We start from the raw sequence: 52,567 nt of genomic DNA on the forward strand, positions 1-52,567 counted from the left end.
TATCAGTATATTATCCTCTCCTTCGGCAAAGTAACAAGACGGGCGGTGTTTTTCACGGGGAAAAATGCAGGTGAACCAACTTCCTTCCTCATACCATGAAAGGATATTAAGCATAGGCTCTTTCTCTCCTTCTTTGATTTCTATTTTAGAATACAGCTTTTCGAAATAGCCGACAGCCTTATTTTTATCTTTCGATTCAATCAGAAAACCGTTTCTTAAATAATCTTTCAAAGTATAAACATTCAAATTTTCCTCTACTGAGAGAATCTCTTTTCGGATGGTTTTCATATCCTTTTCCAAAGGAAGAAAACCTTTGCTCCCTGCCTGAAAATGGGCATGGTCGGGAGCTGATGCTCCGCACTTCGGACCATTGTAAAAGATCACATATCCGTCAAAAGTCTGAGTAAGGTCAAGCATATCACTGAATCTGTGTAAGACCAATTGATCGGTATGGGTGTAAGTCGGTATGGTAAAGTGCTTTGGGAAGATAGGGTAGGGGTTGACCAATACCTCATATTCCTGATTAAAAGGAATGTTTTTCTGTTCTTCAGGCAGATTTTGAGGACATAAAAAGCACTTTCTTTCCTGTATTGATTTAGTGTCTACCTTTGCGGCGGACGATTGAATACGTGCAGGATTAAATTGCACCCGAATAGTAAAATCACCGAACGAAAAATCCTTTGTCTTCACTTCCGCCAAAGCTGCATAATTGTCTTTGGCTAAATCCCAATCCTGTAATTGTTCTTGAAGTAATACTTCGGCAGCCTTAGAGATCAGATTCATACGCTTTTTTTATTTAAGGCAATACGTGCTTGAAGTTCCCACGTCCGTATTCTGTCTTTGTAGGTGTTGTGGGCGTTCATTTTTACGATATCCAATGATGCATCCGAATTGTCATCCCAACGACGGCACAGATACAATACATCGTAAATACGTCCGATCTGATATTCTCTGGAGAATTGCAAACCAAGCGCATAATCTTCCCCATAGCTGGTGTTAGGTACTTTTATCTCTCTCAGTAAGGGTGTGTAAAAAGCTCGCGGAGCACCCAGCCCGTTGATGCGAAGGGCATTGTTCCGTCCGTTTTCGGGAGTCCATTCTTTATGATCTATAATTCCTGGAGGTATCATCTTCATATCGAAATCGGTAAGCATGTACGAGCCTACTACCATGGCGCAATTTTGTGCATAGAAAGCATCTACTATTTTTTGCAATGTGTTTTCGTCGGAATATACATCGTCACTATCCAATTGTACCGAAAATTTACCACATTTGGGGTGATGCACTCCTGCATTCCAGCATCCGCCGATTCCCAGTTCTTTATTTTCGGGAATAATATGGATAAGACGTTCATCCGATGCGAAATTATCTATAGCTTCACCTGTTCCGTCTGTAGAATAATTATCAACAATAATCAGATTGAATTTAAAATTAGTCTTTTGGTTCAGTACCGATTTTATGGCATCAGCTATCGTACGGATGCGGTTTCTAACAGGTATAATTACCGATGCCTCGTATTCAAAACCGGCTTTGTTAAATTCCACATCTTTAAATTTCGGGGCAAGGTATCCGCCTACCGCTTTCAAATGATCGGTACATGCTTTTTCCATTTCTACCTGTACTTCCCTGTTTTTAGGGTCTACATAGTCGAAAATTTTTTCTCCGCTTTTTCGGGTATCGTTTTCTGCTTCGGTATATAAATATTCGTTGATGTGAACAAGATCCGCCTCTTGCGAAACTTTCAATCGAAGATCGTATATTCCTGCAAATTTATAGTCTGTATCCATCTTTGATACGGCCTTTTTCAGTTCTTCCGATTTGTAGATAAGTACAGAACCGAAGTTGAAATCATCACGCAAACTGCCTTTTTGATAAGCAATAAGAGGCGAGTTCTTTTTTTCTTCATCTGTTACCTGATAATGATCGGCATAGATAAGACCTGCACCGGAGTCTTTAGCAATTTGCAGCATGCGTTCCAGGGCAAAATAACCTAACCTCAGGTCTGCCGCTTTTGTATATATCAACGTATATGCTGTATTTGCGTTTGCTGCTATTTTTTTTATTGTAGCTGTTGACCTGAGGGAATCTATATTGATGGTTTGGCAATCGGCAATAGTCTCATTGCAATTATTGTCTGTGAATAGAAAGATTTCATTAACAAGATCGGATGCTTGCAGAGAAGCAACAGTTTCTTTTACCTGATTGGTATTTTCAAAAGGAATAAAGCAATTTATAGTTGATTTCATTATTGGTTCAGATTCTTTATATTGTTTGTTTTTTTATATCTTTTTTCTTTGTGAATAATAGCAAGCCTATAAATGTAAATAGAGCATTCATTATCAATAGCTCGTAACTGAATTTATATCCACCAAACCAAGCCTCCGAATTTTTATCGATAATAAAGCATAGGATAGGGGAGGCAATAGCTACCAACGGAATATACTTGTCATACACTGATTTCTTTGTGAATATTCCGAAGGCGAATAATCCTAAAATAGGTCCATATGTGTAACTTGCCAATATGTATACTGCATCGATCACCGATGTATTATTCAGGGCATTAATTATAATAATAACCAATCCCATAACGACCGCCATGCCAATATGTACTTTCTTACGGGTTCTGGAAACTCCGTCTTCACTTTGCTTTTTTGTACTTTGAAGTATATCTACCGTGAAAGAGGTCGTAAGGGCAGTCAAAGCAGACCCTGCTGCGGCATAGGCTGCTGATATCAGACCTATTATAAATAGTATGCCGACAATGATAGGGAAATATCCCTGAGTGGCTATCATGGGGAATAATTCGTCGCTCTTCGAGGGTAATACAATCTGATGTTCCGAGGCAAACATATATAATAAAACGCCTAGCATCAGGAATAAAAAGATTACAAAAAACTGTGAAATGCCGCTTGTCACCATGTTTTTTTGCGAGTCCTTGAAGTTTTTACAGCTAAGGTTCTTTTGCATCATATCCTGATCGAGTCCTGTTGTGGCAATAACTGTAAATATACCGGCTAAGAATTGCTTGAAGAAAAACCTTCGGTCGTTTATATCGTCAAAGAAAAATGTTTTTGAGTAATCGTTATTACCGATTGCCGATAACATTCCTGTGAAGTTGAGATTCAGATCGGATGCGATAAAGTATATGCATAATCCAACGGAAACAAGGAGGCATACGGTTTTAAGGGAGTCAGTCCAGATTAAAGACTTTACACCTCCCCTAAAGGTATATAACCAGACTAGTATCATTGTAATAGATACATTCAGCGTAAAAGGTAAATGGAATGGTTCGAACAGCAGTAGTTGCATAACGATGCATACAAGAAAAAGGCGAACTGCCGCCCCTAACATCTTAGATATGAAAAAGAACCATGCTCCTGTTTTATAAGTGGATATCCCGAATCGCTCTTCCAGATATTCATAGATCGAGGTGAGATTCATTTTGTAGAATAATGGAATAAGCACAAAGGCTATAATCATTTGCCCTACTACAAAACCTAAAACCATTTGAAGGTATGAAAAACCTCCTGTAGCAACCATTCCGGGAACGGAAACAAATGTTACTCCTGATATAGCAGATCCAATCATGGCAAAAGCTACTACATACCACGGCGATTTACGGTTGCCTACAAAGAACCCCTGATTGTCGGTCTTTCGTCCGCTTACATATGATATGCCAAATAGTATAACAAAATACGAGGCAATAGTTATTAAAATAAGAGTAGCACTCATCCGATCTTGGGTGAATTTGGTTTTAAAGTCACAGACCTGTTTATGTATATTAAGTAACTTCAACTATTTATTGCTACAACAATCTTTGCTTGTTATATCTGCCAAAGCAATAAAAAGGTCTTAGACCTTAAATCACCCTTAAAGATAATGAACTATTTGAAATTGTCTAATGATTTAAGGTCATAGATATATTTGTCGCCTGACGAAGTATAGCAAAGACTGTTAGCTATGACTCTAAGATAGGGTAATAAATACTTTGTTGTATTTATCACATATTTTTTTAGTCAACTGTTCCGTAAAAGGAGATACTTTGTCTATTGGTCGGTAAGGCATTTAATGTGCCATACCCACTCGGGCTTATTCTTAGGAGCAGTGAAATCCCTTCATTTTCCCTATTGGTTATATCCAGAGGTTCAATTTTAATCTCATAAGTTCCATCTTTTTTGAGAATGTCCGAATAATTAAATTTAGTACTGGTGAAATCTATACTAATATCTCTTGGGTTGATCGGTGCAATATATGAGCGTCCAAAATAAGGAAGATTGGCAATAATGGTATCTGAGGTTACTTTTAAATAATAGTCGTAATTCAGATTAACTGACCGGGCGGACATTGGTTGTGCACTAGTAGCATGAAATGTAAAATTACGATTCTCTATTTTTTCTGCATACTCCTTAGCTTTGGTTTGTTGCTCAGGGGTTAATTCTTTAGTCTTACATCCAAAAAGAATTGCTAGCAGACAAATGCTAATTAAGGTAAATGTCTTTTTCATATCGATAGTATTTTGTTTTTAAAACACTTAAGTCTGGTAGTTGGTTCAATAATAAAGTACTACTGTTATTGATCCAATAAACTTGTTTCTGAGATGAGGCTTTAGTTTCCTATGAGATGGCTTATCTTGGGAAGGAATATTAAAATACCTATTACTACAGATACTATTGTACTGACCAGTACGGCTGCGGCTGAAATATCTTTTACTTTTTTGATTAGATCATGGTACTCGGGAGATACAAAATCAGCGAGATTCTCAATGGCAGAGTTCAGAATTTCAGTAGAAATAACAAATCCTATCGCAAAGCAAAGGAGTATCCATTCAATAATCGAAATTTGAAATATACTTCCACATACTACAACAATTAAAGACACTAGAAGATGTATGCGCAGATTGTGTTCCTCTTTGAATACTATTTTTAGCCCGTTGAAAGCGTATGTAAAACTCTTAATCCTTTTGCGTAAAGAGAATTTTTCGTGAGATTTATTATTCATGTTATTTCATTTTAGGAGAAAAAATCAAATGTATCAATAATAATATAACAACAAATGCTGCTCCTGTTAGTACAACCCCGTTCCAACCCATGTGTTCCCATGCTTTACCTCCTGCAAAAGTTCCAAATGATCCTCCTATAAAGTAGCTGGTCATATAAACAGTGTTTAGTCTATTTGTTGCATCAGGATTGGTCGAAAAAACAATAGTTTGGTTGCTTACATGAATAGATTGCAGTCCTACATCGAGAACGAAAATACCCACAATAAGTCCGGCATAGGTAAAACCCCATATGCCCAAGATAGCCCATGACATTATCATTAAGATAGCTGCACACATAATTAATGTATTTTTATTTACACGGTCGGAAATTCGTCCTACCATAGAAGCTGCTAAGGCTCCTCCAATACCTACGAGTCCTAATTCTCCTGCAATATCACTTCCAGCAAAGAAAGGAGGTCTTTCGAGATGAAATGTGAGTGTTGTCCAAAATGCAAGGAAAGATCCTAATGCTAAAGCCCCTCTTATCGAAGCAAGGCGTAAGCTCGGTACTGTTTTAATATAATGTGAGATAGATTTCATGAGCCCCCAATAACTTCCTTTAAAAGTGGGTTTTATGTCGGGTAATAAAAAAAATATTAATATCCATAAGATGAAGATTATTCCGGCAGCTATATAATATACCTGTCTCCATCCTAAATATTCTCCTAGTACCCCACTGAAAATACGAGAAACCAATATACCGATCAGTAATCCTGTCATAACCATTCCTACGTTTTTACCCTTCTCTTTGGGGTCGGATAATTGTGCAGCTAAAGGAACAAACATTTGAGGAACAACAGAGCTTAGGCCAATAAAGAAGCTGGCAATTATCATTGTTGTAATATTCTGACTAAGTGCAAACGCAATTAGCGAAGCTATAATAAGTACAAAATCTATAATTATGATTTTCCGCTTTCTGAACATATCGCCTAGTGGAACAAGCAGAAATAATCCGGCAGCATAGCCTATCTGGGTAATCATCGCCACATTATTTGCTGTGGCTTCGGATACATTTAATTCTCTTGCAATCTTTCCTAATAGAGGTTGATTGTAGTAGTTGTTGGCAACAACTAATCCGGCTCCTATTGTCATGAGCCATAGGGTGCTCTTTGTTAATTTTGATTGCTGAGTATTGAGTGGTGAATCCTTCATTATGATAGTTTTTTTGTGCCTCTAAGGCCTCTGGAATATAGTTTATCTAAACAAAGTTATTATTTTTCTTTCTAAAATTTCATTTTTTAAATAATAATACTACCTTTGCACTCGCTTTGAAAGAAAAGCCAATAGGTAGATTCCGTAGCTCAGTTGGTAGAGCACATCACTTTTAATGATGGGGTCCTGGGTTCGAGCCCCAGCGGGATCACAGATGCGACTGACTGTCAGAAATGGCAGTCAGTTTTTTTATTTTCTCTCTGTATCTCGTATTATCACTTAGGATTGTATTTACAAATTCGTTGATTTTCGTGGTTTGATATTGATTTTTCTGATATTGCAGTTTTTCGGGAAATATCAAACCAATCATATTATATTTAGTCTCAATATCCATTACAGCAAAGAACTTATCAAGGTTTGATAACAGATTCAACCCAAAATTTAATTTACTGTCAAAGTTCGTATCTATGGATAGTATTTGTTCTTGTTCAAACTTCAATTCTCGTATTTGTTTTTCTATACGTTCTTTCATTGAATGATAATCACTATCGTTAGTTTTACCATCAAGCCATTTATCTTGTAATGTGATAAGTTTAGTTCCAAGAGTTTCTATTTGTGGTGTTATGGACTTTGCTTTGTTTTTAAACCCACCTTTGCGTTCCCGTGATACATCTTTCAATATTTCTACATATAAATCTGCAACCTCTTGTTTTGGTTTAAATGTATATAACATCTTTGTAAACTCGTTATGTGCTTCATCTGCCCTAAATGAAGTATGACCTGCGTTACCACAATAATAATAGCTGTAAATTCCCCCATTTCCTTTAGATGGACTACCTGTTAGTTTTCGTCCACAGATAGGGCATTCAAGGAAATCCCTGAGATATAAATCTTCCCTTTTCTTACTATACTTAGGATTGGTTTTCACTACCCGACCATCGAGAACATCTTGCACTTTATAGAAGGTGGCTTCATCTATCAATGCTTCATGCAGACCATCTTTCCAATATTCAGGTGTACCCTCATGTTCAGGCACTCTTACTTTTCCTATATAAACTTTGTTCCTAAGTATTCTTTGACACGTTGATACACTTTCTTTTATTTTCAGTTGTTCTCTTACTTGTTTTACTGATTTTGTCCCTGTAGCAACTTCTTTAAATAACATTTTTATTTCTTCTGCCCTTTCATTTGGTTGCAACACTGCATTCTCCAATGAATCACGACCGTTTGTATAACCAATTGGGCTTGACCCCATATAACACCCAAGTTGAGCAGCTTTAACCATTCCACCTTTTACTCGTTGTGAGATTCTTTTGTTCTCAATCTCAGGAGAAGCAAGGTAGGTAGCAAGAATAGCCAAATTTTCAGGAATATTTAAATCTAATGGTTGCTCCATACATTCCACATCAACGCCTAATGATGCTAAATACCTTATCTCAGTTAAAGCAAACTCTAAATTCCTTGAAAACCTATCCCATTTTACAAACAATAAAGCGTCAATATTCTTATGATTGGCTTTTATATATTGCTTCATTTCCTGATATTTTTTCCTCTTGGTAAAAGTTTTTGCTGAGTAATCTTCTTCAAAGTGTTTCACATTATTGTAATTCTTGAAGCCACAATATTTTTCTAACTGTTCTTTTTGAAAAATCAAGCTATACCCTGTATCAGCTTGTTCTTTGGTAGAAACCCTTGTATATAATATTACATTCTTATTTTTCATAACTTATTAAATTTTTCTCTCTTATTTTTAATTCTATATCGGCTAATTGATATAAATTTTTTCTTATTTCTTCTATTTGCTCTTTTGTAAATTTGTTTTTCCCTTTATTTAAAACCTTTTTACATACTTCTAAACTTAACATTCATAAAGATTTTACACCTTTATTTTTATACTTGTATTCGCTACAAGTAAGCGTCTGGAATCATCATAGACATAGCATATCAAAGTACGCTCTTAAACAATCTACATTCTTGGATAAATCCCTTATATATCATTACATAAATTTTTCTTCTAATCATTATTTTCACATTACCAATACCTATTACAAATCAAAAAAAACAGCAATATAAACCTATCCCCAATGTTTCCATTGAGGGCAGATTATTCATAATGCTGTTTTTTGATTATATTAACAAATATACTTTTTTTATTTTTCATTCCCAAATGGATTTTCAAATTTTGAAGAAAAATTTTTCTGGAATTTTTTTGAAGTGAGATACACACAAGATAATGTACTCGATTTTAGGGGGTATCGTTTTCTTGTCTTTTAATCAGATGGATACGTAGGTAGGGGGTGGGGTATGGGATACCTACCCCACTGTTAAATTATAGCTTTTACTTTTCGTAATGTGTTTACGCTAGTTCCCGTTATCTTTGTAATGTTTCTGAGCGAATAACCTTTTCTCAGTAACTTTACATCTTCTGAATATTGGTCTTTCATCACTTCATCATCTTTCTTATAACCAACCTTGCGACCAACACGACCACCGTTAGCCAAATGATTTTTGTACCCTGATTCAACTCTTTCTCTAATAGTTTTACGTTCCATTCGTGCCACTTCCGCAAGTATAGTGATTAAGAATTGGGACATTGGATTAATCTCCTTATCTAATGTTAGTGTTTCAATATTATAGTTTTGAATATATAATGAAATTCTGTTTTGGTTTAGTAATTCAATGGTTTGCAAGGTCTGTAAAGTATCTCTACCCAATCTGCTAAGTTCTGTTACCAAAACTTTATCTATATCATTGGTATTAACAAACTCTATCAAATCCATTAATGCAGGGCGTTCTGTATTCTTTTTAGCACCGCTAATTTGTTCAGCGAACACTTTTATTATCTCATAGTTGTTTTGACTTGCAAATACTGTTAAATCATTTATCTGACGTTGATAATCTTGCGTTCCATTTGAACTACTTACCCTTGCATATATTACTACTCGTTTCATTATATTATCATTTATGATTACAATTCAAAAGTAATTATAATTAATATATCTACCAATAAAAATAGTAGTTATTTTTATTATATTTACTGTTTTATGGTATATTTGTAGGATGAAAGAGAAAGAATCACAGCAAAGACAGGTTATCCATGTTCATGTATTGCCAAATGATGAACATTACTATTTCGGGTCAATACAGGCTATCTATGACACTTTTACTAAGGATGATATTGGCATAGCTGCACAGACCCTATATAATAGGGGATTGAGTGAGTTTTATATGAATGACAAGGTGGTAATCCGTAAAGGGATATTGCAACAAAAGAAGCACACAAAGAAATAGTATTATTCAACGTCCACAATATCAACTAATTTAACGTTCAAACCTTGACTTATTTTTAGCAATGTGCCAATCGTAGGATTGGTTCTACCTTTCTCAATTCTTATTAAATTATTGTATTCAATATCAAGGTTAACAGATAATTCCATTAAGGTTAAATTTTTGCTCTCTCTTAATTCTCTGATTTTCAATCCAATTTTCCTTATTACAACTTCTTTACTCATAAAATTATATCATAAATGATTGGCTGTAAAGGAAAATGTTTACTTTTGCACCATTACAATCATATATGATTGTTTAAGGAGTGAGCTGAAAATCCTTATTAAAGAGTAAGCTTAAATAAATTTAATATATGAAGAAAGTCTTCTTATCAACTCTAATGTTGGCAACAACATTTTGCTTATCTGCCCAAAAAGGCAAAAATTCCCTTCAATTAAATGGTGGGTATGGTTCAAAAATTGAAAGTATTGGAGGGGGTGTTCAGTTTAATTTGGCAAATAAACCTCAATATGTTATTGGAACTAATGCTAAATTGCCAATATTCAATGATATTGCCAATATGTTACAAACTCTTTCAGATTGTGGATTAGGTAAAATGGAGGAATGGATGAATAAAGGTGGGGGTTATTACCATTCAAGCTCTCAATTTTACAACTTCAAATCAGCAGAAAATGGTATATTAGATAATTCGATACAATATTTACTCACAGGTGAAGAAACATACATCAACCAAGTTGATATAATGTTAAATATAGGGCTTGAACAAAATAGTCAAGAAGCATTAAAGATTTTTAAAGATTTTGTTCTTAAAACTCTTAATGCAACAAATATTCCTATTCCCACAAAATTAATACAAAACATAGAACTATTTAAAAAATACACAAAAGATTTTGACAATTATATCATAAGATTCGAATGTACAAAAGCTCAAAAGATGGAATGGTGTACCTTAAGCATTATCACTAAATTAAATGACAATTCGAGTCCTTATTTGTACTAACTAAAATATTACAAATAACAATTTCTATGGCTTAGGAAGCTATTCTTTTAATTCTTGAATCGAAATCTAAATCTTCAAGGGATTGATTCGAGAATAGAAAGCTTAAGCCTTATAGAGAAAGCTGTCAAGCTTTCATTTGTTATTGCTTGTGTAAATATATATTAAAAAGAATATATTTTTTGACATTTATTGAGAATAGCCTCATACATTGGTCTATTTTTAGTGTAGTCAAATTTCAATATTTCTGAGGCCTCAGATGCAGCTTTTTGTATCATTCTTGGATATTCATTATTCATATCAATGAAATCGAATTGCTTCCTTTCTTGCACAAAAGACAGAAACTCTTTTTCTTTTATCAGTCCATTTTCCATCAAATTATTTTGTATATATTGAGCTACTTTAGGATGATTAAAAATCAATTCATTCAATTTTTTATTTTGTAGGTCAGCCCAATCTTTATGCTTATTTCTAAAATCATTAGTCCATTTTATTAAATATACACATTCATCAAAGTCTTGATGTTTAGAATATGTTTCATCTCCATCTCCGTAAGTTTCGCCACAAAAAGGGTGGACTTTTATATCAAATAATTCGGATAAATTTCCTGAAAAATTATCAGTGCTATTGTTAGATAAATTAAAAATCTCATTCTTAAAATATAGATTTAAGATAAATAAAGCACCCATTCCCCGAAGTAGATGTTTTATATTAGCTTTAGATAGATTAACTGAACGATTATGTTTAACAGCTTGATAAGCTTTCGTCCAATCTGCACTACTTGTTCCCCTCTTGTTAGCTTTTCTTAATGGAGTAAAGATTTTATTATCTTGGCTTTGAAAATAGAAATTAGCTGCTGAAACAATAACAACTTTTTTGCTAAGCATCCATCTTTGTTCTAATAAATCTAAGCAATCTGTGTCAAAGAATAAATCTTTATCATTAGATTTAGTACCCCCATTTATAAAATACAAATCTTTAGATATTGCTTCAATTTCAACTACACACCTAATTAACAATTCGGCTATTTCTACAGAATAAATAGAAATTTGGTTATCATCAAAATGAACGTGACTTGATAATTCTATTATTTCCTTTTCCAACTTCTTATATACGGGCCAATAAAGATTTGTCATATTTTGTGCTATATAAATTCAATTTATAAATATATCATTTTTTAAGAAAAGAAGTGTCATGTTCTGTATATTGATAATAACTTGAGGTGATTTTATCCTACTTCATTATAATTTATATATTCTTTCAACTGATACAATTTATTTAAATCTTCTATAAATTGGTTCGAGAACAGTTGCAGAGGGATCACTAAGACAATAAGAAAATTCAAGCAAAATCCTGAATAGCAGATGATATCGGGAGTTTTTCTTTTTTATACCTACCCCTATTTTAGCAGAATAAAGCACCATATCAGAGGTGAAATCGGCGAACTTTATTAGTCCACCGAACAGGATCTTTATTCATTGATTAACTGCATTTTGCGCACACTGATTTACAGCTAAAACAAGTAATTTTAAACTTTAAAATCAGGGCGTATGAAACGGAATTATTTCTCAATCCTTTTCTTTATTAAAAAGACCAAACTTCTCAAAAATGGAGAAGCACTAATCTGTTTACGGATCACTGTTAACGACCAGCGTGCAGAGTTACAGATCAAAAGAAGCATAGATATCCGCAAATGGAACAGTACCAAGGAATCTGCCACAAGAAAAGACCGCAAAGAACTGGAATTGAATCACTATCTGGAAACGCTTCGGGGCAAAGTCCTCCAAATTCATCGTGATCTGGAGATAGACAACAAACCTGTAACTGCTGAAATTATCAAAAAACTGTTCTACGGGGAGGGTGAAGCCCCAAGATGTTATTGGTCTCTTTTGAAGAACATAGTCGAAAATGCCGGGAATTATTAGGCAAAGAGTATGTCTTGGGAACTGTTCTTCGTTATGAAAGAACAGTTAAATACCTCTCTGAATGTGACGATGCTTTTCTTTGCTGTCAGGGGATCGGAATAGGCAAGTTTGAAAGCATAATCTTTTGCAAGTTGTATCTCAATAAAAAAATAGGTGACGATAAAAGGCTTGTAACAATAATATTGGGAAGATGAAGATATGGTAAAAATCACCTTTTAAGTTAAATACTTACGATAAATTTATTTAATAGTTTTATATTTGCCGATAAGCCGATTTATATACTATTCCATGAAGAAATCGTTGTTTTTGATATTTTTATTTTTCCAATTCTGCAACATATATCCAGCCATAGAAAAGGATACTATTTCTCAACATTTAGACAAGCTATTGGATAATAAGGAGATGTATATGCAGATAAAAGAGCAGAAAATATTAGAGATAAAGAAAATGCTCGAAACACCCGATATTTCGGAGACACAACGTTATGACATTAATGTGAGACTCTACGATCAGTACAAGACCTATATATCGGATTCGGCTATACATTTTGCTAAGGAAAATCTACAAATAGCATATAAATTGGATGATGCATCCTCAATTAACAAATCGAAACTGTCCTTAGCCTCCTTATATACTATTGCCGGTATGTATATAGAATCTATGGATCTATTGAAGAGTATAGATCGAAAAAAAATACCCGAACAACTACTTCTTAACTATTACGATACGTATAAACTATTGTACAGTTCTTATTCCTCAAATAATTTATATACTAATATCTATCACGAGAAGAGTAATCTCTACCGAGACTCACTTCTGAATGTTCTTGATACGGCATCTAATCACTATAAAATTGTATATTCAGAAAAATTGCTGGATCAAAATAAATTAGAGGAATCAAAACAAATTTTACAAAATCTACTGGATAAATCGGAATCTGAAGATCACGAAAGAGCAGTATTAGCTTATGCTATAGCCAATGTTTATAAAAAAGAAAGTAACCTGGAGCAACAAAGAGTGTACTACACAATCTCGGCTATTTGTGATATAAAAAATGCAATAAAAGAGAATGCATCATTGCAAGCCTTAGCTATTGTATTATATGAAACAGGAGACATAGAAAATGCTTATAGGTGTATCAAGTCCTCAATGGAGGATGCTATGTTTTGTAATGCCCGATTGAGGACTTTCGAAATATCCAAGATATTTCCGATTATAGACACCGCTTATCAGGAAAGAGTGACCAAACAAAAGGAAGAATTACAATTTTTCCTCATACTTGTCAGTGTTTTATCTCTTTTCTTAATTGTCGCAGTAATATATGTTTACTTACAAATGAAGCGAGTAGCCCGTATTCGGAAAGAGTTGTATATCACTAATGTAAAGCTGAACGAATTGAATACCGACTTACAAGAAAATAATATCCAACTCAACAATCTAAATATCGAATTATCCGAAGCAAACCGAATCAAGGAAACATATATAGGACATTTTCTCGACTTATGCTCTATGTATATTAGCAAGCTGGAGAAATATCAGAATACACTGAATAAAAAAGCAGTAGAGAAAAAACTGGATGAGCTTTACAAGATGTTGAAGTCTCATGACATGATAGATAATGAGCTGAAAGAGCTTTACGATAATTTCGACAATATATTTTTACACCTTTATCCAAACTTCGTTGAAGATTTCAACTCGTTACTGCTCGAAGAAGAGCGATTTGTATTGAAGCCAAATGAATTATTGAATACCGAACTGCGCATATTCGCTCTTGTACGCCTAGGTATTGTAGATAGTTCAAAGATTGCATCGTTTCTACATTATTCGGCAAATACAATTTACAACTATCGCACAAGGGTAAGAAACAAAGCTGCTGTACCTCGCGACGAATTTGAGTCTTTAGTAACTAAAATAGGGGTTAAATTCACAAAAAAGAGTTGATTTCAGATTATACTATCTACTTTTTTGACCCATCAATATTAGTTTATATGTTTTATATATAGACAGTTATCGGTATATCTTGTCTATATTCTTACTATATCCTATTCTTCGTCCTTTATACTCTCCTTATTTTTGTGAATATTAGTTTAGAAGCCATTCCAATTGTTAATCTTCAAAACTACTATCTTATTATAAATCTAATTTTAAATTAAATACCATGACGAATGTAAAGTCTCTTACGTGCTTGCATAGAATATGCATCCTATCTATGTGTATGCTGTTTAGCCTGTATATACTGGCTCAGGATCAGAAAAAGATCACAGGACTAATAACCGACCAACAAGGAGAGGCTATTATAGGGGCTTCGGTGGTTGTAAAAGGTACTACAACTGCTACCATCAGCGATATTGATGGAGGCTTCTCTCTGGATGTCAACAACAATTCTGTACTTACGATTTCCTATATCGGTTTTATTAGTCAGGAAGTCCCCACTTTAGGAAAAACAGATTTAAGGATTATTCTGAAAGAAGATTCTAAAATCTTAGACGAAATTGTTGTTGTAGGATATGGAGTAATGAGGAAAATTGATCTGACAGGATCTGTTTCGTCCATTTCCGCAAAAACGATTAAAGACAAACCTGTAGCTAATATTGGTGAAGCATTGCAAGGACGTGCTTCGGGCGTACAAATTATATCATCCGGAAAACCGGGAGATAATGTATCGTTTCGTATACGGGGTGTCAGTACTATAAATAATAGTGAACCATTGTTGGTAATCGACAATGTGCCTACCGATATGCCTTTGAATGCTTTGAACATGGAAGATGTAGAGTCTGTCGATGTATTGAAAGATGCTTCTGCAACTGCAATTTACGGATCACGTGGTGCAAACGGCGTTGTAATTGTCACTACGAAAAGAGGGAAATCGGGCGATGGCACTATCTCTCTTAGTGCCAACTGGGGAATACAGGAGGCTACCGATATGCCAAAAATGCTTAATGCCAGCCAGTTTGCATCGTTGCATAACGAAATGATTAAGAACTATAACAATAAGAACTATACACAACGACCCGATTTTGCCGATCCTACAGCATTAGGAACAGGTACTAACTGGCTCGATGAATTGTTTCGCACGGCTATTATGCAAAACTACACACTATCTTATTCGGGAGGTAACGACAAAAGTAACTACTACGTATCAGGAGGGGTATTCGATCAGGAAGGTATTATCTTGAACACCTCTTATCGACGTTATACAGTTCAATTCAATAGTGAGTCGAAAGTTCGCCCCTGGTTAAAATTCGGGAATAATGTAACATTAAGTCACGACACTAAGAGACAAGGTTCATACAGTGTTCGCGACGCTATGGCGGCTCTACCTACTCAGCCGGTGTTTAACGAGGATGGCTCGTTTTCAGGCCCCGGAGAACCGGCATATCAATATGGAGACGTAAGAAATCCGATAGGTAGTGCCACCCTGAATAAAGAACAAACAAAGGGCTACAATGTGTTGGCTAATGCTTTTGCCGAAATAAAGATCAAGGACAACCTTACATTCAAAACCTTAGGAGGTATTGATTTCAAATTCTGGGATAAACGTAATTTCTATCCTAAGTATAACTGGAAACCAATTCCCCAACCGCAATCCAGTCTTTATGAAGAATCGAATAAGAGTATGACTTATCTCTGGGATAATACACTAACCTATATGGAAACATTTAAAGAAAAACACCATTTGAATGTATTGATAGGCTCGAGTGCTCAAAATAATGTATATAACAAAATGAGTGCAAGTGTTCAGAATTTCCTGACAGATAACAACAATCAATTAAACAATGGACTGACAGATCCTACCGTAGGAGGTACTAAAAACGATTGGGCTATATTGTCTTTCATCGGTCGTGTCAATTATAACTATGCTGATAAATATTTATTGACAGCCACCGTTCGCCGTGATGGTTCATCACGTTTCTCGAAAGAAAATCGATGGGGTACATTTCCTTCGTTTTCAGCAGCATGGAGATTATCAGAAGAATCTTTTTACAATAAGAATAAATGGGTAAGCGATATTAAAATTAGAGCAGGATACGGCGAAACAGGAAACCAAGACGGGATAGACAACTATGCATACTTCACCCGTTTGAAAACCGGGCAATATGTATTTAACGGAACACCCGTTTCTACGCTATATCCTAAGGTTATGCCTAATCCTAATGTGAGATGGGAAACAGTAAAACAATGGAATGCCGGAGTAGACTTGTCGTTATTAGATCAACGTATTAATCTTGTTATAGATGCTTATATCAAGAATACCTCTGATATGTTGGTCCCCATGTCAGTACCTATAACAACAGGATATTCGGATATAGATGTACCTCGTATAAATGCCGGAAAGGTAAGAAATAAAGGTATAGAGGTAACTATATCTTCTCTAAATATGAAAGGTGCTTTCGAATGGAACACCGATTTTAATGTATCATATAATAAAAACGAAGTAATAAGCATGAATGATGGAGTCCCTTTATTTGTAGGAGACGACATTAACATGACAAAAGTGAGAGTGAGCACCGAAGGCCATCCTATCGGCTCATTCTATGGCTACGTAACCAATGGTATATTCCAAAATCAACAGGAAGTCGACAGGTATGCTATACAAGTACCGGGAGGAACAGCACCGGGTGATATTCGTTTCAGGGATTTAGACAATAATGGCATAATCAATGCCGATGACCGTACCTATATCGGTAATCCGTCGCCCGAATGGACATTCTCAATAAATAATACAGTTGCTTACAAAGCATTCGATTTACAGGTTTTCTTACAAGGTGTAGCAGGTAACGATATATACAACGCAAATAGAATATGGCAGGAAAGTATGTCTATCCCCCAAAATCAAACCATTAAGGTATTGGATAGATGGACAGGCGAAGGTACAAGCAATAGCTTACCACGAGCTATATTCAGTGACCCTAACCAAAATGTGCGTCATTCGGATCGTTTTATAGAAGACGGCTCGTATCTAAGAGTGAAAAATATGACTTTGGGTTATACGCTGCCTAAATCTATTTCACAAAAAGCCTTTCTAAGTACCGCTCGCTTTTATATCTCATGCCAAAACTTACTTACTCTTACCAAATATTCGGGATTCGATCCTGAGGTAAATGTAAGTGGTGTCGATTTAAGTACATACCCTGTTAACCGTACGTTGAGTTTTGGTGTAAACGCTAAATTCTAATTCAAAAAAATATTGATTATGAAAAAAATACTATATATAGGATTGTTATCCATCTCGGTTCTATTTGTTTCATGTTCCGATTTTCTGAACAAAGAGCCTTTCGAAGATCCCAGTGCCGAAACTATAAACGACGAAGCCTCTGCCATAGCTTTAGTGAATGGAGCTTATCAGCCACTCCAACGCCCTAAACTATATAATATGAGAATCTGGACACTTGATATTGTTGCCGGAAACAGCGAAGTGGGTGCAGGCGGAGGAACCGATGGTATCGAAACTATTACTCTTGCCAATTTTGTAACCACAACAGACAATGCAGCGGCACTCGATATATGGAGAGGCCCCAATCCCGGTATTCTTTATTGCAATACTGTTCTTGAAAATGTTCCGAACGCGAATATAAGCGAGTCATTGAGAAACAGATGTATCGGTGAAGCTAAATTCCTGCGTGCACACTATTTCTTTATATTAGTCCGATTGTTTGGCGATGTACCGATGGCTTTAACGGCATTGAAGCCCGGCGACGATTTACTCCCCACACGTACTAATAAAATGACAATTTACAATGATGTTATTATTCCCGATCTGAAAGAGGCTATAAACTTATTGCCTGCCAGAGAAGAGTACAAAGGTAGCAATGTTGGTCGTGCATCAAAAGGAGCGGCAGCAGGTATGCTGGCTAAAGTATATCTCACATTAGGTATGTATCAGGAATGTTTGGATATGTGCAATCTTGTGGAAAGTTTGGGATATACTCTCAATCCCGATTATAGTGACTGTTTCGGCGGCGAACCACAAAATAAAAATACACCGGAATCATTATTTGAAGTTCAATATTATGGACTTACAAAAGCAGGCTTTTGGGATGATGAGAACCAAGCCTCTTGGTTAAGTACTTATATGGGACCTCGCAACAGCGGTTGGGTAGGCGGAGCATACGGCTGGAATCAACCGACTGAGGAATTTGTAAGTCAATATGAAGAACATGATTTGCGAAAAGATAAAACTATTCTATATGAAGGAGGGCCCGCGTTCGATGGAAAACAGTATAAGAAATCGATGTCGAGTACAGGCTATAACGTTCGCAAGTTTTTAGTGCCACTATCAGTATCTCCCGATTATAATACGAACTCAGCCAGTGTAATCGTATTACGTTATGCGGATGTACTATTGATGAAGGCAGAAGCTTTGAACGAATTAGGGCAAACAAAAGAGGCACAAGAACCATTATATCAGGTGCGTAAAAGAGCAGGGCTAACCACACGGGCAGATGTGGAAGGATTAAATCAAGATCAGATGCGTGAGAAGATTCTCAAAGAACGCCGTATCGAGTTGGCATTTGAGGGACATCGCTGGTTCGATATGATCCGTATCGATAACGGACAGTATGCTTTAAACTTCTTACACTCTATCGGTAAAGTTAATGCAACAAGTAAACATTTGCTGTTCCCTATTCCTCAAAAAGAAAGAGATGCTAATCCTAACTTGTCTCAAAACACAGGCTATTAATCAAAAAAATGAACGTATTATGAAATCATATAAAATATTAAGTTTATTGACCCTGTTTTCCCTATTCTTCTTTTCATGTACCGATGAGAATGATACCGAATACAACAAAGGAAATCAGCCATTAGAAGTAAAGGCTTCGAGTGAGAATATTGAACTGGATGCTGTGAATCCTGAAACAAATGCGCTGACTATCTCATGGACATCGGGTTCCAATCAAGGAACTAATAGTGTAATCTCTTACACATACCAAATGGATGTGCAGGGTAAAAATTTTGAGAAAGGGCTTACGCTCGATTTGGGACAAAACATCTATGAAAAGGTTTATAAGAACGAAGAACTTAACGACTTACTTATCTCATGGGGAATAGTACCTGAAACAGAAGTTGTAGTAGATGTACGTGTAAAGGCTACTGTTGCTTCCGATGCCATTGAGCCAGCCATGTCGAACATTCAAACGATAAAAATAAAAACGCACAAGCCTATAACCAAATCTCTATATCTGATAGGTGATGCTACTCCTAACGGATGGAGTGCCGATAATGCAACCGAGATGACTCCTATAAGAAATACACCCAAAGGATTTACATGGACCGGTAGGCTTAAAGCCGGAAAGTTTAAATTTATAACTACCTCAGGTGAATTTGCACCCTCGTACAATAAAGGAGCTGATGACACCAAACTATATCTACGTGAGAATGGCGATGATCCGTATGATAAGCAATTTGAAATTACCGAAGGTGGAAATTATAAAATAACCCTCAATCTTGCATCGTTGGCTATTTATATAGAAAAGACCGAAGGTGCCGAGTTTACAGAACTATGGTTTGTAGGAAATCCTACAGGATGGAGTTTTAAACCGATGACGGTAGACCCACTTGATCCATTTGTTTTTCATTACAATGACAACCTTTCGGCAGGAGGAGAATTTAAAATAGGAACAGTCTCCGGTAGCTGGGATGCAGCTTTCTTACGTCCTGAAACCAATGGAGCTGGAATTGAAGCTACCAAGGTAGTTAAATGGGCAGGAGATCCCGACAATAAATGGAATATCCCCGGAGGAGTTTATAAAATAGCATTAGATACACGTGAGATGAAAATCAACATCGTTCCATTTACTCCTTATACAATGATTTATCTTGTAGGAGACGCTTCGGCTAATGGATGGGATATTGGTAATGCTACTGCTATGAGTGCAGGTGATACCCCTTATAAATTCAAATGGTCAGGTTCATTAAATACAGGCGAGTTGAAATTTACCTGCGATAAACAAAGCGATTGGAATGGTGCCTGGTTTACAGCTACTCAGGGAGATATGCCGGCAAACGGACAATTACAACAAATGGTATTTACTGCTAAAGGTGCAGGACTCGATTACAAGTGGAAAATAACAGAAGGCGGTAGCTATACAATCGAATTCGATCAGTTGAAAGAAACTGTTATTATCAAAAAAAATAATTAGTTAAACACTCTGTGGTGCCGTATTCTGCGGCATCATAGTAAAATATAAATAGCATGAAAAATAGATATACTTTTTTAGCAGTAGCCCTATGTAGCTTCTTCTTCATATCTTGCGATGATTACTATGATACGAAGAACGATCCTATAACCTATGGCGATACTTATTTGAGTCTCGACTTGAATACAGATAAGGCTGTTTATAAACCCGGTGAGACAGTTCATTTTTCATTGAAAGATAATCCCGGTAATAATTTGAAAGTACGGTACTCATATTTGGGTGAAGTACTCAAGGAAGAAAACCTATCAGGTAAATCGTGGACTTGGGTAGCACCATCCGACGATTTCAAGGGCTATCTGGTTGATATATATGAATCGGCAGGTGGAAAAGAAATAATACACCAAAGTATAAGTATTGATGTTTCGTCGGACTGGAAAAAGTTTCCGCGATATGGATTCCTTTCAGGATACGGGAAACTATCAGATAGTCAAATCGAGAAAAACATAGAAGTATTAAACCGCTATCGTATCAATGGCATACAATTTTACGATTGGATGAACGACCATCAACGCCCATTGGCAGGTACAGTCGAAAATCCTGCTGCTACATGGATCGATTTAATAGGACGTACTAATTATCTTTCTACTGTAAAAGGATATATCAGTGCGGCTCATAATAAAGGAATGAAAGCGACATTCTACAATCTGGCTTTCGGTGCTTTAAGTAATGCAGCAGCCGACGGAGTAAAAGAAGAATGGTATATTTTCAAAGATGCTGATCATAATGAAAAAGATAATCACCATCTTGATGCTCCGTTTCGTAGTAGCATTTATCTTACCAATCCTGCTAATACCGAATGGCTGAATTATTTGATACAGCGAAATAAAGATGTGTACAGCGTATTCGATTTCGATGGTTATCATATCGATCAGCTAGGCGACAGAGGCACTGTTTATGATTATAACGGCAATGTGATAAAACTTCAGAATACTTATAAGTTGTTTATTGCAGCTATGAAACAGGCTAATCCGACAAAAAGTTTGGTAATGAATGCAGTTAACCAATTCGGACAAGAAGAAAGTATTGCCAAATCGGATGTCGATTTCTTATATACTGAAGTGTGGGATCCTAATAAATCGTTCGAACAACTGGTTCAGATCATCCAAAATAACGATGCGTATACTAATAATACGAAACGAACAGTTCTGGCTGCTTATATGAACTATGATAAGTCGAATAGCGCAGGATTTGTAAATGCTCCCGGAGTATTGTTGACTAATGCCGTGATCTTTTCATTCGGTGCTTCTCATCTTGAATTAGGGGAACATTATCTGGCGAACGAATATTTTCCGAACTCTAACTTGCAAATGAAGACGGAACTAAGGCAGTCGATGATAACTTACTATGACTTCTTGGTTGCCTACCAGAATATATTGCGCGATGGCGGTACTTTCACTTCTTATAACCTGCAATGCACCAACTCTAAAATGACATTGAATAGTTGGCCTGCACAACAAGGTAATGTGGCAGTAGTAGGGAAACGATTTACCGATAAGGATGTATTGCATCTGATCAATTTTACCAACGCCAATACAATGGAGTGGAGAGATAAAAACGGAACTCAGGCAGAACCGACTCTCATTGCCGATACAGAATTGAAACTGGTTGCAGCAAAATCGGTCAAGAACATTTGGGTTGCATCACCTGACACGAATAAAGGAGTTGCACAAAAGATTGCATTTAATCAAACAGGAAATGAAGTCGTATTCAACTTACCATCTCTGAAATATTGGGATATGATTGTTGTAGAATACCAATAAAAACGAAATAAATGAATAAAATCAAATATATATTATTGCTGTCTCTGCTGATTCCGTTAAGCCTTTTAGCTTCTGCTGATAAGGATGCGAAAGAATGTATTTCTTACACTAAGAATGGTAATCAGGTAATATTTAATAGTAAAGATGGGGCAAAGCTCTCGCTGACTATAAACAGCGGTTCTGTTGTAAAGATATGGTTCGATCCTACAGGTAAGCTTACACGCAGCAACGAATCTTTTGCTGTTGTGAACGAAAATCTGGAAGATGTAGGCGAAATAAATGTAGACGAGCAAGCTGCTTGTTACGAGATATATACATCCAAACTACGTATCAGGTTGAATAAAAATCCGATGCAATTGCAAATCTTCGATAAATGGCAAAAGCTAATTTTTAGCGATTTCAAACAGATTGGACACGTATCTGATGCTACATCTAAGAAAGCCTATAAAATATTGCGTAAAGACGAGCAATTTTTTGGGTTGGGCGAAAAAACTGGTCCATTGAATCGCCGTGGTCGTGAGTATAAAATGTGGAATAGCGATAAACCTTGCTACAGCACATCCGAAGATCCACTTTATAAAAGTATTCCTTTCTTTATGAGCAACTACCGTTATGGTATCTTTCTGGATAATACCTATAAAACAGAGTTTAAATTTGGAACGGAATCGGATGAATACTATTCGTTTGAAGCACCCGACGGTGAGTTTATTTATTACTTCATTTTCGGAAAAGACTATAAAGAAATTCAGGAACAATACATTTCATTGACAGGAAAACCAATTATGCCACCTAAATGGGCACTTGGGTTTTCGCAATGTCGCGGACTTTATACAAAAGAGGCACAGGCATTAGAAATAGCTGCCGAATTTCGCAAACGCCGGATACCCTGCGATATCATTTATCAGGATATCGGTTGGACGCAGGGACTTCAGGATTTTAACTGGCGAAAAGGTAATTATTCCAATCCTAAAGCTATGTTCGAAGCATTGAATAAACAAGGCTTCAAAATGATTTTGTCGCAAGACCCTGTTGTTTCGCAAGCAACAAAAGAACAATGGGAGGAAGCGGACAGATTGGGTTATTTCGCAAAAGATATCCGTACAGGCAAATCGTACGATATGCCTTGGCCGTGGGGAGGTAATTGCGGGGTGGTTGATTTCACACTACCCGAAGTTGCCGACTGGTGGGGTAAACTCCAACAAAAACCATTGGATGATGGTGCCAGAGGTTTCTGGACTGATATGGGAGAGCCTGCTTGGAGTAACGAAGAAGATTTGGATCGCCTAAACATGAAGCATCACTTGGGTATGCACGCCGAAATACATAATGTATATGGGTTGACATGGGATAAAGTTGTAAAAGAACAATTCGAAAAACGTAATCCAAATAAGCGGGTATTTCAGATGACCCGCGCTGCTTATGCAGGGCTTCAACGCTATACATTCGGCTGGACAGGAGATAGTGGAAACGGAAACGATGTACTCGAAGGATGGGGGCAAATGGCTAATCAGGTTGCTATGGGTATCTCTGCCGGTTTAGGGGGTATCCCTTTCTGGACTACAGATATATCGGGCTATTGTGGCGATATAACCGATTATCCGGCTATGGCTGAGCTGTATACCCGTTGGATGCAGTTCGGCGTATTTAATCCGCTAAGCCGTGCGCATCACGAAGGAGATAATGCAGCAGAACCTTGGATGTTTGGTGAGGTTGCAGAGCAAAACAGTAAAGCTGCTATCGAATTGAAATATCAACTCTTCCCTTATCTCTATACCTATGCCCGCAAGGCACACGACACAGGTTTGCCTATTACAAGAGGTTTGTTTATGGAGTACCCGAATGATGAGGAAGCGACCAGGATAAACGATCAGTTTCTTTTCGGAGAAGAACTCTTAGTTGCCCCTGTACTGAAAAAAGGAGAGCGTGTAAAACGTGTTTACTTACCCGAAGGCGAATGGATCGATTTCAATGATAAGCAAACCGTTTATCTTGGAGGTCAGACCATAGCATATAAAGCGCCATTGAACGTAATTCCGATTTTCGTAAAAAAAGGGTCTATTATTCCTCAAATGCCAATCATGCAATATATTCACGAGAAGAAAGATTTTCCTATATTGGTCGATATATTTCCGAATTACACAGGCGAAAGTACCAGCTTCGAACTATATGAAGACGAAGGGGAGAATCAGGACTATTTGAAAGATATTTTTTCGAAAACCAAGTTTACCTGTTCGACATCGGATAATGGATATTCAACCGATATGGTATCTACAGACAATGGTTTCAAACAATCAGAAAAAAGAAATATCGTTTTAAAGTACCATCTGGAAACTAAGCCGAAAAACATACTTGTAAACAATAAGGCTGCTAAGAATGTAAAAGCCGATGATATTACAAAAAATATAGACTCAGATTTCAAATCTATACAATGGTCTTGGGATGAAGCTAAAAAAGAGTGTTGGGTAAAAATACCTGACGAAAGAGGAACTGTAAACATATCCGTAAATTAAATCAAAACTAAATAATAAGAGGATAATGAAGAAACTATTTTTACTGTTGTGTATTTCTGTTATGATCAATTACATGATGGCACAAGAATTAAAATCACCAAATGGCAATCAAGTCTTAATATTTTCAGTAAATAATGTAGGCGAACCTGTTTATACATTAACCTACAAAGGCAAAGATATTATTAAGCCGAGTAAGCTTGGATTAGAATTGTTTGCTTCTGAAAACGTGAAATTTGGTGCGGAAGTTAAAAAGGAAAAAGAACCCAAAACATCTTTGTACGACGATTTTAAAGTTGTAGATGTAAAAAGTACATCATTCGATGAAACCTGGCAACCGGTATGGGGCGAAACAAAAGATATTCGGAATCATTACAACGAAATGGCTGTAACATTGAATCAAAAAAGCACAGACCGTAATATGATTATTCGTTTCCGATTGTTTGACGATGGTCTGGGCTTTCGCTACGAATTTCCTCAACAAAAGAATCTGGCGTATTTCGTAGTAAAAGAAGAACTAACGCAGTTTGCGATGACCGGAGACCATATTGCTTACTGGATACCGGGCGACTACGATACTCAAGAGTATGATTATACGACATCGAAATTATCAGAAATCAGAGTAATTAATGAAAAAGGACGGCAGGGTAATTTGTCTCAAACCGGTTTTTCGGAAACAGGAGTACAAACATCTTTACAAATGAAAACTTCAGACGGTATCTACATCAATCTACACGAGGCTGCCTTGATCAACTATGGTTGTATGCATCTGAATCTGGACGATAAAAATTTTGTTTTCCAATCATGGATTACCCCTGATGCTAATGGGACAAAGGGTTATCTGCAAGCTCCTTGCACCTTGCCGTGGCGTACGGTTATTGTAAGCGACGATGCCCGTGAAATTCTTGCGTCTAATATGACATTGAACCTGAACGAACCATGTAAAATAGATGATACATCGTGGATCAAACCGATGAAATACGTGGGAGTATGGTGGGAAATGATTACAGGAAAAAGCGAATGGTCGTATACGTACGATGTTCCAAGTGTTTTAATTGGTGTTACCGATTTTACAAAAGTCAAGCCTCACGGGCGTCATGGAGCGACAACTGCCAATGTGAAAAAATATATTGATTTTGCAGCACTTCATGGTTTCGACGGAGTATTGGTTGAAGGCTGGAACATCGGTTGGGAAGATTGGTTCGGACATTCAAAAGATTTTGTTTTCGACTTCCAAACTCCATATCCCGACTTCGATATTGATGAGATACATCGTTATGCAAAAAGTAAGGGTGTAAAAATGATTATGCATCACGAAACCTCATCTTCGGTTCGCAATTATGAACAACAGATGGATGCGGCTTATCAATTAATGAATAAATATGATTATCCAGCAGTAAAGAGCGGATATGTAGGTGATATTATTCCTCGTGGCGAAAGTCATTACAGCCAATGGATAAACAAACACTATCAATTTGCAGTAGAAAAGGCAGCTAAGTATAAAATCATGGTCAATGCACATGAAGCAGTCCGTCCAACGGGTATTTGTCGCACATGGCCTAATCTGATAGGTAACGAATCGGCTCGAGGAACAGAGTATCAAGCATTTGGAGGAAGCAAGCCTAATCATGTGACTCTATTACCGTTTACTCGCCTGATCGGTGGTCCTATGGATTACACACCAGGAATATTTGAAATGAATATTTCGAAAATAAATCCGAGCAACACTTCTCATTGTAACTCTACTTTAGCCAACCAACTAGCTCTTTATGTAACCATGTATAGCCCATTGCAAATGGCAGCCGATTTTCCTGAACATTACGAACGTTTTATGGATGCCTTTCAGTTTATAAAAGACGTAGCCGTAGATTGGGATAATAGTAAATATCTTGAAGCAGAGCCGGGAGAATATATTACCGTGGCTCGTAAGGCAAAAGGAACAAATAATTGGTTTGTGGGTAATGTTGCAGGAGAGAAAGGCTATACTTCGAGTATTACTTTCGATTTCTTAGATGCAGACAAAACATATATTGCAACTATATATGCCGATGCAAAGGATGCTCATTACAAAACAAATCCGCAGGCTTATACTGTACGTAAAGTTCTTGTGACAAATAAATCTAAATTGACACAACCGTCTGCTCCGGGTGGAGGTTATGCAATTAGTATTTTTGAGATGACTGATAAAGCTCAGACTAAAGGTCTGAAGAAATTATAAAATATACTGGTTGGTTTTAGCGCAAAACAAATAAGCTAAGTACTCGTAATGAATAAAAATTATAAAAGAAACTGATGGAGTCGTAATTTTCATTTAGAACTCTTTTTTCTTAAATTGTGAGAAAATTTCTATCTTTGAATTATAAACAGCTTGTAAATACAAGTAAAATGCAGAAGCCAATCTGCTACGAGATAGGTGGAGTTTGTAAAAAAAATAGACTTTAAACTTATTGATATAGTGATGAATACAAAGGAGTATTCAATCCCAGCGGGATCACAAGAAGAGAAAGATATTTCTCGGACAAGTTAAACAAAACCTCTCTAAACAACAGTTTAGGGAGGTTTTGTTATTTTTGGCGGATATTTTAAGGATATTCTAAAGCCAGATTAAACCGAAAAATCCCTTAGTTCTGTGCTTGTTGTAAGGAAATGTAATATAAGAAAACAGGTAGTAATACGGATATAATCTAAACAATTCCCACTCGATGATAACTAACTGAATCATAGTCGCATATGTGTTTTTGAATTAAAAATATAATTAGTAGTTATTTTTCTGGATAATTATATATATTTGCTAGTAAAATGATCTTAAAAGGGATTTAATCTAATACACAATGCCCACAGATATTTTTCTTATTCTCACAGTAATACTCACCTCTCAAGGCATCACGCTGTTGATTGTAAAGAGTAGCTTCAGAAAAAAAGAAACTATTGTATTATATGGGGTCTATTTTATCTTTAATGCGTTACTTAGTACTATCCTTATCTATGGTACTTCTTATAAGATAGTACTATTGGAGTATCTACGCGGATATGCACTCTTTTTCACTTTCTTCTTTCTTTTTATGGCTTGGAACAGCATTGTTGTACCGGCAAAAAAATGGGTGAGATTTTCTTTGAAAGTGATGATCGCGGGTCTGGTCGTAAGTACTTTTCATGCAATTAACTTTGCACTCTATACCATCGAAGAGCAGACCTTTTTAATAGGAAATTCATACAGTAACATTTTAAGAAGCGAGTTCTGGGGAATAAAAATCTCTACTATGCTGATTATCATTGTCACCGGATATCTTATTGTTATTTACATGAAGCGTATGATACGCGTCAATATACTGTTTCTTAATTATATTATGGATAGCTACTCTTATATTGAAGAATCGTTGATCAAATATAAAAACGGTATAATAATTTCTGTCCTGTTTGTGATCATTGCATTTCTGACCGATCTGATGATGATTTTTTATGATAACATGTCAGTTGTAATAATTTACACGGTGTACCAGTTATTATATGTCTATATTGTTGTCTATATTGTTTTCGATTTTGCCGCTTATGAAAAGTATGAAAGTAAGGTGACAGTGTATTTTGCCAATTTTTTAGCTGAAACTAATACTGTGGAATTTAATCTATTCTTTCCTGTAAACCCCAAAATTTCATTTGATGATAAACACGAAGAGCTGCGTAGAAGACTCATTGCATATTTTGAAGAGTCGAAGCCATATTTTTCCAAAAAGCTTATTATGAATGATGTGGCTCGGGATCTGAATACCAACCGTACTTATATTTCAAAGATTATCAATACAGATTTTGACACCACATTTTTTAATTTTGTAAATGTTTTCAGGATTGAAGAGGCCAAAAGGCAGATGGAAGCAACATCTTCTTACAGTTTAAAAGCGATCGCTGATAGTTGCGGTTTCAGCAGCTATACAACCTTTGTTAAGTATCAGAAAATGTACTCCAACAAATCTGCTGATTGGTACGAAAAACGGGAAACTATTTCCAAATGAATGAGTTTTGTTTCGATGCCATCGAGCTATTATGAACGTAGAAAGATCAAATATAAGGTGATACTATTTCCTTGACAGCATCTACCCATCGGTCATCGGCATTAAGGCTTTCTACCATAGTCAGCTTTTGCCCGCCATTAGCAATGAAAAGTTCTTTATATTCATAATCGATCTCCACAATTGTCTCGAGACAGTCAGCAACGAATGCAGGAGCAACTACTAACACACGTTTGATTCCTTTAAGTGGAAGTTCTTTCAATGTTGCATCAGTGAATGGTGTCAGCCAATAATTGGACAGACGAGATTGAAATGAGGTTGAATAGCTTCCTTTTGACAATCCTAAACGTTCAGCCAGAAGACGGGTTGTTTCATAACAAGTCGCTCTGTAACAGAACTTGCCATGTGCAGGCATAACCTCATGACAGTTACATCCTGTGGTTGAAATTTTCGGATGAATTTTGTCCGTATGCCGAGTTGGTAATCCGTGATAAGAGAAAAGAATAAAATCATAATCCTCAAGGTTATATGATGATATCCGATGTGTGAAAGCATCCAGAAATAAGGGATGATTATAGAATTGATTAATTACATGAACACTTGGTACTACATTCCAGTCTCTGATTTCGTCCCATACTGTTTCGATAGCTGACGATGTTGTGGAAGAGGCGTAATGAGGGAAAAGAGGTAAAACGATAATTTTACTATATCCTTCTTTACGAATTGCATTAAGAGTCGCCCGTATCGATGGATTCTGATAACGCATTGCCAGAAAAACAGAGGCTTTGTCTCCTAATTTTTCCTGAAGCTTATTTTTCAATTCGACGCTGTTGATTAATAGGGGAGAACCTTCTTTTGTCCATAACTGCTGATACAGTTTAGCAGATTTAGGTGCACGGAAAGGGACGATGATAAAATTTACCAGTATCTTTCTGAAAAGCCATGGTAAATCGATCACTCTCTTATCATTAAAAAACTGGAACAGATAACGGCGTACTGCTTTAACAGTAGGTTCATCAGGAGTTCCTAAATTCAGCAGTAATACAGCTGTTTCATTATTATTTCCGGAGTTATTCATTGTCAATTCTTGTATGTTGATATTCTTTTCTTTCTTTGTTTTTCTATAAAAACGACCTATACTTTTCTTCTGGAACTCATAGAAGAAACGATATTGACCGAAAATAGTTCCCACAACTATCAATAATATCTGATATGCAGGAATCAAAATCAATATATAAAGCGGAACCTTTATCCAAAGGGATGTTTCAGATGTGATTCCAATCCATTCAAATACAAATTTCCGTACAACCATGGCAGCACTACCCGTAACAGAGAATACAATGAAGATCATGGTTAATTGCCAATGGGAATTAATATTCCATTTTGTTTTAAATTTTTCAAACATTCTTTTCCAGAATTACAATTTAAGTTCGCAGAACTATTTATTGCTTTGGCAAGCAAAATAGCGATAGATAGTTATGCCCTTTAAATATATCATTAAATACTTTCTTTTACTTACTAGAGCTAAAGAGGGGATGAATTATATGATACAAAGTTAAAACATATAGATATTATTGATTGGCGAAATCAGCAATAAGAATAGTAATAATCAATCATTTTGATTTAAAAATTAAGATTAAATATCTTTAAACGGTATTCCTTATTTAGAATTGTTCTATATTTAAGGTTGTAGCTATTGATGTTGCCTTTGTACTGTGCCACCGCAATAAGGTGTAATATATAATCCTGTTCAATGTGAAAAAGCAGAATACACACGCTCATAATGAGAATAGTAAAAGAATGGAATGCTCTGATTATTTCTTTATAACTCCTCTTGGAGATTGTAAGGAACAATCACACCTTGATACATCCCTACGTAAAAAAGAGGCTTATGAAATACTTCTTGTAACGAAAGGTTTTCTTGTCAGGGAATCTAATCCGATACAAATCCAGATAAATCCTAAGGAACTGCATGTTTCACTACCCGGACAAATGACTGCCTTACATCCGTTATCGGATATCGTGGATGGTTTCTATTGCTGTTTTAGTCCTAAGTTTCTGGATTGTATTCATATAAAGAACAGCTTGGAATACGAACTTTCATACATCAATAGTTTTATGCACCGTTATCCGGTCAGGTTACCAGCTATTGCTTTTGAGCGGATATCGTTTTGCTTTGAAAGTCTATCTAAGCTATACAGTGAAGCGAATGTAGATTATCAGCTGATCAGAACATACATTACAGCAATTATCTACGAAATAAGAAAAATTCTGTCAGAAAGTACACTGGATCCTTATCCTTCAAAGTCTTTTAAAATATCGAAACAATACCATGACCTTTTGATACAAAATATAAGTGAGCATCAAAATCTGAATTTCTATGCTTCATTATTGAATATAACCCCCAATCATTTAAACAAATCGGTCAAGCAAACTACAGGTAGAACAGCAAATACAATTTTAAATGAAATCAGAATATTAGAATCTAAGGTTCAATTGAAATATTCGGATACACCCATTGGTGATATTGCCCTGAATCTGGGTTTTAATGATGCTTCTTATTTTACCAAATGCTTCAAAAACGCCACAGGTATAACTCCTTTTGAATATCGGAATACGTAAAAAGAGGAATGCGTAAAAGCACTCCTCTTTGTATATCGTCTAAAGCCGTAAAGATGCCTGTAATCTCAATATCCGGTTTTGTTATTTTCCATATTCTTTTTTCTGGAGAGAGCTTCCAGAAAATAATAATCGGCATATACAATAGGTGCATCTATTTCATCCGATTTGGGATAATTACCTGTGGAATGCAATAACAAGAAGCCTTGTGTTGTACCCTCCTGAGCCATATAATTATCTATTAAACTGCCAAGTATCGTATCCGCCCATGTTATGTATTGCTTTTTATTCGCACTGTATTCCGACAGTTCATATAGAGCAGAAGCAATAATACAGGCAGCAGAGGCATCTCTCGGAGCATTAGGAATGGACGGATCATTGAAGTCCCAATAAGGAACCAGATCCGCAGGCATATTAGGATTAGAAAAGACAAATTTAGCGACCTGCTCTGCCAATTTCAAATAATCGGCATTCTTGGTATATCGATACGACAAAGTATAGCCATACAATGCCCATGCCTGACCTCTTGCCCATGCAGAAGGATCAGAATATCCCTGATGAGTCTGTTTCTTTTCGACCTTCCCCGATATGGTATCATAACTAACTACATGGTAAGATGAGTAATCGTTTCTGAAATGATTCTTAAGAGTCGTTTTAGCATGTTTATCCGCTATATCATAATATTTTTTATTGCCTGAAGTTTCCGCTGCCCAAAACAAAAGTTCCAGATTCATCATATTATCGATAATCACGGGAAATTGCCATTTGTCACGATTATGATCCCACGAACGTATAGCGCCAATCTTAGGGTTAAATCTTTTAGATAAGGTTTCCGCCGATTGTAAAAGGACTTCCTTATAATGATTATCGCTTGTCAATTTATAACCGTTTCCGAACGAGCAGAACAGCTTGAATCCGAGATCATGGGTACCTCTATCCATTTTCTCTCCTTCAATTAACAGGGATTGTCTATTCGCTTTTTCTTTCCACTGATTTTCCTTTGTATATCCATATACATACCAAAGTGCTCCCGGAAAAAATCCCGAACACCAATCACGGGGTGATACCATTCTCAGGCTTCCATCTTCTTCTACAGTACGGGGATTAACCAGATTCTTTTTATCAGTCATAGATAAGGCTTTAGCCATGCATTGAAAAGCATAATCATATTGACGGGTAGTGAACGCAAAAACCTCATCTATTACATCCGGAGCACCGAAGAGGAGTCTGTTGCGATCCGTCATTTTCTGTTTACTGTTTTTTTTGTACAGAGCCAGATAATTCTGTTTCGATGGGTCTAAATCAACAATCCTGTAAAGATCTTCACACAAGGCTTGTTGTTTTTCGTCCCAATCGCTTATCTGTTGATAGGGAAATTCCGAAACATCTTTTCCTAAAAAGGAGCTAAGATAATCAACCGCTCTATAGAAGCTTCTGCCGTCAGGCGATTCTATTTTATGCAAATCCTTTCCGAAGTGTTTCGCGATTGCAAACATATCGATCATATGACGAATATTATATTCGGAATAACCGAAGGCTAAGGTTCTGCGTAATTCTTGAGGCTGTTTTCCATCAGGTTCTATTTGTGTAAACATACGCTTTGCGGGGAATTCATCTACAACTCTTTTCGCCCCCTCATTATTCCCTGAGAATAAAAAATAAGTTGCAAGCTGTACATCGTATGCCAAACCGTGATTATTCACGGCATTACTCTCCCCGATACCTTGTTCACTGGATTCAAACCATTCGGTAAATTCACTAAACCATTTTTGCAAACCGTCTTTGTCCTTTTGAGTATAGCTCTTAGACTTCTCGAGAAGCTTTACACTATTCAACATATCAACAAATGAATAGGTATCAATTAGCCCTGTAGCACGCCCTTTCGACTCATTTAGTCCGGGTATGAACTGAGCATAATTAAGATTAGGATTCATCTTTGTCTTTTCATTCAGAAACCAAACACGAAGAAACTCAACGGCTTTTTCAGCATAACGCTCATCGCCGCTAAAAAAATAAGCAATCGACAAAGTACTTACAGCACCAGCCATCTCCCCCAAAGGATTTCTGTCATAGTTTTCCAATTCGGGATTAGACTCTCCATCCCTATGCGTATAAGGCAGTCCGTCTGCTTTTGCAGGATCAGGCCAAACATAACGGCTAAGGCTTACATAGTCGTGCCTGTCTCCACTCGGAGGAATCGGCTTTTTATCCAATACAGATAAAGGTTTCTTCTGCATAGCACGATCTGCATCTTGTAAAAGCAACCTGTATGCACTCGAATAAGTGAGTGAATTAATATCGGCTTTTACAGATGTCATTTTGTTGATATCCCATATCCATTGTGCATTGGCTGTAGACATCATCCCTATTAAAACAAGGAGTAGAATATACGTTTTTTTCATAGATTAACAGACTTAGGTAGTCAAGATACTTATAACTTTCTAACTTTTAAAGTATTTACAAATGATTTTCCTGAAAAAGATATAAACTTGATTTCAATACAATTTTGATCTCCAACTTCGATGATGAATCTTTTCTTTTCAAGCCCGTAAAACCCAGAGTTCTTAGACGGATTCATTTTAGATTCAACGACTTTACCATTGATAACAATATCAAAGATATTCTCATTTTCGATAGTGATTTGTGTGCCTTCACTCAAATCATAAACAACTTTCTCTTTAGGTGTGAATATATCGGAGAATGATAATTCAACTTCATACCTGCCTTCGGGAACATCAAAGCGATACCGATCCGGCGACTCCCGTAAACTTTGATACAAAGGATTATCGGCAGATCCTATTATCTCACCTTGTGTCTGATAAGGTTTTCCTCCAATATAGCCCCAACTTCCGGTAGTATATTCTCTGTCGGGCAGCCAAGTCAATCCACTTTCCGAGGATGTATAAAAAGAAGTACTACCTGCATTTATAGCTAATTCCAGAGATTCCAGATTTTCATTATCCAATATTTCAGGTATTGAATTAAAAGAGACCGATAAGGCTGTTTCTATCGGCTTTCCATCAAATACTCCTTTCGCTGTAAAGAAATTCTCTCCCGCTATAAACGGAACCTCCCAACTAGCTGTGTGATTTCCACACTTCTTCATTCCAAGAGATTTGCCATTCTGAAACAGTTCGATCTCAGATAGATTGGAATATACTTTCAAAGGTTGAATACACGATTCTCCCGCTTTGGATACACCTGTTCTCTTTTGCCAATCTTGAGATGCAATATGAAGGACAGGAATATCTTTCCTGTAAAAGGCTTTGAAGAGAAAATATACATCTTTGGGCGTTCGATCCGAATAGACCAGACCTTTATTATTGATCCTGGGCATAGATTCATCACGCAAAGCCGAACCGAAATCAATAAAGTTCCAATAGGTAGCACCACTTACATACGCCTCTTTTTCGATCACCGAAAGATAATGCTCTATATACTCCTGTTGGTATTCCATACTAAAATCAAACCGTTTTGGAGTTAACGAATGTATACGCTTATCGGAACCTGCTCCGTATTCGCTCACTATCTTAGGATTATCGGGATGTTGTTTTTGTTGCTCTCTCAGGAATCGTTCGAACCCTGTAAAATCATCAGAATACCAGCCCTGATATAGATTCCATCCTACGACATCCACGATACTATTAAATCCGGCTTTGTTGTACGAATCGCTTCCATGAAAAGCCATCACACTAGGGCGGTATCTGTCTTCCGATTTCAATACTTTTTCGAGGCGATTTGCTAAAATTAAAGCTCTATCGGTTGCCACTTTAAGAGCCTCTCCCTGAAACTTCCGTTGTGTTACCAGTAATATTTCATTCATATATCCCCACATAATAATGGATGGATGGTTATAATGCTGGCGAATCATTTCCCGGAGCATATTCTCACAATTTTCCGTATAATTGGCATCTTCGGGAACAATATCTATAATCGGTATCTCCTCCCATGCCAACAATCCCAACTTATCGCATTGTTCGAGTATGGCATCATCTTGCGGATAATGAGAAATACGGATGAAGTTTATCCCCATTTCTTTGATCATCTGTATATCACGCCTGTGCATCTCATCTGTCAGAGCATTACCTATCGGTTTTTGATCTTGATGCCTGCATATACCGTTTAGTTTATAAGGCTTCCCATTGAGAAAGAAACCTTCCTTTCCATCGAATTTGTACCAACGAAACCCCGTATTATTACTAACTTTATCTAATGTCTCTTTCGATTTTGCGTCAAGAATAACTGTTTCAATTGCATATAAATTTGGATTTTCAGGCGACCATAGTTGTGGTTTTTCTATTTTACCCTCATAAGAGAATTCATTCTTTGCATTGGGTTGAAGCGAAACTGTACTTTTATCAGTTTTGACAACATTTCCTTGTGGGTCTTTTATTGTATGGATCACTTGTATCTTCTTTACCTGTGATTCATCATTCCTGATTGCGCCTCTTACAGTGTAAAAAGCTGCTATTGCAGAGACATCTTTCGTATCGATGAATACGCCATTTGAACCGAAATCGGACAAATCGAAATGTTGCTTTGGTGTGGTAATTAACCATGCATCCCGATATATTCCTCCGAAGAATGTGAAATCTCCCGAAACAGGAGGGACATCTGTCAGTGAATTATCGACCTTGACAGATATCTGATTTTCCTTTCCGATAAAACAATAAGGTGTAATATCAAACGTAAAGGAAGTATACCCCCCTTTATGTTCTCCTATAAAATTGCCATTAACATAAACGGAAGCTACTGTATTAGCTGCATCAAACCGAATAAAAAGTTGTTTGTCTTTATAGTCCTCTCCGAGGTAAATATTCTTTCTATACCATCCGACCCCTCTGTAGTATTTCTTATCTGTATAAGCATCGCTATTCCATGTATGCGGAATCGTTACTCTTTCCCACAGCTTATCATCTGTACTAAGTTGGGCGGCTTCGGTTATGTCTTTTTTAAGGAATCTCCATCCGTCATTTATAGTTTTTATATCCCGTTGTGCATTGGCTGCCAGTGAAAGCAGGAATAAATGAATGGATACAATAAGCAAACGGAAGAGTGGTGTCGTATAAGTTTTTTTCATCACAGAGTTTTTAAAAATTAAGGTCTCAAACCTTTTTTATATTTAGGCAAGTATAGCAACTTTAGCTTGTTATAATTCGAAAATAGTTCGTTAAATACGCTTATTTATTTAAAAAAGAAGAAAGAGACAGAACACAAACTGATAAGTGTTGATATTCTGCCTCTTGCGGACTCAGCTATAAAAGAATCCGATAAGAACCTCTCTACTTTTTAATATTTACTGTTACCTTATAATTTTGAGTGAATGATCTTACTTCATAATCTTTTGTAATACTATTTGTGGTATTTGTATACGAGATTTTATCATTCGGATCAAATGTATGAACTGTAAATGATCCTACCGAAGCATTGAGAGCTTTTACATATATATTCTTCACTCCTTTTATTGCCTGAGGCCAATCGGTCGTGAATGCACCGTTTGCGTCGGGTTGTAATATATTACCAGCCTCATCTGTTATTTGATAATCGGTTCCACGAATCAGAGTACCCGATACATAATAGTAGGTTACTACATTATATGAACGGACACGTTCGCTATGAAACTGAATCGGGATAGTTAGCATTTCTCCTTGTTTCACATTGAACACTACATCATTCGTCCAACCTCCCCAATCCTCAAAACCTATATAATAGACATGTTCCATCGCAGGTTCGCCGCCACCCCAATCATCATCACCGCAACTTGTAAATGTATGACATGCAGCAATTGTCAATAATATTAATAATATCTTTTTCATACTTCTTCTTTTACCAATTAGGATTTTGAGTAATATTTCCTTTCGAAAGAGCAACTTCATTCAACGGAATGGGGTACAGATAATCTCTTTCGGGATCAAATCTGCGATTTTCTGCCATCTCTATCACATACATATCAGACTCACTGTATACTTGTTTACCTTTGAGTTTACCCGTAGCATCTGTGAGCCTGTCTTGTATATCGGCACGGGCTTTGTTAGTCTCCGAAGCAACAAACTTAGCACCTATAATATAGGTAGGCAGTACTTTTTCAGCTATTTTCCAACGAATAATATCATCATAACGGAAACCTTCATCCAGTAATTCAACAGTTCGTTCACGGCGAATTTCATCGATCATAGTCAAACCGTTAGCCGTAGCAAATTCATTTGTAAGCTTCACGTCAAAACCTACCCTGTCGCGTAATTTATTGACTGTTTTATTTAATTGGTCGTCAGTTATAGATCCATTGTGCTCATACAAAGCCTCCGCATATGAGATCAATATCTCTCCATAGCGGATGATCGCTTTATCTATAGTCTCTTTACCTACGGTATTCCATTCTGAATCTACATAACCTTTCTTTAATGAATATCCATACCCATGCTGGTTAATAAACGGAATGTATGGTGAATTTTTATAAGACAATTCACGTATACTATAGATCGTCATTTTTAAACGGGGATCTCTATTGGTTAAAGCGTCATCGAAGCTTGTCTCCGGAGATATTTTAAGCGGTGATTTTTCACGAGGTAATCCATCCTTGTAGAGGAATAAATCGATCATCTGCCGTGTAACCGAATAAGTGTTTTCCATCGCCCGGCAATTACCATGGACTGCAGTTCCCGCACCATTAGGCCCATATACCTTCACGAAGATATTTTCCAGATTTTTCGATCCTTCTCCTTCAAATTTGAATAATTTGTCAAAATCAGAATAAAGATCATGTCCTTCCTTCATTAATAATTCTGCAGCATCGATAGACTTTTTCAGATGTGCTGTATAACCATTACCCAACTTATGGTACTTAACAAAGGTTCCCTCATATAATCCTATGCGAACTATCATCCCTAATGCCGAAGAACGGGTAGCCCTTCCCCAATCCTTTTCATTTTTAGCTAAGGTGGCTCTGGTTGGCAACCATGTTGCTGCAAACTCGAGGTCTTTGTAGCATTGCTGAATAACTTCTTCACGCGGGGTACGCCCCGAGTAGATAACAGGATCATTAGGATCGTCGAACGACTTTAAGATTAAAGGGATATCTCCATACAATTTTACTAACAGGAAATGATAATAAGCCCGAAAAAAGTAAGCTTCAGCCAACCACCGGTTTAGGACAGCTTCCTCTAAAGCCGCCTTAGGAGCTTTTTGCAGGATATTATTAGCTGTAAAGATGTGGATATACGGGTCAGTCCAATCGTTCCTTGAGGTGGAAGGAACAGTACGGTTTCCGGCCGAAACTCCATTGGCTGATGTTTGCACCAGTTCATCGGAACGACTGTCATGGTAAGTTTTACCTGCGTCTCTATCATTTGGATTCGACATATAGGTGAATCCCGCTAATTCATCGTACATACGGTTACATGCCCCACGCACATCGGTCTCGGTTTTCCAGAAACCCTCATCCGTTAAACTGGTCTCCGGAAGTTTTTCTAAATCACAACCCGATAGGCAGATAATCGAAACTATCAGAAATAAATATATATTTTTCATAATCATATTACAATTTAGAATGTTATATTGATACCTACCGACCAAGTACGGAAAAACGGATAATAATTTGCCTCCGCTTTATCTTTCACTTCAGGATCAAATACCGATAAGAGGTCTGAATGTTCCCAAACATCATCGCCGGAAATATATAGCCTAGCCCTATCTGCGATTTTTTTCTTTATAGGTAGATTATATCCGAACTGTACATTCTTGAGGCGTATATAAGCTGCATTTTGCACCCATTTGTCTGATGGTTCGTAATTGAAAGCATTCCCACTATATAAACGGGGCCAGAATGCATCTTGATTATCTTCAGTCCAGTAATCACGATGGATCGTCCATGGCATATTAGCTGTAGATTGAAACGGTGCTATTGTACTTGTATTAATTACGATTTTACGTTTCCCGACACCTTGCCATAACATCGAGAAATCGAAATTCCGCCATTGCAATGCAATATTCATTCCATATAGATAACGTCCGTTAGAATTACCCATATAAACAAGGTCTCCGGGGTCTTCCGGTGTACCGCCACCGGCACTAATAGTATGGTCGGCTTTCCCCTGTGCGACATATTTGATGTCTCCCCCGCTTACATTGGCATCATTGAAGGATTTGTAACCCGGATTAGCTTCTTTATAAGCAAGATATTCTTCGCGGCTCGACCAAAAACCGTCTGTCTGGTATCCCCAGATTGTGTTTAGCGGATACCCTTCGAGCTTATCTTTTGATCCTGCCGATATAGTATTGGTTCCACTCAGTTTTACAAGCTTATTCTGGCTATCCGAAAGATTAAAACCCAGTTGGTATTTTACCTCTCCTACCTTATCTCTCCAATTCACCTGAAACTCCCATCCCCAGGTTTTAAGCCGTCCGATATTACCAAAAGGAGATTTTACTCCTACCAGATTAGGCAGGTTGTATTCAATAAGCATATCGTTGTTGGTTTTCCAATAATAATCTCCCGTAAAGCTCAACCTGCTCGATAATACATCGATATCAATACCCAGATTGGTAGTTGAAACAACTTCCCAAGCTTTATCTTTTGCCGCAAGTCTCTCTTGGTAGTAGTATTTACTACCCATAAGTGAGCCGTCTTTAAGAAGAGGCAGATAATCATAAAAACCAAGAATTCCACCAATACCCAGTTGCCCCCATGACGCTCGGAATTTCAGGTTATCAATTTTCTCTACATTGAACCAATCTTCTTCATTAATACGCCACCCTACCGAAAACGAAGGGAAAGCTTTCCAGCGATTACCGGGTGCTAAACGCGAACTCCCGTCATAACGAATATTGGCTTCAAATAAATACCTGTCATCATAGTTATAGTTTATCCGTCCGAAATAAGACATCATACTCCAGCTTTCCACTAAATCGCTTAATTCCGCATTTGTGGCTAAAGAAGAATCGAAAGCATTAAAAGAAAAGAAGTCGTTTGAATTTAAATTTTTAGCTATACCTTTCATCTGATCTTTTCGATAAACCTCATAGGAGGAACCGGCCATGATATTAAAATTTTGTTTTCCTATTTTGAAATCATAATAACCAAGTGCCTCAAAATTATCATGGTAATCATAATATTTAGACTTCTCAAGTGAATTGGGGTTGTTCTCCTGAAAACGGATAGTTGTACCTAGCCTGTTATACCAGATTAAAGTCCGTTTTATAATTTCTCTGCTATTATAAACTGACTGGCGGGAGGCGTTCAGTTGAAAACGAAGCCCTTTAACTATATTGTGTATAGTTAGTTCGGCTCTTCCCATATATGCTTCCTTCCGTTCGATATCGCTTCCCCCGTTTCTCATCAGATCAATCGCATTAACCTGCAAATCGCCGTTGTAAGGGTTAGTTTTAAAGTTGATATCTTCTTCCGGGTTATAGATAGGTTGACGTCCTCGTACCCGATACAAACGTTCCAGAATTTTCTCCGATCCATAGGGGTTTGCTTCGGTAAACTGTCCGCTATAACTGGTATTTATCCCGAGACTCATGTATTTATTTAACTCAGAATTTAGTTTAACTCTAAAATTATAACGTTGATTTTTATCAGGTCCGTACTTCAGTATCCCGTTTTTAGTGAAGAAACCGGCTGACACAAGGTAATTCAGTTCCTTTGTTCCGCCCATAATCGATACACCATGGTTTTGCTGCGTTGTATGATCACGTGTACCTTCAGCAAGCCAGTTAGTCGACTGAAAGAAGTCCCAACGCCCATCCGAGTTTTTAGGACGGTAATTAAAGTTAGGGTTACTCAACCACGATACTTGTTCTTCATTAAATTCAATTCCTGCTCCCGAGTTTACACGGGAGTCATTAATGAATTTTTGTTCTTCCCACGCAGGCAAGCGTTCGGGCATAAGTCCCGGTGTATTTACGGCAAAATATCCATTATATGAGATATGCACTTTACCTTCACCTCCCGATTTGGTCGTAACGAGAATTACTCCCGCAGCTGCCCGTGCTCCATAGATAGAACTGGCGGCAGCATCTTTCAGTACCGAGACACTGGCTATATCGTTCGGATTCAAAAGATTCAATTCGCCTTCCACTCCATCGATGAGAACTAAAGCTGAGGTTTCATTAGCTGATGAGAATCCGCGAATACGCACTCCCGCAGTCTCCCTCCCGGGCTGACCGCCGGTTCGTAGAACAGCTACGCCCGGCATTTCACCTTGCATAGCCGATAGTACATCGGATGCCGATTTATAGGCAATAGTAGAACCGTCTATAGCTGCAACAGATCCGGTAAGATTCACTTTCTTCTGTGTTCCATAACCTACAACGACTACATCCTCCAACATTTGGGAATCTTCTTTCATCGTTACATTTATCTGGTTTTTGTTGGCAGTCACCTCAACGGGAAGATACCCGAGAAATGTAAACACCAGTGTAGCTCCTGTTTTTGTGTTGAGAGTATAGTTACCGTCTATGTCTGTCAGTGTTCCGTTGGTTGTTCCTTTCTCATGTACTGTAAGCCCGATTAAAGGTTCTTTCATCGTATCATCTATAACCCGTCCATGAACAGTTATAGGATTCTGAGAATAGAGACTTACATCAAAGAGAAGCAGAAGAAAAACGAGGAAATAGTTTTTCTTTAATCTTCTTAAGAGATTCTTTTTCATGAATAGTAGATTTTGATTTTTGTTAACTTTTCAGAGGTGGCCAACTCTTCTTGTTAACAAAAATAGACGGAATGGCATCCTTCCACTCGGGCAAGTGGGTAAATAGTGAATTTTTTCAAAAAGAAAAAGGACGTAAACTGTTCTTATATTGAACCTTACAACATTCGGTGGGAGCGTAAAAAGTGGATCGTATATAAAGTGTATACTATCCGGACTATCTATTTAATAGAAAAATTGAAGATAATATGGATTTATTACCTTGAAAAAGTACCTATTTTACGAACCTGATTCTCAAAATCGCTTCGATAAGTTTTTGTTTTATTTTTCACTTTAGCACGATAATTATAAATTGTATTTACCGAGTAATCCAAAAAATTGGCAATTTGAGAACTATCACTAATTCCCAATCGGATAAGTGCAAAAATACGTAGTTCAGTATTTAACTCTCCATTTTTTAAAATAATTTGTTCTTCGGGTTGAAGCAATAAGTTAAATTCCACTATAAAATCGGGGAAAAGATGCAAGAACATAGTATCAAAGTTGCGAAACAACTCTTTAAGCTCCTGTTCTTTCAAATTGTTATTTTTTGTAATCTTATATAATTCATCAATTTCCCGATCTTTGATTTTACGGTTTACCATTTTACGGTAATCGTCTATCTTATCTATGTATTCTGAACATTGATGAAGAAAGTAACTGATGTATTCCTCTTTTATTTTATTTGCCTCTACAACTTCCATATTGGTTCTCTGGAGTTGCTCGTTTACATTTTGTAATGTAATATTGAGATCTTTTAATTGTGTATTGGATTTTTCTACGTGAATGCTCATCCTCTCTACCCTTTTCATTTGTTTATAGATAAAAAGAATCAATATAAACAGTAACACCGACAGTACACTTATATAAATCAGATAAAGTTCCAGTTTATCCTTTTGGTGCTTACTTTTTTCATGGTACGCCTGATCTATTATAGTCTGTACATTTAATATCTCCGACGCACGCAGACGAGTATTATACGTGTTGGCATTACTTAAAGAGAAGCGGATATAATCGTATGCCCTGTTTATATTTCCTTCTTCGAAAAGGATATTAGCCAGCATCGAAATGGCTGCGTTATCTTTTATTACTGATTGTACATCTGAAATTGCCGACCTGCATAAGTATTTCTTTTGGTTAATTATATCCTGTTTTTTCTGGTATAGTAATGATCGGTGAAAAGTAGCCAGAGCATATTCGCCTTTACCTGCCTGAGTGAGGTTTAATCGCTGATCGTTAACCTTAAGAGCTTTATCAATGAGACCTCTCTCTCTAAGAATCGTTTCTTCCAGATTCAGGTATTCGGGCGATTTACGATCTAATATCTGTAACAAGGTATCTACATATGTTTTATGTTGTTTCCAATACTCACCCTTACTTCTTTTATTTTGTGTATAAAGAGCCAGTCCACCATAAATATTTTTGTAGGATATATAATATGCTGCTGTTTGATTTCTATCCAACTCATTTTTGGAAACTTTAGCAATAGCATCAAATGCTTCACAATACATTCCTAACGATGCACACAAACGGGAAATCGAGATATTGGTTTCATTTATTTTGTACGTATCATTTAACAAATAGCTTATATCCAGATTTTTGTTAAGATAACAAAGTGCCGAATCCGACATATAAGACCTGTACTCTTTGTATAGCAATATGTTAAGAGAATAGATATCCTTCATTGAAAGACCGGACTGCTGTTTGTCTTTTTTCAGACCTTTTATCCGGTTTTCTTTAATCTCTATATAAGTTTGATCGTGCTTAATTTTATTATCTAAAGCCCTTAATAATGAATCGAGTTCATTCTCTGCATATAAGGAGCTAATGCCCCAAAGAATGAGGGCAAGAAGAACAAATATTTTTTTCATCTTTTATCTGGGTAAGGTTATAAACCCATTTCTATCAGGTTACCAAAGATAAAGATAACAAAAGAGATGACAATATAATATAATTCAGCCGCGCGTAATATTTTTGTCTTTGTGTAATGAGAGTGAATCCCGTAGAATTGTACCTATCGTTTCCAACTCAATATCCTTAGTCGGATCAACTAATAAGATCTTCATCTTTACCCTATTCTCTCTGAGTAGTTGAGAATGATCGAGTAGTCCGCCATTTTCAATGCCAATATAGGGTTGTTTGAATTTCTTGTGTATCCAAAAATAACAAAACGGCTTGTTGTTATAGTAGTAGAAAGGCAACTGATATTTCCAAGCCTCCGAAATATTCTCGTCAAAACCGAGAATATACTCTCGCAGGAATTGCAGGCAACTGTTAGTTTGCTCATCATGCTGTAAAAAGAATTCATCAATAGGTCGAAGCATAAAATCGATGTTATTAGTTATTCAGCTCTTCCAACAAAGGTGAAGGATACTTTAAGATATCCCTCACTTGGTAAAACATTAAATTAGATTAAAACCTTACTTAACAGATATAAAAATATCAACCTCTGCACTCTCCATATCCATAGATCTCTCTCCATATATTTCGAAGTCGGCAAGGTAAGCTCTATCCATGTTCGATTGCCAGATCTCTTGCCATTTCTTAAGGACAATGTCATCCGATAACTTTCCTTTCGCCGTGAATTTCTCATAATTGGCAGTTTCGATAGTTAAGCCTACAAGTCCCTCAGGTATATTATCCAGACTACTCACTTTACAACCAATAACCGTTGTATAAGGTTGGGTAAAATCTCCTTCGTATTCGGTATATATTCCATAAACGTCATGGCTTACTCTATTCGGTATTTTAGAATCAATGTCTTCTGACATAAATCTCACCCAAAGCTCGGGAATGTCTTTTGCCGCCTGACTTCCTTCATTTGTTGTTCTTACTGAGATACCGATAATGTAGAACTTTTCAATCGTTGTTTTCATTTTCTTTCAATTTTTATGATTCACTGCAAAGAAAGCCCATCGTTATGACAACCCTGTGTCAAGGGTAGCCCGATGTTTTGCTTTACATTCTTCAAAGTAACCTTGAAAACTGAAATTATGAGGCTCGAAGTTTTCCGGCAGTATCTCCAGTTCTTGAATTCTGTCTAAACGAAAGGCTCTGTTTTCTTTTCGCAAACGGCAGTAAGCTATCAGTATCCAATTTTCCTGCGTGCTATATAAAGCCAGAGGTTCAATTATTCGTTTTGTAGTATCATCAACCTCTGAAGTATACGAAATATGTACTAATTGAACGTTGGTGATTGCCAACTGTAGCAAAGATAAATAATCGCTTGTAGTCTTTCCTTCGGAGTTATTACGGATTTGAATACGCTCCGACAGTAGTTCGGCTTTGTTTTTTGTATTATGCTTTAATACTGCCTTTATTTTAGTGATTGCCTCTATATAGTTCTTTACAAACGATTGATCTTTATTCGTTTTTACTATCTGCTCTGCTGTAATCAAAGCATTGGCCTCGGTCTCGGTAAACATAACAGGAGGTATAGCATAACCTTGCATCAGCGAATAGCCTTTGCCCTCCTCCGTCAGAATAGGAACGCCCGACTCTTCCAAAGCTTTAATATCACGATAGACGGTACGGGTACTTATCCCGAACTTATCGGCTATGAATTTAGCGGTGATAATCTGACGCGATTGCAGCAATATCAGTATTGCGGTTAAGCGGGATAAGCGGGAGGTATCTTGCATTGCTTATTTCTATTATTAGCGTTAGTATTGCTGTGGAGTGACATCATAATAACGATATAAAGGATGAACCAATCCTGTAGGTTCATAAAATTCAGTAGTGAAAGTTTTAAACCCGAGCTTTGTCAGTAATTTGCGAGACAACTCATTTTGAGGATGATGCCCTGCAAATACATTCCTTGCTTTCAATACTTCCAAAGCATAATTCAAGCTGAATTTGGCTGCTTCCGAAGCATACCCTTTATTCCAGAAGGCAGGAAGAAGCTGAAATCCCAATTCATAAATATCCGTTTCTTCATGATAGGGTTTCAAACCACAGCACCCCATAAATTCTGAGGTTTCGAGGTTATAAAGTTTCCAGTACTGAACTCCATATAATTCATGGTTTTGTATTTCCCTTGCCAATCTTTCGGCTATTTGTCCGGAAGTATATGTTCCCGTAGCAGAAAGCAGTTTCATTACATCGGGGTGACTCCACAGAGTCGTTGCCGCCTCGGTGTCACTTTTATCCCATACGGAAAAACCTATTCGGTCGGTCTTTAAAATATACTGTCCCATAAAGCTTTACTTATATAATTTACCTCTTTTCGGTAGTCTTAAAAAGGTGACATCGGTTACACTTCCTTATTATACCCGTCTCTTTTGTCACCTCTTATTCTCAGATATTTACCTCCCGAAAGGTTACAAAGGTAACAAAAGTGACACTTTTTCCGGCGTTTTATATTGTTACCTTTTTATTGAGTGTACCCCGTTATTTTAGTAAAGATAAATATATGATGTCATTCAGATTCCGGAGTTTTACGGTTTTGATTATATGAAGGATAACTCTCTGAATCCGAACTTATAGGTTGTTTATCGTCAGAATCTAAGTCTATTCCTTCCTCTTTCAGTTTAGCCCTGACGTATAAACGCCATAACCAGAAAAGCCCACCTAAAGGTATTCCAAATGACCAGTAACAATTTATATATCCTGAGAAATTAAATCCAATCCCGAATAAAAATTGAAATGTTAATAGCTTCAATGAAAATCCATTAACTGCCGAATATACTATAGTAGGAGCATTTAACAAAATTACGGCTATATATTTTATCCATTTCTTTTTTAAAGAGCTTCGCTTTATCTTAATGATTACATATATATTAAAGATAGGAATGCATATAACCAGTACTCCCAAGAACCAAAACCCGAGCATGGAGGGTATAGGCTCTTTGATATTAAGTATATCTATCTTTGAAATTTTATGGGTATCATCCACAAATAAAACTTTGAAAACCCCGAAATCTTTTTGATTGGAAATCTGAATCGTTACTTCGGTCATACCCGGAGGAGTATTTTCGGACTCTATTGTAGATATTGTTTTTCGAGAGGTCAAAAAAGAATAATTCAGATCAGTACCAAATCGATCAACTGTGTATTGCCTGAAAGTTGACAATATACTTTTTAAAGAATCTGTACTTATACCTGCATTCCTGTAATCTTCAGCAACAAGGTACTCTATACTTGCATCATAATCTTCTTTAAACAAACTCTCGACAAAACCTTTAGTGGTATCTTTATATGTGAACGCATTAGTAATCATATCACAACCTGTTAAGATACAGGAAGTCATCAGTATCAAAAAAAAGTGTGCTGTATTTTTCATTAGTATATAATAAATTTATTGATATTTCTCATTCAATCTGGTCATATGCATTTTGGCTCTTTCCCTGAAAGATATTTCGGCTTCAACAGGCGTATCTCCTATATCTTCTCCGGCACTATGCCATACATTATCATGTTTATAGAATAGAGATACACAGTAAAAATCATATTCCCGTTTATTAATTACGGCAGCCAGTGAATGGTCATAAACCAATATATCCATGATCCGGGTGCTATTTAATACCTCATTCAATTTGTCTTCTTTCGTAACCCGTTTAATAAAAGACACAAAAGCCTTTGTAATATCGTTTTGATTTTCAGATAAACATTCTGTTATGCCTTTATTTATTTCTATTACCTCGTAATCACTTTTCGAAAGAGCATCCTTATTTACCAAAAATTCAGATTGTAACTTTTCTATTTCTAATTTTCCTCTTTTTGACGTTATGTAGTATGAATTATTCAATTCATTTTTGCTTACAGCTTCCACGAACTTTCCATTTTTGAATAATAAACCCGATAAATCATCGCACGCATAGCCTGCCTTTATTTCTTTATTTAAGATTTTACGATGAAACAGTTCTTTTCTTTCTTTTTCTTCATAATGAGGGCAATTGCTGTATGGCAAAAATCCTAATCCATCAACAATACTTATATCAACAGGTCTCGAATCACTCACCCCATTCTCAAACCAGCAAATTGAGCCGGCACTTCCCCCTGCAAGAATAATTCCTTTCTTTAATGCTTTTTGCAGGATTTTATCAATCGCCTGAGCTTTCCATATCGCCATCATATTCAAGGTGTTTCCTCCGCCAACGACTATGGCGTCCATACTTAATAGTATATCTTCAAAAGGAATAGTATCAGTTTTAGAACTAACCCATACTTTACAGATATACGGGTCAATGGATAAATTTTTGCAGATAGACTCCCAATACTCAATAGATTCTTTACTATCGGCACTGGCTGTCGGTAAGAAGCAGATTCTGGGATCGGGTTTATTTGTCAGATCAACAACATACTGAATAAATTTTTTATTAATGTCGCTGCCCCAAACAAATATAGTCTGTTCGGGATTTGCCTTACTTCGTAAATCTTGCCCGACAACCGGATTTATAGTTACGAATGTAAAAAATACAACCAAAAATAGAGGAATACATCTTTGGAAATTCAAGGATAAGGTTCTTTTTTTCATAGTCATCAGAAATATCGAGGTTTACTTATATAATTTTCCCCTGTTCGGTAGTCTTAAAAAGGTGACATTGGTTACACTTCCTTATTATATCCGTCTCTTTCTTCACCTCTTATTTTCAATCCTTTACCTCCTGAAAAGTTACAAAGGTTACAAAAGTGACACTTTTTCCGATGTTTTTATATTGTACCTTTTTTCGGTTTGATCCATTGTCTCAGTAAAGATAAATAAACAGTACTATTCTTCTAATAATTTCAAAGTATGTTCTATTAAATCAGCCCCACCAATATTTCCATGCCCGGGAATGACAGTTTTAGCTTTAGGAAATCTTTTTGCTATTCTCTTTACTGTTATTGGCCACGCTTTAATATCAGCATCCGCAATATTTCCCAAGCTTTTGGATTTTATATCTTTAAGAACATCTCCTGCAAATAGAATATCTTCAGTTGGCAACCATACTTCAATAAGATCTATAGTATGACCTCCCCCGAAATAATAACATTCTACAGGAATATTTTGGAAATTAATCGAAAGAGAATCTGTAAAACCATATTGAGGCACAGGTAGGTTTTTCTCCTTAGCAATATTAATGGTTCTTTGACCTGCATAAGATTTCACATCTTCGCTTTGCAGATATCTTAGTCCTCCCATACAGTCTTCATGCCAATGGGTGGGAATAATTGCTGTTATTGTCGCATGCAACGAATCTTTTATCCAAGAGGTTAGTTCTTCTGTTTGCTCATCATTCCAAGGTGTATCGATCATCAAAGCTTCTCCGTTTTTAACCAATAACAACCCGTTTGCTCCGACCTTACCCCAACTTTTTGTTTGTAAGTAAGATATATGAAGATATGCATTATCCGATAACTTAATCAGATCAATGTCATCCGAGATTCTTATGGTATCAGGTTTATTTTGCCCTAAAATAGGGAGAACCAGAAATTGTAGTATTACGATAACTTTTAAAATTCTTGCTTTCATTTACTTTTGTAATAAATCTAAATCACTCTACCTTCCCGTACTCCTTAATTTTTGCTTCACAAATACGTTGTGTAATATCTCTCAGTAGTTCCACTTTCGGAACAAGAGCATCGATATCCTCTTTGGTGACTACAAAATCGGGATCGTAGCGACCATTCACATAAGCAGCCTTAATAAGTTCAAACAGCCGTTTTTCTTCGGGGGTATCTTGTGGAAAGACTTTGATAAACTCGACTGAATATTTCTTTACCGAGTTTAATAGCTTTGTGAGATTATGTTGCTTCGGATTTTCTAATGTAAAAACTAAACGGATTGCATAAATATAGTTTTCACAGGTTTGGTGAAGATGAAAAGAAGCTAGTTTATATTTCTCTTTCTCATAATTGAAAATGGCAGTTTCAAAGAAATCATTAGCATATTCAAATTTATCTTTGAAATATTCTTCTGCCTGTTGTTTTATTTCATCAAAATTAAGTTTTCTCCTTCGAGCCAATTTGAACTTTCCGCTGTCGTATAGTACAACCCCTTCTTGTTTTATTTGGGTATAGAAATATCTGCCTTCGTTCAGATACTTATTCAGCTTTTTCATATCATCGCTGATAAACTGAACAGGTGGCTGCCTATCAGGATCTTTCGCCCGATCGTAGTACAAGTCTTCTATATTACTGAGGGCTTTGATTGCTACGCCATCCGAAACTCCGCTTGTTACAACCAATATATCGTAATCGCTTACATAAAACTGTATTTTACCAAACTCATACTTTTCGTCATACACCACATAATCATTACGGGCATAGCTGCCGAAAAGAATTATCATTTCTGTCTGCTTAATCCGTGTCAGGATAGATTCAACAATATAATGCAAATCCCGCTGATTGGCTGATGGTAAATATGATATTGACTTCTTCATTTTATCTGAAATTTGGAAGTAAATGTATGAATTTTTATCCAACAATTTAACTCACTAAAAAGGTCTGTAACCCTGAAAAGTTAACTTAACCTTCATTGCCATTGTTCTCTATTTGCAATACAATATTCTCTAATGACTTTCGAACTATCAGTTGATGAATAGGTTTTACAGGCAGGAAGTAAAGTTTTCCGAAGAGATTATTAAACTTTACAGCAGTCGTTATGCTCAATATTTTATTTACTTCATTTCCCGACGATTCAAGCAATAATGAAACCCTTACATTCAGGTGGGTATCATCCTGCCCCAGTACAACTTCATTCTCTCTTTTATAAAATAGTTTGAAGATACCATGCTGACTGCCCAACTCATATCGGGTATCGTCAGGTTGTTCCGAAAAATCAGTAATTTGATCTGCTGTTTTTAATCCGAATGGTTTGACAATCTTGTCTCGTATTCTCAATAAACTATTCGCCCATTCGGGACCGCTCGATGAAAACAATTCAGCTATGGGGATTATATCGTTTCCTTTTTCTTTTCCTGAAAATGAACTTTGAAAAGAATCTATATAACCAAAAGAGGCTTCCTCATCTTTTAAAATAGAATGTTCGGGAACCCCTGTTTTTCGTATTACTGTTTTATTCATTCGTGCCATAATAAATAATTATTGAAGAAATCTTTTCCAGCTAATCCATAACTCCCGACGTGATGCAGTTGATATTTAAGACCTTATTCACTCAGGTATTTTTCGTATGCTTTTATCAACGCTTCTTTTTTAACAGTATCTTTTACTAATTCGTAGATGGGTATCAGACAATCCCTATTTCTGAAAGCTACTAATGTGAGATTGTCATCGGTAATGGTATTCCATCCGTTAAATATAATTCTTTCACCTTGATAGTTGGTAATATCTACCATCCATGTGTTAGGATTGGGGCGTGTGCCGTCTACTACTTCTATATACAGATTCTCCTTTAATGGAGGATCGTTTTCAGGTGCACTTCCCCAAGCCGAAGGACCCTGTGAAAAATATTTGTGCGTATTATATAAAAACCAGGAATAACTATTCGAATTTTCATCTGGGGCATAGCGATACAGATAATCCATTCGTTCTCCGACCTTTATACTGCTCAGTATGTGTGTACCGTATATTTTTATGATCTCTTCGGCAGATTTTGTTTCCAGATCGGCTTTGAAACCATCTGTCAGATATTTCGTCTGGAACCGCTCCTTCCTGTAACTCGAAAAGAAGAAATATAAATGGTAGACTACATTTACCTGAGAAGTGCCCATATAGTAATATGATAGGTTGGGAAATGACGAATCGTTTTTGAAAGGGGAATCGAATTTTTCTTTAAACAGATTCTTATATTTGGAAATCTCAGCACTGCTGAATCCTGCATTTTCTCCCAGAACTTCCAGACACTCCTGTCGAGTTCTTCCTATAGACCATTCGGGTCCACTCGAAGTACTTTTGAAAAAAGTTACAGCATCTTCATCTTTATCATATGCCTCTAAATCTATAACCTTATTTCTGACGGCGGAAGGGTGGGCATATTTACCCGTAACATCGTATCCGTAACCAAGCATGAAATACGTATCCTTCATTCCCTTGTTATCCCATGCAGCAAAGGTTGACGACGAAAGGTCTTTACCTGTTTTATATGGATTTTTTTTATCTTCTCCATTACTGTTTCTATTAGGATCGGGATCACCGGTGAGGTCGTCGCCGTCTGAACAAGATACACATGCTAAAACCAATACAAATAGGACAGATAATAATTTTTTCATAATATAATTTCAATGGTAATAATCAAAAATAAACAATACATCTGACAAACAGCCACTTTCAGAGTCTGTTTAAATTTTATTCAACAATAATTTTATAGATGCAATTTTGACCATTTCTTCGGCAGAGTCAAAAGTTGTTTCATAGTTTCGGCATAACCTTCTGTTATAATCAAACCATGCAAAAGTAGGCTCAATGACCCAACGCTTTTTAATTGGTCTAAACCCTTGATTCTTATATCC

At 36.6% G+C, this 52,567-nt stretch carries 39 protein-coding genes, 1 tRNA gene and 1 pseudogene (1 of these 41 running past the window's edge); 13 read left to right on the forward strand and 28 right to left on the reverse strand.

The annotated features are described in order from the left end of the window. The 6 genes from CLV62_RS12705 to CLV62_RS12730 all read right to left on the reverse strand — a co-directional run. Nucleotides 1-774, reverse strand: partial view of a DUF4922 domain-containing protein gene (locus tag CLV62_RS12705; protein ID WP_394337207.1) — the 5' portion only. It extends 162 nt beyond the left edge of the window; only the first 774 of its 936 coding nucleotides appear in the window; the start codon lies at nt 772-774; its stop codon lies off the left edge, out of view. Nucleotides 775-779: 5 nt separating this feature from the next. Next, on the reverse strand, nt 780-2,246 hold the full coding sequence (locus CLV62_RS12710; protein WP_110311161.1) for a glycosyltransferase family 2 protein: 1,467 nt from the start codon (nt 2,244-2,246) through the stop codon (nt 780-782). 16 nt (nt 2,247-2,262) lie between these two features. After that, entirely contained in the window at nt 2,263-3,732 is a 1,470-nt protein-coding gene (locus CLV62_RS12715; RefSeq protein WP_110311162.1) for a sodium:solute symporter, read from the reverse strand. Between the two features lie 280 nt (nt 3,733-4,012). Beyond that, the gene (locus tag CLV62_RS12720) at nt 4,013-4,504 is read right to left on the reverse strand and encodes a DUF4251 domain-containing protein (RefSeq protein ID WP_110311163.1); all 492 of its coding nucleotides are present in this window, start codon (nt 4,502-4,504) and stop codon (nt 4,013-4,015) included. 101 nt (nt 4,505-4,605) lie between these two features. Next, on the reverse strand, nt 4,606-4,998 hold the full coding sequence (locus CLV62_RS12725) for a diacylglycerol kinase family protein (RefSeq protein ID WP_110311164.1): 393 nt from the start codon (nt 4,996-4,998) through the stop codon (nt 4,606-4,608). Between the two features lies 1 nt (nt 4,999). Further along, complete coding sequence (locus CLV62_RS12730; protein ID WP_110311165.1) at nt 5,000-6,190, reverse strand: MFS transporter; 1,191 nt, start codon at nt 6,188-6,190, stop codon at nt 5,000-5,002. Between the two features lie 138 nt (nt 6,191-6,328). Here CLV62_RS12730 and CLV62_RS12735 point away from each other — a divergent pair. After that, a tRNA-Lys gene (locus tag CLV62_RS12735) sits at nt 6,329-6,401 on the forward strand. Here the strand turns inward: CLV62_RS12735 and CLV62_RS12740 are convergent. The 3 genes from CLV62_RS12740 to CLV62_RS12745 all read right to left on the reverse strand — a co-directional run bounded on the left by CLV62_RS12740 (nt 6,399) and on the right by CLV62_RS12745 (nt 9,141). Beyond that, a complete protein-coding gene (locus CLV62_RS12740; protein ID WP_110311166.1) occupies nt 6,399-7,913 on the reverse strand; it encodes a recombinase family protein in 1,515 nt (504 codons plus the stop codon). The genes CLV62_RS12735 and CLV62_RS12740 overlap by 3 nt on opposite strands. After that, a complete protein-coding gene (locus tag CLV62_RS21710) occupies nt 7,903-8,055 on the reverse strand; it encodes a hypothetical protein (protein WP_170120056.1) in 153 nt (50 codons plus the stop codon). Before CLV62_RS21710 ends, CLV62_RS12740 begins: the two co-directional genes overlap by 11 nt. A 459-nt stretch (nt 8,056-8,514) precedes the next feature. After that, a complete protein-coding gene (locus CLV62_RS12745; protein WP_110311167.1) occupies nt 8,515-9,141 on the reverse strand; it encodes a recombinase family protein in 627 nt (208 codons plus the stop codon). 109 nt (nt 9,142-9,250) lie between these two features. On the opposite strand from CLV62_RS12745, the gene CLV62_RS12750 reads away from it, so the two are divergent. After that, complete coding sequence (locus tag CLV62_RS12750) at nt 9,251-9,481, forward strand: hypothetical protein (RefSeq protein ID WP_110311168.1); 231 nt, start codon at nt 9,251-9,253, stop codon at nt 9,479-9,481. Between the two features lie 2 nt (nt 9,482-9,483). Here the strand turns inward: CLV62_RS12750 and CLV62_RS12755 are convergent, their stop codons facing one another. Then, on the reverse strand, nt 9,484-9,702 hold the full coding sequence (locus CLV62_RS12755) for a helix-turn-helix domain-containing protein (RefSeq protein WP_110311169.1): 219 nt from the start codon (nt 9,700-9,702) through the stop codon (nt 9,484-9,486). Between the two features lie 128 nt (nt 9,703-9,830). Between CLV62_RS12755 and CLV62_RS12760 the strand changes: the two genes are divergently transcribed. Further along, nucleotides 9,831-10,478, forward strand: a complete 648-nt coding sequence (locus tag CLV62_RS12760; protein WP_146212738.1) for a hypothetical protein — start codon at nt 9,831-9,833, stop codon at nt 10,476-10,478. Between the two features lie 161 nt (nt 10,479-10,639). On the opposite strand, the gene CLV62_RS12765 is transcribed toward CLV62_RS12760, so the two are convergent. Then, entirely contained in the window at nt 10,640-11,578 is a 939-nt protein-coding gene (locus CLV62_RS12765; RefSeq protein WP_146212739.1) for a hypothetical protein, read from the reverse strand. Between the two features lie 447 nt (nt 11,579-12,025). Between CLV62_RS12765 and CLV62_RS12770 the strand changes: the two are divergent. The 9 genes and pseudogenes from CLV62_RS12770 to CLV62_RS12810 all read left to right on the forward strand — a co-directional run. Next, a pseudogene (locus CLV62_RS12770) lies at nt 12,026-12,462 on the forward strand (Arm DNA-binding domain-containing protein); the annotation flags it as partial. A gap of 226 nt (nt 12,463-12,688) precedes the next feature. Next, nucleotides 12,689-14,341: a DUF6377 domain-containing protein gene (locus CLV62_RS12775; protein ID WP_110311172.1), complete on the forward strand. Its 1,653-nt coding sequence runs from the start codon at nt 12,689-12,691 to the stop codon at nt 14,339-14,341. Nucleotides 14,342-14,558: 217 nt separating this feature from the next. Continuing rightward, entirely contained in the window at nt 14,559-17,576 is a 3,018-nt protein-coding gene (locus tag CLV62_RS12780) for a SusC/RagA family TonB-linked outer membrane protein (protein ID WP_245904086.1), read from the forward strand. A gap of 18 nt (nt 17,577-17,594) precedes the next feature. After that, nucleotides 17,595-19,082 carry a RagB/SusD family nutrient uptake outer membrane protein gene (locus tag CLV62_RS12785; RefSeq protein ID WP_110311174.1) on the forward strand — a complete coding sequence of 496 codons (1,488 nt, stop codon included), beginning with the start codon at nt 17,595-17,597 and terminating at the stop codon, nt 19,080-19,082. A 19-nt stretch (nt 19,083-19,101) separates the two neighbouring features. Further along, nucleotides 19,102-20,541, forward strand: coding sequence for a SusF/SusE family outer membrane protein (locus CLV62_RS12790; RefSeq protein WP_110311197.1), 1,440 nt, complete (start codon nt 19,102-19,104; stop codon nt 20,539-20,541). A gap of 53 nt (nt 20,542-20,594) precedes the next feature. Further along, entirely contained in the window at nt 20,595-22,358 is a 1,764-nt protein-coding gene (locus tag CLV62_RS12795; RefSeq protein WP_110311175.1) for an endo-dextranase, read from the forward strand. 11 nt (nt 22,359-22,369) lie between these two features. Further along, nucleotides 22,370-24,868: a glycoside hydrolase family 31 protein gene (locus tag CLV62_RS12800; protein WP_110311176.1), complete on the forward strand. Its 2,499-nt coding sequence runs from the start codon at nt 22,370-22,372 to the stop codon at nt 24,866-24,868. A gap of 25 nt (nt 24,869-24,893) precedes the next feature. Continuing rightward, nucleotides 24,894-27,083, forward strand: a complete 2,190-nt coding sequence (locus CLV62_RS12805) for a glycoside hydrolase family 97 protein (protein ID WP_110311177.1) — start codon at nt 24,894-24,896, stop codon at nt 27,081-27,083. A gap of 613 nt (nt 27,084-27,696) precedes the next feature. Next, nucleotides 27,697-28,872 (forward strand): AraC family transcriptional regulator, encoded by a 1,176-nt coding sequence (locus CLV62_RS12810; RefSeq protein ID WP_110311178.1) that lies wholly within the window; start codon nt 27,697-27,699, stop codon nt 28,870-28,872. A 46-nt stretch (nt 28,873-28,918) separates the two neighbouring features. Here CLV62_RS12810 and hemH read toward each other — a convergent pair whose 3' ends face one another. Then, nucleotides 28,919-30,274: a ferrochelatase gene (gene hemH, locus CLV62_RS12815; protein WP_221409245.1), complete on the reverse strand. Its 1,356-nt coding sequence runs from the start codon at nt 30,272-30,274 to the stop codon at nt 28,919-28,921. Nucleotides 30,275-30,624: 350 nt separating this feature from the next. Between hemH and CLV62_RS12820 the strand changes: the two genes are divergently transcribed. Continuing rightward, nucleotides 30,625-31,491, forward strand: coding sequence for a helix-turn-helix domain-containing protein (locus CLV62_RS12820; protein WP_146212740.1), 867 nt, complete (start codon nt 30,625-30,627; stop codon nt 31,489-31,491). Nucleotides 31,492-31,556: 65 nt separating this feature from the next. Here CLV62_RS12820 and CLV62_RS12825 read toward each other — a convergent pair whose 3' ends face one another. The 16 genes from CLV62_RS12825 to CLV62_RS12900 all read right to left on the reverse strand — a co-directional run bounded on the left by CLV62_RS12825 (nt 31,557) and on the right by CLV62_RS12900 (nt 52,327). Beyond that, the gene (locus CLV62_RS12825; RefSeq protein WP_110311180.1) at nt 31,557-33,890 is read right to left on the reverse strand and encodes an alginate lyase family protein; all 2,334 of its coding nucleotides are present in this window, start codon (nt 33,888-33,890) and stop codon (nt 31,557-31,559) included. Nucleotides 33,891-33,919: 29 nt separating this feature from the next. After that, complete coding sequence (locus CLV62_RS12830) at nt 33,920-36,568, reverse strand: glycoside hydrolase family 2 TIM barrel-domain containing protein (protein WP_110311181.1); 2,649 nt, start codon at nt 36,566-36,568, stop codon at nt 33,920-33,922. A gap of 202 nt (nt 36,569-36,770) precedes the next feature. Then, nucleotides 36,771-37,304 (reverse strand): hypothetical protein, encoded by a 534-nt coding sequence (locus CLV62_RS12835; protein ID WP_110311182.1) that lies wholly within the window; start codon nt 37,302-37,304, stop codon nt 36,771-36,773. Between the two features lie 10 nt (nt 37,305-37,314). Then, the gene (locus CLV62_RS12840) at nt 37,315-39,015 is read right to left on the reverse strand and encodes a RagB/SusD family nutrient uptake outer membrane protein (RefSeq protein ID WP_110311199.1); all 1,701 of its coding nucleotides are present in this window, start codon (nt 39,013-39,015) and stop codon (nt 37,315-37,317) included. Between the two features lie 14 nt (nt 39,016-39,029). Then, a complete protein-coding gene (locus CLV62_RS12845) occupies nt 39,030-42,140 on the reverse strand; it encodes a SusC/RagA family TonB-linked outer membrane protein (RefSeq protein ID WP_110311183.1) in 3,111 nt (1,036 codons plus the stop codon). Between the two features lie 254 nt (nt 42,141-42,394). Next, a complete protein-coding gene (locus CLV62_RS12850) occupies nt 42,395-44,047 on the reverse strand; it encodes a DUF6377 domain-containing protein (RefSeq protein ID WP_110311184.1) in 1,653 nt (550 codons plus the stop codon). A gap of 84 nt (nt 44,048-44,131) precedes the next feature. Further along, nucleotides 44,132-44,500, reverse strand: coding sequence for a DUF1801 domain-containing protein (locus CLV62_RS12855; RefSeq protein WP_110311185.1), 369 nt, complete (start codon nt 44,498-44,500; stop codon nt 44,132-44,134). 96 nt (nt 44,501-44,596) lie between these two features. Beyond that, on the reverse strand, nt 44,597-45,052 hold the full coding sequence (locus tag CLV62_RS12860) for a GyrI-like domain-containing protein (protein ID WP_110311186.1): 456 nt from the start codon (nt 45,050-45,052) through the stop codon (nt 44,597-44,599). 42 nt (nt 45,053-45,094) lie between these two features. Then, a complete protein-coding gene (locus CLV62_RS12865) occupies nt 45,095-45,817 on the reverse strand; it encodes a helix-turn-helix transcriptional regulator (RefSeq protein WP_110311187.1) in 723 nt (240 codons plus the stop codon). Nucleotides 45,818-45,838: 21 nt separating this feature from the next. Further along, nucleotides 45,839-46,372, reverse strand: a complete 534-nt coding sequence (locus tag CLV62_RS12870) for a GNAT family N-acetyltransferase (RefSeq protein ID WP_110311188.1) — start codon at nt 46,370-46,372, stop codon at nt 45,839-45,841. A 221-nt stretch (nt 46,373-46,593) separates the two neighbouring features. Then, nucleotides 46,594-47,394, reverse strand: coding sequence for a hypothetical protein (locus tag CLV62_RS12875; RefSeq protein ID WP_185144266.1), 801 nt, complete (start codon nt 47,392-47,394; stop codon nt 46,594-46,596). 78 nt (nt 47,395-47,472) lie between these two features. Continuing rightward, nucleotides 47,473-48,651 (reverse strand): Type 1 glutamine amidotransferase-like domain-containing protein, encoded by a 1,179-nt coding sequence (locus tag CLV62_RS12880; protein ID WP_110311200.1) that lies wholly within the window; start codon nt 48,649-48,651, stop codon nt 47,473-47,475. Between the two features lie 234 nt (nt 48,652-48,885). After that, nucleotides 48,886-49,629 (reverse strand): subclass B1 metallo-beta-lactamase, encoded by a 744-nt coding sequence (bla, locus tag CLV62_RS12885; protein WP_110311189.1) that lies wholly within the window; start codon nt 49,627-49,629, stop codon nt 48,886-48,888. Nucleotides 49,630-49,651: 22 nt separating this feature from the next. After that, the gene (locus tag CLV62_RS12890) at nt 49,652-50,539 is read right to left on the reverse strand and encodes a HEPN domain-containing protein (RefSeq protein WP_110311190.1); all 888 of its coding nucleotides are present in this window, start codon (nt 50,537-50,539) and stop codon (nt 49,652-49,654) included. Between the two features lie 85 nt (nt 50,540-50,624). Continuing rightward, nucleotides 50,625-51,191 (reverse strand): DUF2867 domain-containing protein, encoded by a 567-nt coding sequence (locus CLV62_RS12895; protein ID WP_110311191.1) that lies wholly within the window; start codon nt 51,189-51,191, stop codon nt 50,625-50,627. A gap of 74 nt (nt 51,192-51,265) precedes the next feature. Next, on the reverse strand, nt 51,266-52,327 hold the full coding sequence (locus tag CLV62_RS12900; protein ID WP_110311192.1) for a hypothetical protein: 1,062 nt from the start codon (nt 52,325-52,327) through the stop codon (nt 51,266-51,268). Nucleotides 52,328-52,567 lie beyond the last annotated feature (240 nt).

Origin of the sequence: Indolivaga alginatilytica, assembly GCF_003201355.1 — a bacterium.
Lineage (GTDB): Bacteria > Bacteroidota > Bacteroidia > Bacteroidales > Dysgonomonadaceae > Dysgonomonas_A > Dysgonomonas_A alginatilytica.

Bases quoted from the DNA above. Each gene is read 5' to 3' on its own strand.
- CLV62_RS12710 (WP_110311161.1), bottom strand. From the start codon at position 2,246: ATGAAATCAACTATAAATTGCTTTATTCCTTTTGAAAATACCAATCAG.
- CLV62_RS12715 (WP_110311162.1), bottom strand. From the start codon at position 3,732: ATGAGTGCTACTCTTATTTTAATAACTATTGCCTCGTATTTTGTTATA.
- CLV62_RS12720 (WP_110311163.1), bottom strand. From the start codon at position 4,504: ATGAAAAAGACATTTACCTTAATTAGCATTTGTCTGCTAGCAATTCTT.
- CLV62_RS12725 (WP_110311164.1), bottom strand. From the start codon at position 4,998: ATGAATAATAAATCTCACGAAAAATTCTCTTTACGCAAAAGGATTAAG.
- CLV62_RS12730 (WP_110311165.1), bottom strand. From the start codon at position 6,190: ATGAAGGATTCACCACTCAATACTCAGCAATCAAAATTAACAAAGAGC.
- CLV62_RS12740 (WP_110311166.1), bottom strand. From the start codon at position 7,913: ATGAAAAATAAGAATGTAATATTATATACAAGGGTTTCTACCAAAGAA.
- CLV62_RS21710 (WP_170120056.1), bottom strand. From the start codon at position 8,055: ATGTTAAGTTTAGAAGTATGTAAAAAGGTTTTAAATAAAGGGAAAAAC.
- CLV62_RS12745 (WP_110311167.1), bottom strand. From the start codon at position 9,141: ATGAAACGAGTAGTAATATATGCAAGGGTAAGTAGTTCAAATGGAACG.
- CLV62_RS12750 (WP_110311168.1), top strand. From the start codon at position 9,251: ATGAAAGAGAAAGAATCACAGCAAAGACAGGTTATCCATGTTCATGTA.
- CLV62_RS12755 (WP_110311169.1), bottom strand. From the start codon at position 9,702: ATGAGTAAAGAAGTTGTAATAAGGAAAATTGGATTGAAAATCAGAGAA.
- CLV62_RS12760 (WP_146212738.1), top strand. From the start codon at position 9,831: ATGAAGAAAGTCTTCTTATCAACTCTAATGTTGGCAACAACATTTTGC.
- CLV62_RS12775 (WP_110311172.1), top strand. From the start codon at position 12,689: ATGAAGAAATCGTTGTTTTTGATATTTTTATTTTTCCAATTCTGCAAC.
- CLV62_RS12780 (WP_245904086.1), top strand. From the start codon at position 14,559: ATGACGAATGTAAAGTCTCTTACGTGCTTGCATAGAATATGCATCCTA.
- CLV62_RS12785 (WP_110311174.1), top strand. From the start codon at position 17,595: ATGAAAAAAATACTATATATAGGATTGTTATCCATCTCGGTTCTATTT.
- CLV62_RS12790 (WP_110311197.1), top strand. From the start codon at position 19,102: ATGAAATCATATAAAATATTAAGTTTATTGACCCTGTTTTCCCTATTC.
- CLV62_RS12795 (WP_110311175.1), top strand. From the start codon at position 20,595: ATGAAAAATAGATATACTTTTTTAGCAGTAGCCCTATGTAGCTTCTTC.
- CLV62_RS12800 (WP_110311176.1), top strand. From the start codon at position 22,370: ATGAATAAAATCAAATATATATTATTGCTGTCTCTGCTGATTCCGTTA.
- CLV62_RS12805 (WP_110311177.1), top strand. From the start codon at position 24,894: ATGAAGAAACTATTTTTACTGTTGTGTATTTCTGTTATGATCAATTAC.
- CLV62_RS12810 (WP_110311178.1), top strand. From the start codon at position 27,697: ATGCCCACAGATATTTTTCTTATTCTCACAGTAATACTCACCTCTCAA.
- hemH (WP_221409245.1), bottom strand. From the start codon at position 30,274: ATGTTTGAAAAATTTAAAACAAAATGGAATATTAATTCCCATTGGCAA.
- CLV62_RS12825 (WP_110311180.1), bottom strand. From the start codon at position 33,890: ATGAAAAAAACGTATATTCTACTCCTTGTTTTAATAGGGATGATGTCT.
- CLV62_RS12830 (WP_110311181.1), bottom strand. From the start codon at position 36,568: ATGAAAAAAACTTATACGACACCACTCTTCCGTTTGCTTATTGTATCC.
- CLV62_RS12835 (WP_110311182.1), bottom strand. From the start codon at position 37,304: ATGAAAAAGATATTATTAATATTATTGACAATTGCTGCATGTCATACA.
- CLV62_RS12840 (WP_110311199.1), bottom strand. From the start codon at position 39,015: ATGAAAAATATATATTTATTTCTGATAGTTTCGATTATCTGCCTATCG.
- CLV62_RS12845 (WP_110311183.1), bottom strand. From the start codon at position 42,140: ATGAAAAAGAATCTCTTAAGAAGATTAAAGAAAAACTATTTCCTCGTT.
- CLV62_RS12850 (WP_110311184.1), bottom strand. From the start codon at position 44,047: ATGAAAAAAATATTTGTTCTTCTTGCCCTCATTCTTTGGGGCATTAGC.
- CLV62_RS12855 (WP_110311185.1), bottom strand. From the start codon at position 44,500: ATGCTTCGACCTATTGATGAATTCTTTTTACAGCATGATGAGCAAACT.
- CLV62_RS12860 (WP_110311186.1), bottom strand. From the start codon at position 45,052: ATGAAAACAACGATTGAAAAGTTCTACATTATCGGTATCTCAGTAAGA.
- CLV62_RS12865 (WP_110311187.1), bottom strand. From the start codon at position 45,817: ATGCAAGATACCTCCCGCTTATCCCGCTTAACCGCAATACTGATATTG.
- CLV62_RS12870 (WP_110311188.1), bottom strand. From the start codon at position 46,372: ATGGGACAGTATATTTTAAAGACCGACCGAATAGGTTTTTCCGTATGG.
- CLV62_RS12875 (WP_185144266.1), bottom strand. From the start codon at position 47,394: ATGATTACTAATGCGTTCACATATAAAGATACCACTAAAGGTTTTGTC.
- CLV62_RS12880 (WP_110311200.1), bottom strand. From the start codon at position 48,651: ATGAAAAAAAGAACCTTATCCTTGAATTTCCAAAGATGTATTCCTCTA.
- bla (WP_110311189.1), bottom strand. From the start codon at position 49,629: ATGAAAGCAAGAATTTTAAAAGTTATCGTAATACTACAATTTCTGGTT.
- CLV62_RS12890 (WP_110311190.1), bottom strand. From the start codon at position 50,539: ATGAAGAAGTCAATATCATATTTACCATCAGCCAATCAGCGGGATTTG.
- CLV62_RS12895 (WP_110311191.1), bottom strand. From the start codon at position 51,191: ATGGCACGAATGAATAAAACAGTAATACGAAAAACAGGGGTTCCCGAA.
- CLV62_RS12900 (WP_110311192.1), bottom strand. From the start codon at position 52,327: ATGAAAAAATTATTATCTGTCCTATTTGTATTGGTTTTAGCATGTGTA.